At 74.3% G+C, this 55,986-nt stretch carries 52 protein-coding genes and 1 pseudogene (2 of these 53 running past the window's edge); 29 read left to right on the top strand and 24 right to left on the bottom strand.

The genetic code is table 11. The annotated features are described in order from the left end of the window. Together ACIO5E_RS10330 and ACIO5E_RS10325 are read right to left on the bottom strand one after the other, a co-directional pair. Positions 1–763: the start of a histidine kinase gene (locus tag ACIO5E_RS10330; protein ID WP_400666251.1), read on the bottom strand. 893 nt of this gene lie to the left of the window's left edge; the window shows 763 of its 1,656 coding nt (coding positions 1–763); it begins with the start codon at positions 761–763; its stop codon lies off the left edge, out of view. Positions 764–862: 99 nt separating this feature from the next. After that, positions 863–3,358 carry a SpoIIE family protein phosphatase gene (locus ACIO5E_RS10325; RefSeq protein ID WP_400665712.1) on the bottom strand — a complete coding sequence of 832 codons (2,496 nt, stop codon included), beginning with the start codon at positions 3,356–3,358 and terminating at the stop codon, positions 863–865. 104 nt (positions 3,359–3,462) lie between these two features. On the opposite strand from ACIO5E_RS10325, the gene ACIO5E_RS10320 reads away from it, so the two are divergent. The 3 genes from ACIO5E_RS10320 (at position 3,463) to ACIO5E_RS10310 (ending at position 5,995) form a co-directional block, all read left to right on the top strand. Beyond that, positions 3,463–3,792, top strand: coding sequence for a DUF4326 domain-containing protein (locus tag ACIO5E_RS10320; RefSeq protein ID WP_400665710.1), 330 nt, complete (start codon positions 3,463–3,465; stop codon positions 3,790–3,792). A 187-nt stretch (positions 3,793–3,979) separates the two neighbouring features. Continuing rightward, complete coding sequence (locus tag ACIO5E_RS10315; protein ID WP_400665708.1) at positions 3,980–5,278, top strand: PQQ-binding-like beta-propeller repeat protein; 1,299 nt, start codon at positions 3,980–3,982, stop codon at positions 5,276–5,278. Positions 5,279–5,359: 81 nt separating this feature from the next. Then, positions 5,360–5,995: a uridine kinase gene (locus ACIO5E_RS10310; protein ID WP_400665706.1), complete on the top strand. Its 636-nt coding sequence runs from the start codon at positions 5,360–5,362 to the stop codon at positions 5,993–5,995. On the opposite strand, the gene ACIO5E_RS10305 is transcribed toward ACIO5E_RS10310, so the two are convergent. The 5 genes from ACIO5E_RS10305 to ACIO5E_RS10285 all read right to left on the bottom strand — a co-directional run bounded on the left by ACIO5E_RS10305 (position 5,943) and on the right by ACIO5E_RS10285 (position 10,481). After that, positions 5,943–6,809 carry a DNA-formamidopyrimidine glycosylase family protein gene (locus ACIO5E_RS10305; RefSeq protein ID WP_400665704.1) on the bottom strand — a complete coding sequence of 289 codons (867 nt, stop codon included), beginning with the start codon at positions 6,807–6,809 and terminating at the stop codon, positions 5,943–5,945. The two genes, ACIO5E_RS10310 and ACIO5E_RS10305, sit on opposite strands and share 53 nt — an antisense overlap. 79 nt (positions 6,810–6,888) lie before the next feature. Beyond that, a complete protein-coding gene (locus tag ACIO5E_RS10300) occupies positions 6,889–7,344 on the bottom strand; it encodes a universal stress protein (RefSeq protein ID WP_400665702.1) in 456 nt (151 codons plus the stop codon). A gap of 288 nt (positions 7,345–7,632) precedes the next feature. Then, the gene (locus tag ACIO5E_RS10295; RefSeq protein WP_400665700.1) at positions 7,633–8,616 is read right to left on the bottom strand and encodes a zinc metalloprotease; all 984 of its coding nucleotides are present in this window, start codon (positions 8,614–8,616) and stop codon (positions 7,633–7,635) included. Between the two features lie 94 nt (positions 8,617–8,710). Continuing rightward, the gene (locus tag ACIO5E_RS10290) at positions 8,711–9,448 is read right to left on the bottom strand and encodes an AAA family ATPase (protein ID WP_400665698.1); all 738 of its coding nucleotides are present in this window, start codon (positions 9,446–9,448) and stop codon (positions 8,711–8,713) included. A gap of 106 nt (positions 9,449–9,554) precedes the next feature. Further along, positions 9,555–10,481 carry an LLM class F420-dependent oxidoreductase gene (locus tag ACIO5E_RS10285; protein WP_400665696.1) on the bottom strand — a complete coding sequence of 309 codons (927 nt, stop codon included), beginning with the start codon at positions 10,479–10,481 and terminating at the stop codon, positions 9,555–9,557. Positions 10,482–10,623: 142 nt separating this feature from the next. On the opposite strand from ACIO5E_RS10285, the gene ACIO5E_RS10280 reads away from it, so the two are divergent. Further along, on the top strand, positions 10,624–10,977 hold the full coding sequence (locus ACIO5E_RS10280) for a DUF6401 family natural product biosynthesis protein (protein ID WP_400665694.1): 354 nt from the start codon (positions 10,624–10,626) through the stop codon (positions 10,975–10,977). A gap of 21 nt (positions 10,978–10,998) precedes the next feature. On the opposite strand, the gene ACIO5E_RS10275 is transcribed toward ACIO5E_RS10280, so the two are convergent. Continuing rightward, positions 10,999–11,808, bottom strand: a complete 810-nt coding sequence (locus tag ACIO5E_RS10275) for a hypothetical protein (protein ID WP_400665692.1) — start codon at positions 11,806–11,808, stop codon at positions 10,999–11,001. A 192-nt stretch (positions 11,809–12,000) separates the two neighbouring features. Here ACIO5E_RS10275 and ACIO5E_RS10270 point away from each other — a divergent pair, with 192 nt between their 5' ends. Further along, positions 12,001–12,777, top strand: a complete 777-nt coding sequence (locus ACIO5E_RS10270; RefSeq protein ID WP_400665690.1) for an alpha/beta hydrolase — start codon at positions 12,001–12,003, stop codon at positions 12,775–12,777. 32 nt (positions 12,778–12,809) lie between these two features. On the opposite strand, the gene ACIO5E_RS10265 is transcribed toward ACIO5E_RS10270, so the two are convergent. The 3 genes from ACIO5E_RS10265 to ACIO5E_RS10255 are packed head-to-tail and all read right to left on the bottom strand — an operon-like array spanning position 12,810 to position 15,074. Then, positions 12,810–13,733, bottom strand: a complete 924-nt coding sequence (locus tag ACIO5E_RS10265; protein WP_400665688.1) for an ABC transporter permease — start codon at positions 13,731–13,733, stop codon at positions 12,810–12,812. Then, positions 13,693–14,562, bottom strand: coding sequence for an ABC transporter ATP-binding protein (locus ACIO5E_RS10260; RefSeq protein WP_400665686.1), 870 nt, complete (start codon positions 14,560–14,562; stop codon positions 13,693–13,695). The genes ACIO5E_RS10265 and ACIO5E_RS10260 overlap by 41 nt, the downstream gene beginning before the upstream one ends. Further along, a complete protein-coding gene (locus ACIO5E_RS10255) occupies positions 14,559–15,074 on the bottom strand; it encodes a MarR family winged helix-turn-helix transcriptional regulator (protein WP_400665684.1) in 516 nt (171 codons plus the stop codon). Before ACIO5E_RS10255 ends, ACIO5E_RS10260 begins: the two co-directional genes overlap by 4 nt. A gap of 174 nt (positions 15,075–15,248) precedes the next feature. Here ACIO5E_RS10255 and ACIO5E_RS10250 point away from each other — a divergent pair. Next, positions 15,249–15,812, top strand: a pseudogene (locus tag ACIO5E_RS10250) (GlxA family transcriptional regulator); the annotation flags it as partial. Positions 15,813–15,857: 45 nt separating this feature from the next. On the opposite strand, the gene ACIO5E_RS10245 reads toward ACIO5E_RS10250, so the two are convergent. Then, positions 15,858–17,312: a sensor histidine kinase gene (locus ACIO5E_RS10245; RefSeq protein WP_400666249.1), complete on the bottom strand. Its 1,455-nt coding sequence runs from the start codon at positions 17,310–17,312 to the stop codon at positions 15,858–15,860. 53 nt (positions 17,313–17,365) lie between these two features. Then, positions 17,366–18,082, bottom strand: coding sequence for a response regulator transcription factor (locus ACIO5E_RS10240; protein ID WP_400665682.1), 717 nt, complete (start codon positions 18,080–18,082; stop codon positions 17,366–17,368). Positions 18,083–18,311: 229 nt separating this feature from the next. Here ACIO5E_RS10240 and ACIO5E_RS10235 point away from each other — a divergent pair, with 229 nt between their 5' ends. From ACIO5E_RS10235 to ACIO5E_RS10165, 15 genes are all read left to right on the top strand, one after another. Then, positions 18,312–19,667 (top strand): ferric reductase-like transmembrane domain-containing protein, encoded by a 1,356-nt coding sequence (locus tag ACIO5E_RS10235; RefSeq protein ID WP_400665680.1) that lies wholly within the window; start codon positions 18,312–18,314, stop codon positions 19,665–19,667. Between the two features lie 76 nt (positions 19,668–19,743). Next, on the top strand, positions 19,744–20,259 hold the full coding sequence (locus ACIO5E_RS10230; RefSeq protein WP_400665678.1) for an FMN-binding protein: 516 nt from the start codon (positions 19,744–19,746) through the stop codon (positions 20,257–20,259). 30 nt (positions 20,260–20,289) lie between these two features. Continuing rightward, a complete protein-coding gene (locus ACIO5E_RS10225; protein ID WP_400666246.1) occupies positions 20,290–21,048 on the top strand; it encodes an FAD:protein FMN transferase in 759 nt (252 codons plus the stop codon). Between the two features lie 174 nt (positions 21,049–21,222). Next, on the top strand, positions 21,223–21,756 hold the full coding sequence (locus tag ACIO5E_RS10220; RefSeq protein ID WP_400665676.1) for an EF-hand domain-containing protein: 534 nt from the start codon (positions 21,223–21,225) through the stop codon (positions 21,754–21,756). Between the two features lie 96 nt (positions 21,757–21,852). Continuing rightward, positions 21,853–22,929: an isocitrate/isopropylmalate family dehydrogenase gene (locus ACIO5E_RS10215; RefSeq protein WP_400665674.1), complete on the top strand. Its 1,077-nt coding sequence runs from the start codon at positions 21,853–21,855 to the stop codon at positions 22,927–22,929. 83 nt (positions 22,930–23,012) lie between these two features. Further along, positions 23,013–23,663 (top strand): cysteine hydrolase family protein, encoded by a 651-nt coding sequence (locus tag ACIO5E_RS10210; RefSeq protein WP_400666244.1) that lies wholly within the window; start codon positions 23,013–23,015, stop codon positions 23,661–23,663. Continuing rightward, entirely contained in the window at positions 23,612–24,499 is an 888-nt protein-coding gene (locus ACIO5E_RS10205) for an SAM-dependent methyltransferase (RefSeq protein ID WP_400665672.1), read from the top strand. The genes ACIO5E_RS10210 and ACIO5E_RS10205 overlap by 52 nt, the downstream gene beginning before the upstream one ends. A 95-nt stretch (positions 24,500–24,594) precedes the next feature. Continuing rightward, positions 24,595–25,608, top strand: a complete 1,014-nt coding sequence (locus tag ACIO5E_RS10200; protein WP_400665670.1) for an SPFH domain-containing protein — start codon at positions 24,595–24,597, stop codon at positions 25,606–25,608. Then, positions 25,605–26,522 (top strand): hypothetical protein, encoded by a 918-nt coding sequence (locus tag ACIO5E_RS10195; RefSeq protein WP_400665668.1) that lies wholly within the window; start codon positions 25,605–25,607, stop codon positions 26,520–26,522. Before ACIO5E_RS10200 ends, ACIO5E_RS10195 begins: the two co-directional genes overlap by 4 nt. 87 nt (positions 26,523–26,609) lie before the next feature. Beyond that, on the top strand, positions 26,610–27,368 hold the full coding sequence (locus ACIO5E_RS10190; RefSeq protein WP_280681483.1) for a DeoR/GlpR family DNA-binding transcription regulator: 759 nt from the start codon (positions 26,610–26,612) through the stop codon (positions 27,366–27,368). A 218-nt stretch (positions 27,369–27,586) separates the two neighbouring features. Continuing rightward, positions 27,587–28,870, top strand: a complete 1,284-nt coding sequence (locus ACIO5E_RS10185; protein ID WP_400665666.1) for an extracellular solute-binding protein — start codon at positions 27,587–27,589, stop codon at positions 28,868–28,870. A gap of 74 nt (positions 28,871–28,944) precedes the next feature. Beyond that, positions 28,945–29,874, top strand: coding sequence for a carbohydrate ABC transporter permease (locus ACIO5E_RS10180; protein WP_400665664.1), 930 nt, complete (start codon positions 28,945–28,947; stop codon positions 29,872–29,874). After that, a complete protein-coding gene (locus tag ACIO5E_RS10175) occupies positions 29,871–30,710 on the top strand; it encodes a carbohydrate ABC transporter permease (RefSeq protein WP_400665662.1) in 840 nt (279 codons plus the stop codon). Before ACIO5E_RS10180 ends, ACIO5E_RS10175 begins: the two co-directional genes overlap by 4 nt. 44 nt (positions 30,711–30,754) lie before the next feature. After that, complete coding sequence (locus tag ACIO5E_RS10170) at positions 30,755–31,708, top strand: SIS domain-containing protein (protein WP_400665660.1); 954 nt, start codon at positions 30,755–30,757, stop codon at positions 31,706–31,708. A gap of 205 nt (positions 31,709–31,913) precedes the next feature. After that, the gene (locus tag ACIO5E_RS10165) at positions 31,914–34,568 is read left to right on the top strand and encodes a TIM-barrel domain-containing protein (protein ID WP_400665658.1); all 2,655 of its coding nucleotides are present in this window, start codon (positions 31,914–31,916) and stop codon (positions 34,566–34,568) included. Between the two features lie 148 nt (positions 34,569–34,716). On the opposite strand, the gene ACIO5E_RS10160 is transcribed toward ACIO5E_RS10165, so the two are convergent. From ACIO5E_RS10160 to ACIO5E_RS10145, 4 genes are all read right to left on the bottom strand, one after another. Next, entirely contained in the window at positions 34,717–35,643 is a 927-nt protein-coding gene (locus ACIO5E_RS10160) for an alpha/beta fold hydrolase (protein WP_400665656.1), read from the bottom strand. A gap of 53 nt (positions 35,644–35,696) precedes the next feature. Then, on the bottom strand, positions 35,697–36,866 hold the full coding sequence (locus tag ACIO5E_RS10155; protein ID WP_400665654.1) for a glycosyltransferase family 4 protein: 1,170 nt from the start codon (positions 36,864–36,866) through the stop codon (positions 35,697–35,699). Between the two features lie 41 nt (positions 36,867–36,907). Continuing rightward, a complete protein-coding gene (locus tag ACIO5E_RS10150; protein ID WP_400665652.1) occupies positions 36,908–37,978 on the bottom strand; it encodes an acyl-CoA desaturase in 1,071 nt (356 codons plus the stop codon). A 320-nt stretch (positions 37,979–38,298) separates the two neighbouring features. Next, the gene (locus ACIO5E_RS10145) at positions 38,299–39,771 is read right to left on the bottom strand and encodes a purine-cytosine permease family protein (RefSeq protein ID WP_400665650.1); all 1,473 of its coding nucleotides are present in this window, start codon (positions 39,769–39,771) and stop codon (positions 38,299–38,301) included. Positions 39,772–39,964: 193 nt separating this feature from the next. Between ACIO5E_RS10145 and ACIO5E_RS10140 the strand changes: the two genes are divergently transcribed. Both ACIO5E_RS10140 and ACIO5E_RS10135 read left to right on the top strand, forming a co-directional pair. Further along, the gene (locus ACIO5E_RS10140) at positions 39,965–40,450 is read left to right on the top strand and encodes an FBP domain-containing protein (protein ID WP_400665649.1); all 486 of its coding nucleotides are present in this window, start codon (positions 39,965–39,967) and stop codon (positions 40,448–40,450) included. A gap of 199 nt (positions 40,451–40,649) precedes the next feature. Further along, entirely contained in the window at positions 40,650–41,906 is a 1,257-nt protein-coding gene (locus ACIO5E_RS10135; protein ID WP_400665647.1) for an MFS transporter, read from the top strand. Between the two features lie 50 nt (positions 41,907–41,956). Here ACIO5E_RS10135 and ACIO5E_RS10130 read toward each other — a convergent pair whose 3' ends face one another. From ACIO5E_RS10130 to ACIO5E_RS10100, 7 genes are all read right to left on the bottom strand, one after another. Then, positions 41,957–42,832, bottom strand: a complete 876-nt coding sequence (locus ACIO5E_RS10130) for a helix-turn-helix domain-containing protein (protein WP_400665645.1) — start codon at positions 42,830–42,832, stop codon at positions 41,957–41,959. 169 nt (positions 42,833–43,001) lie between these two features. Further along, complete coding sequence (locus ACIO5E_RS10125) at positions 43,002–43,844, bottom strand: class I SAM-dependent methyltransferase (RefSeq protein WP_400665643.1); 843 nt, start codon at positions 43,842–43,844, stop codon at positions 43,002–43,004. Further along, the gene (locus tag ACIO5E_RS10120; RefSeq protein WP_400665641.1) at positions 43,841–45,400 is read right to left on the bottom strand and encodes a 4-hydroxyphenylacetate 3-hydroxylase family protein; all 1,560 of its coding nucleotides are present in this window, start codon (positions 45,398–45,400) and stop codon (positions 43,841–43,843) included. Before ACIO5E_RS10120 ends, ACIO5E_RS10125 begins: the two co-directional genes overlap by 4 nt. Beyond that, the gene (locus ACIO5E_RS10115) at positions 45,397–45,966 is read right to left on the bottom strand and encodes a flavin reductase family protein (protein ID WP_400665639.1); all 570 of its coding nucleotides are present in this window, start codon (positions 45,964–45,966) and stop codon (positions 45,397–45,399) included. Before ACIO5E_RS10115 ends, ACIO5E_RS10120 begins: the two co-directional genes overlap by 4 nt. Beyond that, positions 45,963–47,798: an asparagine synthase (glutamine-hydrolyzing) gene (gene asnB, locus ACIO5E_RS10110; protein ID WP_400665637.1), complete on the bottom strand. Its 1,836-nt coding sequence runs from the start codon at positions 47,796–47,798 to the stop codon at positions 45,963–45,965. The genes ACIO5E_RS10115 and asnB overlap by 4 nt, the downstream gene beginning before the upstream one ends. A 1-nt stretch (position 47,799) precedes the next feature. Further along, positions 47,800–48,591: a hypothetical protein gene (locus tag ACIO5E_RS10105; RefSeq protein WP_400665635.1), complete on the bottom strand. Its 792-nt coding sequence runs from the start codon at positions 48,589–48,591 to the stop codon at positions 47,800–47,802. 235 nt (positions 48,592–48,826) lie between these two features. Then, a complete protein-coding gene (locus tag ACIO5E_RS10100; protein WP_400665634.1) occupies positions 48,827–49,747 on the bottom strand; it encodes a LuxR C-terminal-related transcriptional regulator in 921 nt (306 codons plus the stop codon). Between the two features lie 731 nt (positions 49,748–50,478). Here ACIO5E_RS10100 and ACIO5E_RS10095 point away from each other — a divergent pair. The 6 genes from ACIO5E_RS10095 to ACIO5E_RS10070 form a co-directional block, all read left to right on the top strand. Next, positions 50,479–51,423 (top strand): ABC transporter permease, encoded by a 945-nt coding sequence (locus ACIO5E_RS10095; protein WP_400665632.1) that lies wholly within the window; start codon positions 50,479–50,481, stop codon positions 51,421–51,423. Position 51,424: 1 nt separating this feature from the next. Next, positions 51,425–52,324 (top strand): ABC transporter permease, encoded by a 900-nt coding sequence (locus ACIO5E_RS10090; protein ID WP_400665630.1) that lies wholly within the window; start codon positions 51,425–51,427, stop codon positions 52,322–52,324. Next, positions 52,321–53,103 carry an ABC transporter ATP-binding protein gene (locus ACIO5E_RS10085; RefSeq protein WP_400665629.1) on the top strand — a complete coding sequence of 261 codons (783 nt, stop codon included), beginning with the start codon at positions 52,321–52,323 and terminating at the stop codon, positions 53,101–53,103. Before ACIO5E_RS10090 ends, ACIO5E_RS10085 begins: the two co-directional genes overlap by 4 nt. Beyond that, a complete protein-coding gene (locus ACIO5E_RS10080) occupies positions 53,100–53,981 on the top strand; it encodes an ABC transporter ATP-binding protein (protein WP_400665627.1) in 882 nt (293 codons plus the stop codon). The genes ACIO5E_RS10085 and ACIO5E_RS10080 overlap by 4 nt, the downstream gene beginning before the upstream one ends. A gap of 90 nt (positions 53,982–54,071) precedes the next feature. Further along, positions 54,072–55,694: an ABC transporter substrate-binding protein gene (locus tag ACIO5E_RS10075; protein WP_400665625.1), complete on the top strand. Its 1,623-nt coding sequence runs from the start codon at positions 54,072–54,074 to the stop codon at positions 55,692–55,694. 74 nt (positions 55,695–55,768) lie between these two features. Next, positions 55,769–55,986, top strand: partial view of an LLM class F420-dependent oxidoreductase gene (locus tag ACIO5E_RS10070; protein ID WP_400665623.1) — the start only. Its footprint extends 844 nt past the window's final position; only the first 218 of its 1,062 coding nucleotides appear in the window; its start codon is at positions 55,769–55,771; the stop codon falls past the right edge of the window.

Here is a 55,986-nt window from a genome sequence, read left to right as displayed (position 1 = left end):
GCACCGCCGTCGACTCGTCGTGCAGCACGCCGACCACCTCGCGCAGCTCCCGCATCGCCGCGACCGCCGCCTGGCGCAGCACCCCGACCGCCTCCCGCTGCCGGTCGCTGAGCGTACGATCCACCTCCAGCGCGCCGGAGTGCACGGAGATCAGCGCGAGCTGGTGGCCGAGGCTGTCGTGCATGTCCTGGGCGATCCGGTGCCGCTCGCGCAGCCGCGCCTGGTGCACCACCATGACGCGCTCGCGCAGCAACTGGTCGTTGCGCTCGCGCAGCGCGTCCAGCAGGGCGCGGCGCTGCGCCCGGTAGCGGCCCCAGAGCGCGGGCAGCACCGCGACCAGCAGGAAGGCGCCGAGCGAGAGCCCGAAGATCAGCTTGGGCGAGGCCGAGCCGGCGTCCTTCAGCACCCCGGTCACGGTGAACAGCACCCAGCTCACCACGAAGGTGCCGACCAGCGCGCCGACCCGGCGCATCCTGGCCCCGACCGTCCAGCCCGCGCAGACCAGCAGCGGCAACGTCCCGAGCGAGCCGCCGGTCGCGGCCGCGGCGAGCATCAGCACGGGGGCCGGGAACGCCGGACGCAGCACCCACAGCAGCGCCGTCCCGAGCCCGACCGGCACCGCCAGTCCGGAGCCGGCGGCCGCCTCCAGCAGGGCCGCGAACCCGCCCATCAGCAGTGCGAGCGCGCTCTGGCCCACCACTCGCCGGGGCGGCCAGGGCCCCGGGAACGCCGTCCGTACCGCCTTCTTCCAGGCCCGTGCCATCGCATCCACCCGTCGAGGCTAGCGGGCCGCTCCGCCCGGCCGCCGCCACCGTTCGTCGCCGCCGCCACCGACGAAAGTCGCCGCTGCCGGGCCCGGCCCTCAGCCGAAAGCCGTGAGCAGCAGCGCCACGTCGTCCACCCGGTGCGACGGTCCGACCTCGCGCAGCACCCGCTCCGCCAGGCCCTCCAGGTCCTCCGGCCCGTCCGCCCCACCGCGCGCGAGCGCGGCCCGCAGCCGGTCCACCCCTTGGTCGATCGCCGCCGCCGGGACCTCCACCAGCCCGTCCGTGTACAGCGCGAGCACCGAGCCGGGCGCCAGGCACAGCTCGCTGACCGGGTACTCGGCCTCGTCGTCCACGCCCAGCAGCGCCCCGCCCGGTACGTCGAGCGCCTCGGCCCGGCCGTCCGGGTGGCGCAGCACCGGCGGCAGGTGCCCGGCCCGGGCGATCCGGGCGGAGCCGTCGGCGGGGGTGAGGCGGATCAGGCAGCAGCTGGCGAGCAGGCCGGGGTCGAGGTCCAGGAGGAGCCGGTTGGTACGGCAGAGCACCTGGTCGGGCGGTTCGTCGCTGGTCGCGAAGGCGCGGACGGCGCTGCGCAGCTGGCCCATGGCGGCGGCTGCGGCGACGCTGTGGCCCTCGACGTCGCCGATCACCAGGGTGACGTCCCCGCCGGTGACGATCGCGTCGTACCAGTCGCCGCCGATCTCCATGCCCTGGGTGCCGGGCAGGTAGCGGGCGGTGATCCGGATGCCGGGCACGTCCGGGAGCCGGTGCGGCAGCAACGCGTGCTGCAGGCCGCGGGCCAGGGCGAACTCGGCGTCGTACAGCCGGGCCCGCTCCAGCGCCTGGGCGATGAAGCCGCCGAGGGCGGTGAGCAGGCCGCGGTCCTCGGCGGTGAAGGGGCGCGGCTGGTCGAAGCCGAGGATGCAGCTGCCGACCGGGTGGCCGGAGGCGATCAGCGGCAGGAAGGCCCAGGCGCCCATCTCGTCGAGCGCGATGCCGGGGTAGGCGGCGGCGAGTTCCCGGACCGACTCGAAGAAGATCGGGGTGCCGGTGCTCAGCGTCTCCGCGCCGGGGATCCGGGCAGCGATCGGGGTGCCCTCGAAGCGGTCCAGGAAGCCCTCGGGGTAGCCGCTCTGCGAGATCAGGTGCAGGTGCTTGTCGCGCACCCCGTAGATGGCGAGTTCCTGGCCGCCGAAGGCCGGCAGGATCTCCTCGGCCACCACCCGGCAGACGTCGCGCACGCTGACGGCCTCGGTGAGCGCGCTGGCGAGCTGGAGCAGGTGGTAGGTGCCGCCGACGCCGGTCGGCAGGTCGGACCGGACACCGGGCGGGGCGGCGGTCGGCGGTTCGGCCGTACCCGGCGGGGGCTCGGCGGCCACCACCCGGCCGGTGACGCCGTGCGCGTCGGGGTAGAGCGAGAAGGCGAGCCAGCTGCCCGGCGGGCGGAGGGCCAGGAAGGCGGTGGGCTGCTGGGAGAGCACGGCGGCCCGGTAGCGGTTCTCGTAGAACGGGTCGGCGAGCCAGGACAGCGCGTGCCACGGGTGGTGGCCGACCAGGTCCTCGCGGCGCGCCCCCAGCAGCGGCTCGGCGCTGCGGTTGGCGTAGCTGATCCGGCCGTCCGGGTCGAGCGAGAAGACGCCGTCGCGCAGCCGCTCGACGGCGGCCGCGGCGGCGGTGAGGGTGCGGGTGTCCAGCACGGCGCCGACCAGGTGGGTCCGGCCGTCGCTGATGGCGGGCACGCGCGCCCAGAGCTCCACCGGGTACGGGTGGCCGTCCGGCCCGAGCACCCGGACCCTGGCCGCCAGCACCTCGCCCCGGACCAGCGCGATCCGGGCGGCGGCCCGGAACTCGGGCCGGTCGCCGGGGGCGATCCGGGTTGCCACGGAGGCCACCGTGCCGTCGAACTCGCCGGGGCCGAAGCCGAAGATCGTACGGAACTGCTCGTCGGCGGCCAGCGCCCCGGTGGCGACGTTCCAGTCGAACAGCCCGACCCGGGTGGTCGGCGCGGACGGTGACGGCAGCTCGACCACGGCCGCGTCGGCGCCGGGCTCCACCGGGTGCCCGCTGGCCGCCAGCCCCGCCAGCCCGGCCGCCAGCCGCTCGGCCACCTCCACCAGCCGCCGCGGGGCACCCTCCGGCACGCCCTCGGCCGAGGCCGGCCAGAGCGCGCTGATCACCCCGAACCGCTCTCCCCCGCTCGCCACCGGCACGCAGGCGGAGGCGAAGTCGTACGGCATGCCGACCGCGAGCTGCGGGAAGCGCCGCATGGTGTCCTCGGTGTCGGAGAGGATGATCGTCCGCCCGGTGCGGAAGCAGACCGCGACCGGCAGCGGCCCGGCGGCGGCGATCCGCCGGAACGGGCTCATGATCGACAGCGGTACGCCCGCGATCGTGCAGATCACCAGCGAACGCCTGTCCCGCGAGCGCAGGTACAGCATCACGCCGTACGCTCCGGTGTCCCCGAGCGCCCGGCGGACGGCGCCCGTCAGCAGGTCGTCCCGCTCGTGGTCCGCCGGGGCGGCGTCGGGCTCCTGCGGCCGGTGCGGGTCGGGCCGCACCGGCCGGGCACGGCCCTCCGCGTGCGGATGGCGCATGCTCTTTTGCTACGCCGGGCCCAGGGGCGTGTCAAGGCGAGCCCCGGTCGGCCGGCCTCCGGCCCGAGGTGCCCGCCCACCCCGCGTGCGCCAGCATGGACGGCATGCCGAGCAAGCCCGGCCGCACCACCGTGGTCAACCTCAAGGGCCACCGCGACGACCCCGCCTACGCCGACGTCGTCTACGTCGGCCGCGCCATGCACCGCGGCGGCTGGCACCTGCCCGACTCGCCGCTGCACTGCCCCTACCGGCCCGGCCCCGACCTCACCCGCGAGCAGATGGTCGTCAAGTACCGCGCCTACCTCCTCGCCCGCCCCGACCTGCTCGCCCTCGTCCCAGCGCTGCGCGGTCACCGCCTCGGCTGCTGGTGCGCCCCGCTCCCCTGCCACGCCGACGTCCTCGCCGACCTCGCCGACCACCCCCCGAACGGCTGACGGCGCACAGCCCGGAGAGGTCGGCCTCCACCGCGTCCGGCACCACGGCCCCGACCGGCCCGGTGAACGGCTCCCCTGTCCGGTACACCCGGCTCACCGCGGCGGTTTCGGGTGGTCCGGGGCCTGTTCGATATCCTCCGGGCGGGTGGTGGCGCGAGGGGCGCCCCGGGGGGAAGCGGGAGCCGGTATGCAGTCGCCATCGTCCGAGGGAGCCGTGCGCGAGGCGTCGTGGCAGTGGGACGGGGAGGCGGACGGCGCCGCGCAGGCCCCCGAGGACGTGGTCGGCGGGGGCGGCGACGGGCCGCGGCTGAGCCGGCGCGGGCTGCTGGCGGGCGCCGGGGTGCTGGCGGCGGGCGGGGCGGTGTGGGCGTTCGGCCGTTCAGGTGCGGACCAGCCGGCTCCGCCGCCGAAACCGCAGCCGACCCCGCTGTCCGGGCCGACCCCGGTGTGGACGTACCGGGGGCCGGAGGCGATGACGCCCGAGCGGCTGGCCGGCCGCGCGACCGGGCCGGTGTTCCTCTCCCGGACCGGGCTCCAGGTCGTGGACCCGGCCACCGGCGCCGCCGCCCGGCTGCTGACCTTCGACGCGCCGAGCAGGGACTGGCCGAGCGATCTGGAGCTGCTGCCGAAGGTGGTGCTGGGGCCGGACCGGATCTTCACCACGACCTCCCCCGGCCACCTCGACTCCCGCCACCTCAGCGACCCCGCCGCCGACTGGAGCCTGCCGCTGCCCGAGGATCTGCAGGGCTCCGTCCACCTGGTCGGCTGCGACGACGACACCCTGTACGGCTCCGCCTGGAGCCCGGGGTGGGAGAAGTCCCCCACGGTGAAGAACCGCATCTTCGCGATCCGGATCTCGGACCGCTCGGTGCTCTGGAACCTCCCCACCGACCAGGACGAGCATCCGGTCGATCCGGTCACGGCCCTCGGCGGCCGCATCCCGTACGTGCGCAGCCCGGGCGGCCGCGCCGAGCTGGTGGTCCGGGACGCCGCCGACGGCCGGGAGCTGTGGAAGGCGACCGCCGAGGACCTGCGCTGGTGCATCTGCGGCCCGGCGAACATCTACGTCCCCGAAGGCGCCGGCGTCCGCGCGCTGCGCCCGACCGGCGAGCCGGCCTGGACGGTCTCCCCCGCCCGGGACGAGTCGTGGCGGGCGATGCCCCCGGTCTCCGACGGCCCGCGGACCTACCTCCCGCGCGACAACGGCCTGGTCACCGGGCACGACGCGGCCACCGGCGCCCTGCAGTGGTCGTACCGGCTGCCGTTCCTGCTGGACACCCGCAGCCACCCGCTGGTGGTCGGCGGCACGCTGTTCGTCCCCGGCCCGGCCGCCGCCGGGGTCTGCGCGATCGACACCGCGAACGGCCGGCCGCGCTGGACCTTCCGCGACTCCGGCCCCGGCAAGGACGTCTGGTCCCTCGCCGCCGACGCGGGCCACCTGTACGCCGGCCACGACGACGTCCTGCACGCCCTCCCGCTCACCTGACCGACCCACCTGAACAACCCATGTGAACGGCCCGCCCGACCGACTCACCCGAACGCCCGCCCGGCACGGCAGGATGGCCTGATGCAGGTACGCCCGATCTCCCCCGAACGGCTGGCCGAACTGCTCGCCGACCGCATCACCGCGCTGCCCGGCACCGGCCGGCGGTGGCTGCGGGTGGCGGTGGACGGCGCCGGGCCCGCCCGCCCCGACCTGCTCGCCGACGCCCTGGTGGAGCCGCTGCGGCTGCGCGGGCGCCCCGCACTGCGGGTGTCGGCGGCGGGCTTCCTGCGCCCGGCCTCGATCCGCCTGGAGTACGGCCACCAGGACGCGGACGCCTTCCACGACCTCTGGCTGGACGACGGCGCCCTGCTGCGGGAGGTGCTGGACCCGCTGGAGCCCGGCGGCAGCGGCCGTGTCCTGCCCTCGCTCCGCGACCCGGTGACGGACCGCTCGACCCGCGCGCCGTACACCGAACTGCCGCCCGGCGGCGTGCTGTTGCTGGACGGCGCGCTGTTGCTCGGCCGCTGGCTGCCGCTGGAGCTGACCGTCCATCTGGCGCTCACCCCGACCGCCCTGGCCCGCCGCACGCCCGCCGACCAGCAGTGGACGCTGCCCGCCTTCGCCCGCTACGAGGCGGAGACCGTCCCGGCCGAGGCCGCCGACGTCACCGTACGGGTGGACGACCCGCGCCACCCGGCCCTGGTCGAGCGGACCTGAAGGGCGAACCGGCCGAACCGGCCGGCGCCGGCCCGCGCTGGCAGTAGGGGCACCAGTACGCCACCCGGTCCTGCGGGGGCGTGCCCTGGCGAGCGGTCCGGACGAGGGTGCCGCAGCGCGGGCAGGGGCGGCCGGCCCGGCCGTAGACCCAGTGCTGGTGGCCGCGCCTGGTGTCGCCGGTGGTGATGTGGCCGGGGCGCAGCCGGTTGGCGTCGAGGAGTTCCCGAGCCAGCTCCACCAGCCGGTCGGGGAACGGGAGTTGGCCGACTTCGGTCCACGGGGTGACGCCGGCCAGGTAGCACAGCTCGGCCGCGTAGACGTTGCCGATGCCGGCCAGGTTGCGCTGGTCGAGCAGCGCCTCGGCGACCGGGCGGCCGGGGTGGGCGCGCAGTCGGCGGACGGCCTCGACCGGGTCCCAGTCGGGGCCGAGCAGGTCGGGGCCGAGATGGCCGACGGCGCGCTGCTCGTCGGCGGTGCGCAGCAGTTCGACGACCGGCAGCCGGTAGCCGACGGCGGTGCCCCGGTCGGTGCCGAGGACGGCGCGGATCTGCCAGGCGGGGCCGCCGCCCCAGCGCTCGCCGGGCCGGTAGACCTCCCAGCGGCCGTCCATCCGCAGGTGGGTGTGCAGGGTGAGGCCGCCTTCGAGGCGGGTGAGCAGGTGCTTGCCGCGCGGGGCGACCTCCAGCACCCGGCGGCCGGCGAGCGCGGCCGTGGCGTGCGCGGGCACCCGCAGGTCGGCGCTGGTCAGCACCTGTCCGGCGAGGGTGTCGTGCAGCCGGGCCGCCGCACGGTAGACGGAGTCACCTTCTGGCATGCCTCCATCCTCCTCCGCTCGGCGACCCGACGGGAGCGCGGGCGGCCCTGCCGTGGGCCACCCGGCCGAGGGCTGCGGGCTACTCGGCCGCGGGCGCCTGGCCCTCGCGGACGACGACGACCGGGCAGGGCGCGTGCTCGGTGAGGTGGCGGCTGACCGAGCCGAGCAGCACGCCGGAGAAGCCGCCGAGGCCGCGGCTGCCGACGACGAGCAGCGCGGCGCCCTTGGCGGCCTCCAGCAGGGCCTGCGCGGCGTTGCCGGGCATCACGCTCTCGCTGATCCGCACGCCCGGGTCGTCGCCGACCACCTTGACGACGGTGTCGGAGAGGGTCTTGCCGGCCAGTTCCTCGGGGTTGAAGGCCTCGGCCGTGGGCACGCCCGACCCGGCCCAGCCGTAGAACGCCGGGTACTCCCAGGCGGCGATCGCGCTGATGGTCCCGCCGACGGCCCGCGCGTAGCCCACCGCCCAACGCAGCGCCTGCTCCGAGGCGGGCGAGCCGTCCACGCCGACGACGATCCGGGGGTTGGCACTCATGGCGTCACTCCTTAGCGCTCTGTTCCTGCTCGGACTCCTACTCGGTCCCGACACCCCGAACATAGATCAAATCGCCTGAGCAGCCAGCATTTGCCACGCCGCGATCGCATTTCACATTCGGATCGATTGCAGCAGGCCCGACTGGTCTGAGGTTCTGCGAGAATGCCCGGATGCCGGGCAAGCCGCGCCGCCGTACCGGCGGATTCGCCGGCCTCCTCGCCTCTCCGCCACTCCGGGAGCGCGGGGGCGACGGCCGGGTACTGCGCTACGTCGACACCTTCTGCTGACTCAACTCCGGTACGCGGCCCAGGAGTCGGACATCCGCTGGACCTGCCCGGGGGTGAACTGGGTCATGCAGGAGTCGTAGCTGTAGTCCATGAAGTTGTGGATCGGGTCCAGTCCGGGACCGGTGCAGGTGTGGCGGCCCTCGGGGCAGCCGAAGGCGGGAGTGCGCTCGGGCGTGGTGTCGTCGACGTAGTCCCCCGGGGGCAGGCAGCCGCCCTGGAAGGTGTGGAAGAGGCCGAGCCAGTGGCCGATCTCGTGGGTGGCGGTGTTGCCCTCGTTGTAGTGGGTGGCGGAGCCGCCCGGCAGCGAGGCGTCGAGGAGGACGACGCCGTCGTCCGCGGGGTTCGAGCGGTAGGCGTTCGGGAAGGTCGACCAGCCGAGCAGGGACTGGCCGAGCTTGGCGGTGTAGAGGTTGAGGGTGCCCGCCCCGCCCTTGCGCAGGACGCTCTTCATCGCCTGCTCGGCCGAGGAGCCGGGGGTGATGCCGTCGTACCAGGAGGCGTTGTCGGTGTAGTCGGTGCCGGCCAGCTCGAAGTGGAACCGGCTGGGGGTGTTGCCCTCGCCCTGGCCCCCGTAGGCGGCGTTGAGGCGGTCGATCTGGGCGGCGACGACGCCCCGGTCGAGCCGGCCGGTGTCTCCGGCGTGGATCACGTGGACGAAGACCGGGACGGTCGTCGGGGCGCCGATCCGGGCGTGGGCGGAGGAGAGCTGGGCGAGCCGGTGGTCGAGGTCCGCCTGCATCGCGCGGGCCTCGGCGGCGGTGACGGCGTTCGGGTCCCGCCCGGCCTGGCTGCCGGCCGGCTTGCGGGCGGCGGCGTCGGCGGCGGCGTCGGACCCTGCGCAGGCCGCGGTGGCGGCGGTGGCGGTCGCGGCGGCGGAGTGCGGGGGCGGGGCGGCGAGCTGGCCGAGGCCTGCGGCCGCGACCAGCGCGGCGGCGCAGGGGAACAGGCGGGGGGCACGCGAACGCGCCCGGGCAGTACGGCGCATCTGCGCTCCTGACAGGGGAGTTGACGGGGTGTCGGCCGCGCCCCGCCCGAGGACGTCCACCGGGCCCGCCCGGCTCGGCGCGGATTCGCCGAGACTACGACGCGACGAAGACGATCTCCCGTAGGGCGCGCGCGGCGGCCCGGTCGAGTACCACGGCCGACGCACACCCGTCCGGCGGCCGCTCCGCCGCCGTGAGCCCGCGCCGCAGCCGGTCGACGGCGGCCCGGTGCCGGGCGAAGGCGTAGCCGGAGACGCTCTGGCCCCGGCTCTGCTGGCCCTCCCGCGCCTCGGCCGGGTCGACGTCCAGCAGCAGCAGGTGGACCCGGCGGCCCTGCCGGGCGGCGGTACGGGTCAGCCAGGCCCGCACCCAGGGCAGCGAGCCGCAGTCGTGCACCGCGAGCGGCCCGCCGGCCAGCACCGCGCGCCGCAGCCGCCGGTAGTGCGCGATCCGCGCCAGCGGGCGGTACAGGGCGTACGGGAGGCGGCCGGGCAGTCTGGCCGCGTACTCCTCGCGGACCAGCTGGGAGTCGACCAGCGGGGCGCGCACGCAGCGGTGCATCAGGGTGCTCTTGCCGCTGCCGGGGAGCCCGGAGACGACCAGCAGGTCGCCGGCCGGGTAGTGCAGCGCCGCCGGGACGGGGCCGGGCCGCAGGTCGTGCAGGCCGGGCTGCACCCGCACGGCCCGCACGGCCCGCTCCACCGGCTCGATCCGTACGGCACGCTCGGCCTGCTCGACACGCTCGGCCCGTACCGCCTGCTCGGCCTGCTCGGCGGCGGCACGGGGCGGCGGCACCCGTGGTGCCGCCGCCTCCACCGTTCTCGTCCTGGCCACCGGCCCTCCCCCCGTCGTTCCTCCCCTTGGAGCATTACGCATTCCCAAGGGCGAGTAAAGACCGCTGGTCGCCGGGTACGGACCGGCGCGGCGGGAACCCGGTCGGTCAGCCGAGCTGCGGGGCGACCCGGGAGGCGATGAGCTCCAGGTGGTCGAGGTCGTCCAGGTCCAGGATCTGCAGGTAGATCCGCTCGCTGCCGACCGCCGCGTACCGGCCGATCTTCTCGGCGACCTCTTCCGGGGTGCCGGCCAGGCCGTTGGCCTTCAGCTCGTCGACGTCCCGGCCGATCACGGCCGCCCGGCGGGCCACCTCGGCGTCGTCCCGGCCGACGCAGGCGACCAGCGCGTTGGAGTACACCAGGTCCTCGGCCGAGCGCCCGGCCTGCTCGACGGCGGCCCTGACCCGGCCGAACTGGGCGGCGCTGTCCTCGACCGAGGCGAACGGCAGGTTGAACTCGTCGGCGAAGCGGGCGGCCAGCGCCGGGGTCCGCTTCGGGCCGAGCCCGCCGACCAGCACCGGGATCCGGTCCTGGGCCGGCTTGGGCAGCGCGGGCGAGTCGGTCAGCGTGTAGTACTCCCCGGCGAAGTCGAAGGTCTCGCCGACCTTGGTGTTCCACAGGCCGGTGATGATCGCCAGCTGCTCCTCCAGCCGACCGAACTTCTCCTTCGGGAAGGGGATGCCGTAGGCGGCGTGCTCGGCCTCGTACCAGCCGGCGCCCAGGCCGAACTCGACCCGGCCGCCGCTCATCGCGTCCACCTGGGCGACCTGGATCGCGGTGACGCCGGGGAGGCGGAAGGTGGCGGCGGTCATCAGGGTGCCGAGGCGGATGGTGCGGGTTTCGCGGGCGAGGCCGGCCAGGGTGATCCAGGCGTCGGTCGGCCCGGGCAGGCCGTCGGCGTCGCCCATCTTCAGGTAGTGGTCGGAGCGGAAGAACGCGCTGAAGGCACCCAGGTCCTCGGCGGCGCGGGCGACCGCCAGGAGGGTGTCGTAGCTCGCGCCCTGCTGCGGTTCGGTGAAGATGCGGAGATCCATACGGGCCATTCTGGTACCGACCACCCGGTGATCGGCACAGAGAACCGGCCAAGCCGCCGAACCTGCCGAAGGTGGCCAAGGTCTCAGCACGGAACCGTCACAGCCCGCCGGTCCCGCCGCCCTGCTCGCCTACGGTGGACGGATGTTCGCCACCCCCGACGAGTCCTTCCGGCGCTCCCCCGACGAGCCGGCCGGCTGCCCGCTGCCCGGCATCGTCGCCGCGTTCACGCCCCGGCTGGCCGAGTTCGCCTTCGAACCCGGCTTCGTCGCGGCGGTCGACCAGCACGCCGCGATGCTGCGCGAACTGCTGTACGCGCAGGGGCCGGAGCTGACGCCCCGGCCCCTGGACCGTGAGGAACTGTCGGACTACGCGCTGGGCTTCCTCGACGCGCTCACCGAGATCGGCTGGCGGGAGCCGGTGGGGTACGACTACGCGGTGATCCGGCTGACCGCGGTCTGCTGGCTGGTGCGCGAGGAGGGCCTGCTGCGGGCCTGACCCGCCGGGCCGCCGTGTCGGTCAGCTCGGCTGGTCGCCCGGGCGACCCGGATCGATGCCCGGCGCGGGCGGGGTGGCCTGGGTGGTCGGCCGGACCGGCTGGTTGGCCAGGGCGTCCGCCCGGCCCGCCTGGTAGGCGCTGCCGCGCAGCTTGGCGGTCTCCTGCTCGGCGTTGTCCAGCCAGCGCTCCCAGCGCTGGCGCATCGGCATGATCAGACCGCCGCCGACGCCGACCACCAGCACGCCGGTGACCGTGGCGAGCGCCGCGATCAGCACCGGACCGGTGATCGCGGTGGCGATCCCGGCCTGGCCGAGCGCCGCGATGACACCGAGCGCGACGATGAACGCCCAGGCGATCCGGGAGACCGCCCGGCCGTACGAGGCGCCGGAGAGCGCGTTGCCCACGATGTCCCGCACGCCGTTGGCGATGGCCATCGCGACCACCACGATCACGACCGCCACGATGCCCCTGGGCAGCCAGGCGACGATGCTGTGGATCATCACGCTGATCGGGTTGGGGCCGAAGACCCCGAACGCCAGCTGCAGCGCCATCAGCAGGACCACGTAGTAGACGATCTTGCAGATGATGCCGGTGATGTCGTACGTCGACCCGCTCAGGTAGCGGGTCATCCCGGCCCGCTCGGCGACCTTCTCCGAGCCGACCCGGCGCAGCACCCGGTCCAGCACCTTCGCGATGGCCTTCGCCACGAACCAGCCGATGACCAGGATCGCCAGGAAGGCGATGAACTGCGGGACGAATTTCGCGATCTTGGACCAGGCGTCGGTGAAACCCGACCCGAAGTCCACGGAGAGTGCGAGCTGCTGAGCCACGGAGTCCTCCACTCGGTGACACGGCACCACGAGCGGCGCCGCTGGCCCCCACCCTTCGTGGATAGCAGCCCCCCGCCCGCGCCGCGCGCGCCTGGTCCCCGGGCTGCTCCCCTCGGGTGAACGGCCCCGTCGACACCACGCGTAAAGTGGCGGTCAAGGGGGCGGGACGGGGTGGGACAGGACGGTGCGGGTGTGAGCAGCGAAGCGGTGGACGGCGGTACGGCGGCCGACAGCGCGGCGACCGGCAGTGCGGCGACCGGGCACCCGGCCCTGCGCTGGCGGGTGCGGCCCGAGGCGCCGCGCGCCGCCGTCCTGGTGCTGCACGGCGGCGAGGAGCACAATTTCTCCCGGCCCGGGCCGATCAACCTGCCGCTGCTGCGGATGCACGGCTTCCTGCGCTCCCTGTCCAGGGACACCGCCGGCGCCGACGTGGCCGTCGGTACCGTCCGCTACCGCCACCGGGGCTGGAACGGGCAGCGCGCCGACGCCGCCCAGGACGCCCTCTCCGCACTCGACGAGCTGGCCCGGGAGCTGGGCGGGGTGCCGACCGTCCTGGTCGGGCACTCGATGGGCGGGCGCGCAGCCCTGCGGGCCGGCGGGCACCCGGCCGTCACCGGCCTGGTCGCGCTCGCCCCCTGGTGCCCGCCCGAGGACCCCTGCGAGCACCTGGCCGACCGGGACGTCCTACTGCTGCACGGCGACCGCGACAAGGTCACCCCGCCCGCCGAGACCCGCGCCTTCGCCGCCCGCAGCCGGGCCGCCGGCGCTCGCGTCTGCGGCTACACCGTCACCGGCAGCGGCCACGCCATGCTCCAGCGCATCCCCGACTGGCACCGCGCCACCACCCACCTCGCCACCGCCCTCCTCGGCCTGCGCCCCCTTCCCGCCGAGACCGCCTCCGCCCTCGCCCTCCCGCCCACCTCCCCCGAGGCCCTCACCCTCCCCCTCCCCCGCCAGCCGCGCGGCTGACGTGCGGTCGCGGGGCCGGTACGGGGTGGGGGTCAGCGGGCGAGGCGGGCGAGCAGGGCGGAGGCTGCGGTGATGCCGAGGACGGTGGCCCCGGCGAGGACGGCGAAGTCCAGCGGGAGGTTGGCGCGGGTGCCGATCAGGAGGCCGCGGAGGGCGTCGACCTGGTAGCTGAGGGGGTTGGCGCGGCTGACGGCCTGGAGCCAGCCGGGCATCAGGTCCACCGGGTAGAGGGCGTTGGAACCGAAGAAGAGCGGCATGGTGATGGCCTGGCCGATGCCCATCAGGCGGTCACGGGTGAGCACGATGCCGGCGATGGTCATCGAGAGGCAGGAGAAGAAGGCCGAGCCGAGCAGCACCGCGACCACGACGCCGAGCAGCCGCAGCGGGTTCCAGGTCATCGCGACCCCGAGCAGGGCGGCGATCACCACCACGACGACGGCCTGGATCACCGCCTTCACCCCGGCGGCGAAGGCCTTGCCGGTCACCAGTGCGGCGCGCGGGGTCGGGGTGACCAGCAGCTTGGTGAGCACCCCGGAATCCCGCTCCCAGATGATCATGATGCCGTAGAAGATCGCGATGAACATCGCGGACTGGGCGATGATCCCGGGGGCCAGGTAGTCCAGGTAGGGGATGCCGCCGGTCGGGATGGCCCTGAGCCGGGTGAAGGTCTCGCCGAAGATCAGCAGCCACAGCGCCGGCTGCACGGCCCGGGTGTAGAGCTCGGTGCGGTCGTGGCGCAGCTTCTGCAGCTCGACCGTGCACATCGCCAGCACCCGGGCCGGCACCAGCCGCCAGCCGGTGCGGGCGCGCGGCGGGACGAGCAGCAGGCCGAGGTCGGGGCGGGCGGGGGTCGCGGTGGCGGCACCGGTGCCGGTGCCGGTGCCGGTGCCGGTGCGGACGGCGTGGCCCGGGGGCTCAGCGGACGCGGGAGGCGGTGCGGCGGGTGCGGCGGACATCGCTGAACTCTCCTTCCGAGGACTCGTTGCGGGCCAGGTCGCGGCCCGCGAAGTGGCGGAACACGTCGTCCAGGCTGGGGGCGGTCTGCTGCGGGTCCTGCTCGCGGACCTGGGCCTTGAGCTCCTCCGGGGTGCCGAGCGCGCGGATCCGGCCGTGGTCCATGAGGGCGAGCCGGTCGCAGTACCAGTCGGCCTCGTCCATGTAGTGGGTGGTGACCAGTACGGTCATCCCGGTCGCCTGCCGGACCGCGTCGACGCACTCCCACACGCCGGTGCGGGCGATCGGGTCCAGGCCGATGGTGGGCTCGTCCATGACCAGCAGGCGCGGGGCGCTGACCAGGGCCTGCGCGAGTTCCAGGCGGCGCACCATGCCGCCGGAGTAGGTGCCGGCCATCCGGTCGGCCGCGTCGGTGAGGTCCACGGCGGCCAGCGCCTGGGAGACCCGCTCGCGGCGCTCGGCGTGCGGCACGTCGAAGACGCGGGCGAACAGCGCGACGTTCTCGCGGCCGGTCAGTCCGGAGTCCGCGGAGAGCTGCTGCGGCACGTAGCCGAGCAGCCGTCGGACCTCCATGCGCTGCCGGGCCGGGTCGTGGCCGAAGACCCGCACCATGCCGGCGCGGACCGGGAGCAGCGTGGTGATCGCGCGGATCGCGGTGGTCTTGCCCGCGCCGTTGGGGCCCAGCAGGCCGAAGACCTCGCCGGTGTGCACGGTCAGGTCGACGCCGTCGACGGCCCTGGTGCTCGCGCCCTTTCCGCGCCCGTGGTGGAAGGTGTACTCCAGGCCCCGGCAGACCACCGCCTCGCCGACGCCGTTCCCGGCGGACGTCATCGTTCCTCCTCTCCCGGCGGGTTGCGCAGGCCCGCCGCCACCGCACGCAGGGCGGGCAGCGCGGCCGCCAGCGCCGCCCGGTCCTCGGCGGGCAGCCCGGCCACCACCTCCCCGACCAGTGCGGTGCGGCGGGCCCGCCAGACGTCGAGGCGTTCGACGGCCTCACCGGTCGCGTACAGCAGGGCGGCCCGGCGGTCGGCCGGGTCCACCTCGCGGCGCAGCAGCCCCAGCGAGACCAGCTGGTTGACCAGCGTGGAGACGGAGTTGCCGGCCAGGCACAGTTCCTCGGCCGCGTCGGAGACCCGCAGCCCCGGCGAGTCGATGACCAGGCGCAGCAGTTCGATCTGCGCCCCGCGCAGCCTCGGCTCGGTCAGGCCCTGCCGCAGCCGGCGCCGGACCAGGCGCTGGATCCCGACCAGCAGGGCGGAGAGTTCGTCGGTCGCACCGGGGTCGTCGACCGGGCGGGGGTCGGGGGCCGGTGCAGAAGTGAGCGTTTCCGGTGTCGCACCCATACCTCCGATGTTAGCTCTCAGTGAGAGCTATTCGTCCTGGCGCCTCCCCCGCAGGCCCCCGCGGTGGCGCCGGTTCAGCCCAGCGAGGCCGGCGACTCCACGACCACGCCGTACAGGTCGCCGGTCGTCGCGAGGGCGCCGGCGTGGAGCTGGGCAGCGGTCACCTGGGCGCCCGTCGAGGTGGACGACCTGCGCCGTGTCCACCCGCTCACCGACCCGGCCGTGGTCGACCGGGTGCGCACGCTCGCCGGGCGCTCGCGCCGGGTCGCCTCGGTCTGCGTCGGCGCGCACCTGCTCGCCGCCGCCGGACTCCTCGACGGCAAGCGCGCCACCACCCACTGGTCGACCGCGGCGCAACTCGCCGCCGAGTACCCGGAGATCCAGGTCGACGCCGACCCGATCCTCATCCGCGAGGGCGACGTCTGGACGGGCGCGGGCATCAGCGTCTGCCTCGACCTCTCCCTCGCCCTGGTCGCCGAGGACTTCGGCGAGGCCCTCGCCCTGCGCGTCGCCCGCCAGCTCGTGATGTACCTCAAACGCCCCAGCGGCCAGAGCCAGTTCAGCGTCCCGCTGGAACCCGTCTCCCCCACCCGGCGGGTCGAGGAGCTGCGCCACCACGTCCTGCGCAACCTCACCGGCCGGCTCACCGTCCCCGACCTCGCCGCCCACGCCCACGTCAGCGAGCGGCAGTTGACCCGGATCTTCAAGACCGAGCTGGGCGCCACCCCGACCGAGTACCGCCACCGCTTCCGCACCACCGCGTCCGGCTAGGGCTGCCCGGGGTCAGGTCGGCAGCCGGACCGTGAACACGGTGCGCCCCGGCCGGCTGGCCGCGTCCACCTCGCCGCCGTGCGCCCGGACCACCGCCCGCACGATCGACAGGCCGAGTCCGGTCGACCCGGTCGAGCGCGAGCGTGCCCGGTCCCCCCGGACGAACCGCTCGAACATCCGCTCCACCAGCTCCGGCGCGATCCCCGGGCCGTCGTCGGCGACGGCCAGCCGCACCTCCTGCCCCGCGCGCTCCAGGCTCAGCTCGACCTCGGTACCGGGCGGGGTGTGGGTACGGGCGTTCGCCAGCAGGTTGACCACCACCTGGCTCAGCCGGTGCTCGTCCCCGCGGACCAGCACCGGCTCCTCGGGCAGTGCCAGGCGCCAGCGGTGCTCGGGACCGGCCGCCCGCGCGTCGGCCACCGCGCTCAGCGCGATCCGGGTCAGGTCCACCTCCGCGGCGGCCAGCGGCCGACCGGCGTCCAAGCGGGCGAGCAGCAGCAGGTCCTCGACGATCGCCCCCATCCGCACCGCCTCGGCGTCGATCCGCTCCAGCGAGTGCCGCACCGGCCCGGGCACCGCACCGGGGTGGCGCAGCGCGAGTTCGGCGTGGCCGCGGACCGCCGCGACGGGGGTGCGCAACTCGTGGCTGGCGTCGGCGGCGAACGCCCGCAGCCGCTCCTCGACCGCGTGCCGGCGGGCCAGGGCGTCGCCGACGTGGCCGAGCATCCGGTTGAGCGCCGCGCCGACCCGGCCGACCTCCGTGCGCGGGTCGTCGTCCGGCACCCGCTCGACCAGCGTGACGGCGCCGCTGGCGAGCGGCAGCGCGGCGACCCGCTCGGCCGTACCCACCACCCGCCCCAGCGGGCGCAGCGACCAGCGGACCCAGATCGCGCCGGCCGCCCAGGCGCCGGCCACGGCGATCGTGAAGACGGTCAGCTCCAGGGTCGCCAGCCGTTCCACGGTGTCCTCGGCCGGGCGCAGCGGCAGACCGCTGACCAGCACGTCGCCGTCCCGGCCAGCCACCGCGCGCACCCGGTAGTGGCCCTGCACCCGGCCCAGGTCGACGCTGCGGGCCGGCCCGCCGACCGGCAGTGCGGCCAGGGCCTGCTGCGCGGCCGGTGAGAGCGTCACCCGGTCGTCGGCGTTGGGCCAGTCCGCATCGTCGGCGTCCCCGTCGACCACGCCCGCCGCGGTGGCCCGGCCGTCGAGCAGCCGGACGCCCAGGGTGCCCGGGGTCTGCGCCCGGGTGTCGGTGCCGCCGCCCTGGCCGGCGTGTTCCAGGCTGGCGGCGTAGCGGCCGCCGGAGTCGGCGAGTTGCTGGTCCAGGCGGTCCACCAGGAAGTGGCGCAGCGCCGCCGTGGTCGCGAGGCCGACCGCGGCGCAGGTGACCACCAGCAGCACCAGCAGGCCGGCGATCAGCCGGGCCCGCAGCGTACGCGGCAGCAGCCGGGCGGCCCGGGTCCGCAGCGTGCGCGCGACCGGGCCGCCGCTCACCGGGCCGCCGCTCACCGGGTCCCTGGTCACAGGGCCGCCTTGATCAGGTAGCCGGCACCGCGCACCGTGTGGATCATCGGCATCCGGCCCGCGTCCAGCTTCTTGCGCAGATAGCTGATGTACAGCTCGACCACGTGCGCCTGCCCGCCGAAGTCGTACGACCAGACGGCGTCCAGGATCTGCGCCTTGCTGAGCACCTGCCGCGGGTGGTGCATGAGGTGGGCGAGCAGCGCGTACTCGGTCGGGCTGAGGTCGATCACCTCGCCGCCCCGGGTGACCTCGCGGGCCTGGTCGTCGAGCACGAGGTCGCCGAGCACCAGGGCGTGCGCGGGCGGCTGCCGCGACGCCCCCGGCGGGGCGGCGCGGCGCAGCAGTCCACGCAGCCGGACCACCACCTCGGCCAGGCTGAACGGCTTGGTCACGTAGTCGTCGCCGCCCGCCGCGATGCCTGCGATCCGGTCCTCGACGGCGTCCCGGGCGGTGAGGAAGAGCACCCGGACCTCGGGCTGCTCGGCGTGGATGCGGCGCAGCACCTCCATGCCGTCGAGGTCGGGAAGCATCATGTCGAGCACCACGGCGTGCGGGCGCCAGGCCGCCGCAGCCCGTACGGCGGCCAGGCCGGTGGTCTCGCCCACCGCCTGCCAGCCCTCGTAGCGGACCGCGCCGCAGACCACCTCCACCAGGTCCGGCTCGTCATCGACGACGAGGACCCGCCAGTCCTGCCGGTCGGCGCTGTCGTCCATGGTGCTCCCTCGGTGCGCGTGGTCGGCCGGGTTCATCCTGCCTGTCCCTGATGAGAAGGCCGTGAGACCCCGGGCCGCCCGTGGCGACCACCACATCCACTCTGACCTGCGACGACGTGCCCTAGAGGGGTGACGGCGGCGGGCCCGGTTCAGAACTGGTTCAGAGGTTCGGCTGCGATCGTGGTGCGCCCCGGCGGTGCTCGCCCGCCGGGCCCGAAGGAGGATCCCGATGGCCACCGCCGCCCCGCCGAGACCCGCCGCCCGCACGCACCGGGCGGCTCCCCGCCGGCCGGCCGCCGCCCGGCCGGCCGTGGTGCTGTGCCTGATCGCCGCCGGCGCGCTCGGCGTCCTCGCGCTGTGGTGGTCCGACACCCCGGTGGTCGCCGGCGCGGCCGCCTGGCTGACCGGGGCGGGCCGGATCACCGGTCTGCTCGCCGGGTACGCGGCGCCGGTGCTGCTCCTGCTGATGGCGCGGCTCCCGCTGCTGGAGCGCGGCGTCGGCGCCGACCGGCTGGCCCGCTGGCACGCCTTCGGCGGACGCTGGCTGGTGGCCATGGTGACGGTGCACGTGCTGTCGATCGTCTGGGGGTACGCGCTGACGGACGGTCGCGGCCTGCTCGGCGAGGGCGTCGAGCTCGTCCTCCACTACCCCGAGATGCTCAAGGCCTCGCTGGCCACCCTGCTGATGCTGGGCACCGGCGCGGTGTCCGCCCGGGCCGCCCGGCGCCGCTTCTCGTACGAGGCCTGGTACTACCTGCACCTGGCCACCTACCTCGCGGTGGCGCTGGCCTTCGGCCACCAGCTGGCCACCGGTGCCGACCTCGGCGACGGCCCGGCCCGCGCCGCCTGGTACGCCCTCTACCTCGGCACCGCCGCCCTGCTCGGCTGGTACCGGCTGGCGCGGCCGTGGCTGCTCGACCGCCGGCACCGCCTGCGGGTGGCCGAGGTCCGTCCGGAGGGGCCGGACGTGGTGTCGCTCTTCCTGACCGGCCGGCGGCTGAACGAACTCCGGGCCGAGCCGGGCCAGTTCTTCCGCCTGCAGTTCCAGGCGCCCGGTCTGCGGTGGGCCGCCAACCCGTACTCGCTGTCCGCGCCGCCGCGCCCGGACTTCCTGCGCTTCACGGTCAAGGACCTCGGCGGACACAGCGCCGCCGTGGCAACGCTGCGCCCCGGCACCCCGGTGCGCGCCGAGGGCCCGTACGGGGCGTTCACCGGGCGGCTGCAGCGGCGGCGCCGGGTGCTGTTGCTCGGGGCGGGGGTGGGGATCACCCCGTTGCGGGCGCTGTTCGAGACGCTGCCGGGCGAGCCGACCCTGGTCCAGCGGGCCGGGCGCCCGGAGGACGTGCTGTTCCGGGCCGAGCTGGCGGAGGTCGCCCGACGGCGGGGCGCCGTGGTGCACGAACTGGTCGGCCCGCGGGAGCGGATCGGCGACCTCGGCACCGCGCTCGCCCGGCTCGTCCCCGACCTCGCCGAGCACGAGGTCTACCTGTGCGGGCCGGACCCACTGGCCGAGGAGGCCGTCCGCTCGCTGCGGGCCGCCGGAGTACGGGCGGGGCGCATCCACCGCGAGTCCTTCGTGCTCTGAACCCGACGAGCCCGCCCGATCCGCCCCTCCGTTCCGCCCGTCCGATCCGCCCCTCCGGACCCCCGAGGAGTCCCCCATGCGCCGAGCCGTCGTCACCAGCGCCGCCACCGCCGCCGGAGTCGTCCTGCTGCTCTCCCTCAAACCGCACGACGCCGCCGGGCCCACGCCGGTGATCAGCTCCACCGGCGGGTCCGGCAGCTCGTCAGGCGCTGCCGCAGGCTCCGCCGGGGCCGCCTCGGGAGCCTCCGACGCCTCCGCGGCGCCGTCGGGCTCCGCCTCCGCACCCGCCGCGTCCGGTGCGGGCGGTGCGGGCGGCACCCGGAAGGTCACCGGAGACGCCGTGAACACCCGCTACGGGCCGGTCCAGGTCGAGGTCACCCTCGCCGGCAGCCGGATCACCGCCGTCGACGTCGTCAAGTACCCCACCGAGGACCGCCGGGACCGCGCGATCAACAGCACCGCGCTGCCGCTGCTCAACCAGGAGGCGATAGCCGCGCAGAGCGCCCAGGTCGACGTGGTCAGCGGCGCGACCTTCACCAGCGACGGCTACGTCCGTTCCCTGCAGAGCGCGCTCGACCGCGCCGGGCGGTGAGGCGTGGTGCTCCGCCACGCCGAGCCCGTCATGGGCACCGTCTTCTCGATCGCCGTCCGCGATCCCGGCCCGGACACGCCGGCCGTCCTGCGCCGGATCGCCGACCGGCTGCACCGGATCGACGCGGTGTTCTCGCCCTACCGGCCGGACAGCGACATCAGCCGCCTCGACCGCGGCGAACTCGCCCTCTCCGCCTGCGATCCCGAGGTCCACACCGTCCTGGCGGCCTGTCGCGAGGTCGCCGCGCAGACCGACGGCTACTTCACCGAGCGGCCCGGCGACCGGCTCGACCCCAGCGGCTGGGTGAAGGGCTGGGCGGTCGAGGAGGCGGCTGCCCTGCTGCGCGCCTCCGGGGCGCGGCAGTACTGCGTCAGCGGCGGCGGGGACGTGCAGACCGCCGGCGGGCCCTGGCGGATCGGCGTCGCCCACCCGCTGCGGCCGGCCTCGCTCGCCGCCGTCCTGGGCGGCGACGACCTCGCGGTGGCCACCTCCGGCACCGCCGAGCGCGGTGCGCACATCCTCGACCCGCACACCGGCCGCCCGGCGCTCGGCCTCGCCTCGCTGACCCTGGTCGGCGCCCCCGGCACCGGCATCGCCCACACCGACGCCTGGGCCACCGCCGCCTTCGCCATGGGCCCCGACCGCGCGCTCGCCTGGGCCGCCCGACGCCCCGGCGTCGAGGCCCTCGCCGTCCTGCCCGACGGCTCCAAGCGCTGGACGCCCGGTCTGCCCCGGCACCTCCCACCCGCCGGCCCCGCCGACTGGCAGCCGACCGCCCCGGCGGCCTGACCTGGGCCCCTTACGCCAACTGACCTCCAAGACCCGTCAGTTCACTCCATCAGGTGAAGAACGCGATCATGACTCGTCCGCCCCGACCCCGGTGGCCGATAGTGGGACACCAATCGGACGCGGACCATCCGCTCCCACCCGAACGCGTGAACGCACGGAAAGAGGTAGTGGCGCATGCTCACCGAGGCCACCCGGCGGATCGACCTCGTCTTCGCCCTGTTCGACGCCAACCGCAACGGCGTCGTCGAGGCCGACGACTTCGCCCTGATGACGGACCGCGTGGTGGCGGCCGCCGCCGACTCGGACGAGGCCGCGAAGACCGCGATCCGCGCCGCCTTCCAGCGCTACTGGACCACCCTGGCCACCGAGTTGGACACCAACGGCGACGGCGTGATCAGCCGCGAGGAGTTCAGCGGCTTCGTGCTCTCGCCCGAGCGCTTCGCCCCCACCGCCGGCGAGTTCGCCGACGCGCTCGCCGCACTCGGCGACCCGGACGGCGACGGCCTCATCGAGCGCCCCCGGTTCGTGGCACTGATGACCGCGATCGGCTTCGAACGCGCCAACATCGACGCTCTCTTCGACGCCTTCAGCCCCACCCCCGAGGACCGCGTCACGGCCGCCGCCTGGGCCGCCGAGATCCGTGATTTCTACGCCCCGGACAAGGGCGGCATCCCAGCCGACCTCCTGGTCGGCACCCTCGCCGCCTGACCCGGACCTCGCCCGATCAGGGCCGGGCCAGATCGGAGGCCCCGCCCGGCCCGGGCCGCCCCCGACCGCAACCGGACGCACCAGCGAAGGAGCAAGGTGGAACCTGTCGTCGCACTCGCCGTGGGCAGGGGAACGGGCGCGGAACTCGCGACCGTCTTCGAACGGACCCTGAGCCGGATCGCGAGCCTGTACGACACCGGGATCGAGCTCGTCCGCTCCCCTCGGACCTACCACTCCTACGTGTCGCTCAAGGAGGAGGTGACGGACACCGAGCAGATCCGGCGACTCACCGAGGAGGACGCCGCGCACTACGAGCGGTTCTGCCGGGAGCAGGCCCGGCGCGGCACACCGGCCGTCTTCCGCACGGCCATGAACGCCCAGTCGCTCTACCTGGTGCGCCAACGCCTGCAGGCCGTCAAGGTCGAGCCGATCGCCGCCGGCGACGCCGCCCTGCTGCTGGTCCGGGACGAGGCCCAGGGCTTCTACACCGGGGAGAACCTGCACTCCCCCGGCGTGGTCACCCGCACCATGGAGTTCAGCCGGGAGATCACCGCGAAGGTCCTCGAATTCGCCCTCCGGCGCGCCCGGCGGGAGTGGCCCGACCACGGACCGGCCCAGATCGTCATGGCCTACAAGTTCCACCTGCTGGACGGCGCCCTGGACCGCTGGGTCTCCGAGATCTCCCGCCGACTCGGCGTGGAGGTACGGCTGTTCCAGCCCGACACGGTGAACCGCAACCTGATCACGCACGGCCTCGCCGACCGCACGGTGATCGTGGCGGGCAACGAGTGGGCCGACATCATGCACGTCGTCCTGCTCGACCGGTTCGGCGCCGATCGGCAGGAGAACCGCTGCACGGAGAACGTCCATCTCCACCCGGAGCTACGGGAGTTGGTCGAGTACCAGACCGTGCACGGATCCGCCGACGACCTCGCCGGGAAGGACACCGTCAACCCCACCGCCACCCTGCGCGCCGCCGCGCTGATCGCCCAACGACACGCGGGCTGCCCGGGTGCCGTGGCCGCCGTCGAGCAGGCACTGCACGCCGCCGAGGAGCAGGGCGTCCGCACGCCCGACCTCGGCGGACGGCACTCCACCAGCGCCGTGGTCGACGCGGTGCTCGCCGCACTCGACGGCCGGGCCCCCGACACCGCGCCGACGGCCCGGCCGTGAGCGCCACGACGGACCGGCCCGCGACGGAGCGCGACGCGACGGGCGGCGCCTCCACGGACCACCCCACGACGGACCGGACCGCGCTGGTCGTCGTCGACCTGCAGAACGACTTCTGCGCCGGCCCGGTCGCCGCCGCCCGCTACCCCGGCGACCCGGCGCGGCTCGCCACCGTGGCGGCGAACACCGCCCGCGCCGTCGAGGCCGCCCGGGCGCACGGCATCGAGGTCCTCCACGTCCGCTTCCTCGGCGACCCCCAGCACCAGGGCGCCAGTTGGCGCCACCGCGACGCGGCCCTCGGCAAGCGCCCCAAGTGCCTGGACGGCAGCTGGGGCGCCGAGTTCCACGCCGTGGCGCCCGCGCCCGGCGAGGCCGTCTTCACCAAGCTCGCCTGCTTCGACGCCTTCCTCAGCGACGGCTTCGAGGCCCACCTCGCCCGCCGCGACGTCCACCACCTGGTGTTCACCGGCGTGTTCGCCGACGTCTGCGTCGACAGCTCCGCGCGCACCGCCTTCCAGAAGGGCTTCCACGTGACGGTGCTCAGCGACTGCACCGCCGCCCTGCACCTGGCCGACGACACCGTCCTGCAGTTCATGCGCCGGGTCTACGGCGCCCGCGTCACCACCCACGACCGATCCGCCGTCTGGTCACGGCTCCCCGAAGTCTCCGAACAGCAGGAGGGACCATGGCCGCCGCGGCCCGAACCCGTACCGGCGTCGACGAGGGCGTCGGACTGACCGCCCTGATGGTCGCCGCCGCCCGGGCGATCGAGACCCACCGTTCCGACGCCCTCACCCGGGACGACTACGCCGAGCACTTCGTCCGCGCCGCCCCGGCGACCGCGGACTGGCCGCTCCACCCCCGGGACGTCCCGGACGGCGAGGCCGACCCGCTCTGGGGGCGGCTCGGTCGCTACCTCGCCCTGCGGACCAGGGCGTTGGACGACCAGTTGCTCTGGTCCGCCCACCTCGGCGCCCGCCAGGTGGTCCTGCTCGGCGCCGGCCTGGACTCCCGGGCCTTCCGGCTCGACTGGCCGCCCGGCCTGGCCGTCTTCGAACTCGACCGGCCCGAGGTCCTCGCGTTCAAGCAGCGCGTCCTCGACCGGCTCGACGCCCGGCCCACGGCGCGCCGCGTACCCGTGGCCGTCGACCTGCGCCTCGACTGGGCCGACGCCCTCGCCTCGGCCGGCTTCGACCCCGCCGAGCCGACCGCCTGGCTCGCCGAGGGCCTGCTGCCCTATCTGTCCGGCGCCGCCGAGCGGCGGCTCGTCGCCACCGTCGACCGCCTCAGTGCCGCCACCAGCACCCTGGCGTACGAGGCCGTGATCGGGCCGGAGTCCGCGGCGGTCCGCGGCAACCCCGTCTACACCGCGGCCCGTGAGCGGATCGGCGTCGACCTGCTCGCCCTGTTCGACGCCGACCCCCGCCCCGACACCACCGCCGATCTCACCGCCCGCGGCTGGTCCACCACCTCCCACACCCCGTTCGAGTTCACCCGCCACTACGGTCGCGGCCCCCGCCCCGAACCCCACGACGCCCTCGCCGCCAACCGCTGGGTCTTCGCCACCAGGTGACGCCCCGCCCGACGGGCCACACCTACTTTTCGTCATCTTGACGAGATCCGATCGGCGCCTTTATCGTCTTCATGACGAGAAGAGGTGCCGATCCCATGGCCGACATCACCCGACGCTTCGGGCTGCGTCACCTGCGCGCCGCCCCCACCGCCCACATCCGCCACCTGCACCGCGGCAAGGCCGCCCACGACGGCACCGGACTGGCCTTCTGGTTCCGCCCGCTCGCCGCCCCCCTCTCCGAGGTGCCGGTGGACGACCGCGAGCTCGCCATGCTCTTCCACGCCCGCACCTCCGACTTCCAGGACGTCACCGTCCAGGCCACGCTCACCTACCGGATCACCGAGCCCGCCATCGCCGCGAACCGGGTGGACTTCGGCATCGACCCGGACACCGGCGCCTGGCGCTCGGCCCCGCTGGACCAGCTCGCCACCCTGCTCACCGAGACCGCCCAGCAGCACGCGCTCGGCCTGCTCGCCCGCACCCCGCTGGCCACCGCCCTGGTCGACGGCGTCAGCGCCGTGCGCGAGCGGATGGCCACCGGTCTCGCCGCCGAAGCCCGGATCACCGAGACCGGGCTCGCGGTGATCGCCGTCCGGGTCGTCGCGCTGCGCCCCGAGCCCGAGGTGGAGCGGGCGCTGCGCACGCCCGCCCGGGAACTGGTCCAGCAGGAGGCGGACCGGGCCACCTTCGAGCGGCGCGCCGTCGCCGTCGAGCACGAACGCGGGATCGCCGAGAACGAGCTCGCCAACCGGATCGAGCTCGCGCGCCGGGAGGAGCAGTTGCTCGCCCAGCAGGGTGCCAACAGCCGGCTCCAGGCCGAGGAGCAGGCGGTCGCCGACCGGGTCCGCACCGAGGCCGAGGCCGAGCGCCGCACCCGGCTGGCCTCCGCCGAGGCGGACGCCGCCCGCGCCCTCGGCGACGCCCGCGCCGCCGCCGAGGCGGCCTGGCTCACCGCCCACCAGCAGGCCGACCCGGCCGTCCTGCGGGCCCTCGCCCTGATGCGGCTCGCCGAGCACCTGCCGCACATCGACAGCATCACCCTCACCCCCGACGTGCTGACCGGACTGCTGGCGAAGCTCGGCGCCCCGACCGGCGGGGCCGAGCGGTGAGCCTCGCCCCGAGGGCGGTCCTGGTGCACCGCCGTACCGAGTACGAGGAGTTGCTCGCCCACCACGGCACGCCCGGGCAGGCTGCGTTCTTCCTGTCCTCCCGCGGCCGCTCGGTCGACGAGGTGGAGCAGCGCCACCACCGGCAGGCCGCGGCCCTGGCCCGGGCCGCGGCCGCCGTACCGCTGGACTGGCGGCGCACCCGGGTCGAACGGACCGACCTGCCGCGCTTCCTGTTCGAGCCGGAGGACGTGGTGGTCGTGGTCGGCCAGGACGGACTGGTCGCCAACGCCGCCAAGTACCTGGACGGGCAGCCGGTGATCGGCGTCGACGCCGACCCGGGCCGCAACCCCGGCATCCTGGTCCGGCACCGCGCCTCCGCGCTCGCCGTCCTGCTGCCCGCCACCGTCGCCCGCGGCGCGGACCGGCACGTCGAGGAGCGCACCATGGTGGAGGCGGTCGCGGACGACACCCAGCGGCTGCTCGCGCTCAACGAGGTGTACGTCGGCCAGGCCGGCCACCAGACCGCCCGCTACCGGCTGGCGGTCACCGGGGACGCGGTGCTCACCGGGGAGGGGGCCGAGCCGCAGGCCTCGTCGGGCGTCCTGGTCGGTACCGGCACCGGCGCGACCGGCTGGTGCCGCTCCGCCTGGCTGGAACGCGGCGGCCCGCTCGCCCTGCCGGAGGCCGCGGCACCGGCGCTCGCCTGGTTCGTCCGCGAGGCCTGGCCCTCCCCCACCACCGGCACCAGCCGGGTGCACGGCGTGCTGGACGCCGGCCACCGCCTGGTGCTGACCGTCGAGTCCGAGCGGCTGGTCGCCTTCGGCGACGGCATCGAGGCGGACGCGCTGGAACTGACCTGGGGCCAGAGCGTCCGGATCGGCGTGGCCCAGAACCGGCTGCGCCTGGTGGTCTAGCACGAACCGCGACCCGGGACGAGGAAGTTACGCACCCGCCCTGCGGGCGGACGACGGGAGTGTGAAGACGGGCCCTAGACTTCCGCCATGCTCAAAGCCGACCGCACCGCCCGGATCCTGTCGCACATCACCGAGGCGGGCAGCGCCGACGTGCACGAGTTGGCCGGGCTCCTGGAGGTGTCGCCGGCCACCGTCCGCCGCGACCTGCAGGAACTGCACGACCAGGGACTGCTGCACCGCACCCGGGGCGGGGCGGTCACCGGCGCCGTGAACCTCGAACTGCCGCTGCGCCACAAGCACGGGAAGCGGCAGGCGGAGAAGCGGCGGATCGCCCTCGCGGCCGAGCGCCTGGTGCCGGACGGCGCCGTGGTGGGCCTGACGGGCGGCACGACGACGAGCGAGCTGGCCCGGGTGCTGGCCGAGCGCAGCGGGATCACCATCGTGACCAACGCCGTCAACATCGCGGCCGACCTCATCGTCCGACCGGAGATCCGCCTGGTGGTGGTCGGCGGCATCGCCCGGACGACCAGTTACGAGCTGGTCGGGCCGGCCGCCGACCGGATGCTCGCCCAGTACCACCTGGACATCGCGTTCATCGGCGTGGACGGCCTGACCGCCCAGGAGGGCTGCACGACGCACGACGAGATGGAGGCGCAGACCGACCGCGCGTTCATGCGCAGCAGCGCACGGTCGGTCGTCCTGGCGGACAGCACCAAGATCGACCGGGTCACCTTCGCCAAGATCTGCCCGCTCGACGAGGTGCACGACCTCGTCACCGACGACGAGGCGACGGTGTCCCAGGAGCAGGCGATCGCCGCCTGCGGGGTGCGGGTTTCGCGCGTCTGACCTGTTCACACGGGGCGCCCGGCCGGATTCTCCCGGCCGGGCGTTCTGTTGTGCCGTCAGTTGGCATGCAACGGTCCGATAACGACATCCGGACGACACCTCGACCCGCCGGTCCGCCTCGTGAATACTGCCCGACGCAGCAAGCTCTTTCGAATCTGCTCAGAACAAGCTCTTTTCAAGCATTTTGGATCAAGCGGCGTGCAAAGGCGGTAACTGCGGTGAACAAGCGTGTACGTGCCCTCTCGACGATGTGTGCCGCCGGCGCCCTCGCCCTCACGGCGTGCGGCGGCGGCAGTGGCAGTGGCAGTGACGGCGGCAGCGCCGCGGGCGGCAGTGTGACGCTCAAGCTCGTCGCCGCCGACTACGGCGAGAAGGAGTCCAACAGCTCGAAGACCTACTGGAACGGCGTCGCCACCGCGTTCACCGCGGCCAACCCCGGCATCAAGGTCGACGTCCAGGTGGTCAACTGGAACGACATCGACACGCAGGTCAAGACGATGATCCAGAGCGGCAACGTGCCGGACGTCCTGCAGACCGGCGGCTACGCGGACAAGGTCGCCGACGACCTCCTCTACAAGGCCGAGGACGTGCTGTCGGCCGACACCCGGGCCGACTTCATCCAGACCTTCGCCCAGGCCGGGCAGGTCAACGGCGTGCAGTACGGCATCCCGTTCGTCTCCTCCGCCCGCGCCCTGTTCTACAACAAGACCGTCTTCCAGCAGGCCGGCATCACCCAGCCGCCCACCACCTGGGACGAGGTGCGCAAGGACGCCGAGCTCATCAAGGCCAAGGCCCCCGGGGTCACCCCGTACGCACTGCCGCTGGGCCCGGAAGAGGCCCAGGGCGAGAGCATGATCTGGGAGCTCGGCAACGGCGGCGGCCCCACCGGCAAGGACGGCGGGTACACCCTCGACAGCCCGGCCAACGTCGACACCTTCCGCTGGCTCAGGACCAACCTCGTCGACCCCGGCCTGACCTACGCCAACCCGGCCACCACCGACCGCAAGACCGCGTTCGCCGACTTCGCCGCGGGCAAGGCGGGCATGCTCGACGGCCACCCCTCGCTGATCCAGATGGCCAAGGACGGCAAGGTCGACTACGGCGTCGCGCCCATCCCGGGCAAGTCGGCCCCGCTCGCCTCCACCCTCGGCGTCGCGGACTGGATGATGGCCTTCAAGAAGAACGGCCACCGCGACCAGATCAGGAAGTTCCTCGACTTCGCGTACTCCAAGGAGAACACGCTCGCGTTCGACGAGACCTACAACCTGATGCCGGTCACCCAGAGCACGCTGCACGAGATGACCGCCAGCGGCAAGCACCAGGACCTCGAACCGTTCTTCGCCCTCCTGCCGCAGGCCGCCTTCTACCCGCTCGGCGACACCACCTGGGACGCGGTCTCGGCCGAACTGAAGAAGAGCATCGGCACCGCCGTCACCGGCGACCCGGCCAAGGTGCTCGGCGACCTGCAGAAGAAGGCCAAGGACGCCGTCGCGAACAAGTAGCCCGCACCCCGGCACCGGCCGTCCCGCCGCGCCCGGACGGCACCCTCCGCGCTCCGCCCGAAAGGCACCCTGCGTTGTCCCTCAACTCCCCCGCCCGCAAGGCCGCCAGGCCCGGCCGGCGCGCATCGACGGGTTCGAGCCCGGGCAGGCTCGGACCGCTGCCGTGGATCGCCCCCGCCGTCCTGCTGATCCTGTGCGTCGTCCTGTGGCCCGTCTACGAGATGGTCCGAACCTCGTTCCTGCGGATCAGCACCAGCGGGTTCGTCCGCGGCTCCGCCGGGCTGGACAAGTACCGCAAGCTCTTCGGCGAGGCCGACCTCGGCCACGTGCTGATCTCGACGGTGGTCTGGACGGTCGCCGTCGTCGGCCTGACGATGCTGCTCTCGCTCGGCCTGGCCCAGCTGTTCAACCAGCGGTTCCCGGGGCGACGGTTCGCCCGCTGGGCCCTGATCGCCCCCTGGGCCGCGTCCGTCCTGATGACCGCCATCGGCTTCCGGTGGATGCTCAACCAGACCGCCGGGGTGCTCAACACCGCGCTGACCGACCTCGGCCTGGTCGACGGCCCCCGGGACTGGCTCGGCGATCCCTCGACCGCCTGGCCCTGGATGGTCTTCGTCGCCGTCTTCGTCTCGCTGCCGTTCACCACCTACACCCTGCTCGCCGGGCTGCAGACCGTCCCCGGCGAGGTGTACGAGGCGGCCAGGGTGGACGGCGCCTCCCCGTGGCAGGCGTACCTGCGGATCACCCTGCCGCTGCTGCGCCCGGCCTTCCTGGTCGGCGTCGTGATCAACCTGATCAACGTCTTCAACTCCTTCCCCGTCATCTGGGGCATGACCCAGGGCGGCCCGGGCAGTGCGACGGCCACCACCACGGTGTTCATGTACCAGCTCAAGAACACCGACATCGGCGAGTCCGCGGCCATGTCGGTGGTCAACTTCGCCTTGGTGGTGCTGATGGTGCTGGTCTTCCTCAAGGTCAGCCGCTGGAACGGGGAGGAGCGTTGACGGCCCGCCCGCCCGGGCGGCGGATCCGGCCGCGCACCCTGGTCGTGGCGGCGGTGGCCTGGCTGCTGGCGGCGGTCTTCCTGCTGCCGTACCTGGAGATGGCCGTCACCGCGCTGCGCCCGGCCGACGAACTGCGCGACGCGACGTACCTGCCACGGCACTTCGCCTGGTCCAACTTCGTCGACGTCTGGCGCGACTCGACCCTCGGCGACAACCTGAAGGTCACCCTGCTGGTCGCCGGCGGCTCCACCGTGCTGGCGCTGCTGGTCGCGCTGCCCGCCGCGTACTACACCGCCCGGATCAGGTACCGGGGCCGCAAGCTCTTCCTGCTCCTCGTCCTGGTCACCCAGATGTTCCAGCCGACCTCGCTGCTGGTGGGCCTCTACCGCGAGTTCTACCAGCTGGACATGCTCAACTCGGTCTGGACGCTGATCCTCTGCAACGCCGCCTTCAACCTGGCCTTCGCCGTCTGGATCCTCACCGCCTACATCGGCTCCATCCCGGTCGAGTTGGAGGAGGCCGCGATGATCGACGGCCTCGGCCGGCTCGGTGCGCTGCGCCGGGTGGTCCTGCCGCTGGCCTTGCCCGGCGTCGTCACCGCGCTGATCTTCACCTTCATCTCCGCCTGGAACGAGTTCGTGATGGGCCTGACCCTGTCGACGGCCCCGAAGAGCCAGCCCCTCACCGTCGGCATCAACGGCTTCATCGGCAACTACACCGTGGAGTGGAACTACCTGTTCGCCGGGTCGGTCGTCGCGATCGTGCCGGTCGTGGTGCTGTTCGCCGTCATCGAGCGGCACGTGGTCTCCGGACTGACCGCCGGATCGGTCAAGTAGCCCGACCCGCCTCCAGCCTGGCATCCCTTCCGAAGGAGTCGCCCATGACCTCCACCATGCCCTCCCACACCTCCACCGAGATCGCCTCGCAGCCCGAGTGCTGGCGCCGGGCCGCCGACTCCCTGCCCCGGTACGCCCCCGCGCTGCCGCGCCGGGGCGAGCGGGTCGCCGTCACCGGCTGCGGCACCTCCTGGTTCATGGCCCAGGCCTACGCGGCGCTGCGCGAGAGCGGCGGCCACGGGGTGACGGACGCGTTCGCCGCCTCGGAGTTCCCGCCCGGACGCGGCTACGACCGGATCCTGGCCATCTCCCGCTCCGGCACCACGACCGAGGTGCTGGACCTGCTCGACCGGGCCCGCGCCGCCGGAGTGCCCACCTCCGCCATCACGGCCGATCCCGCCACCCCGGTGATGGCGGTGGCCGACACCGTCGCCGTCCTGCACTTCGCCGACGAGCGGTCGGTGGTGCAGACCCGCTTCGCCACCACCGTGCTCGCCCTGCTCCGGGCCCACCTGGAGGCCGAGGGCGCCCTGCCGGACGGGGTCCGCCCGCTGGCCCGGGCGGTGCAGGACGCCGGGCGGGCCGTCGCGGCACCCCTGGCCGCCGAGGTGCGCGGCGCCGAGCAGTTCACCTTCCTGGGCCGCGGCTGGACGTACGGGCTGGCGCTGGAGGCCGGGCTGAAGATGCGCGAGGCGGCCGGCGCCTGGACCGAGGCGTACCCGGCCATGGAGTACCGGCACGGGCCGATCAGCATCACCGCGCCGGGCCGGGTGGCCTGGGCGTTCGGCCCGCTGCCCGCCGGGCTGACCGAGGACATCACCCGGGTCGGCGGCCTCCTGGTCGCCGACTCCGGCGACGCCACGGCCGACCTGGACCCGCTGGCGGACCTCGTCCGGGCCCAGCGGCTGGCCGTCGCGATCGCCGAGGCGCGCGGCTTCGACCCGGACCGGCCGCGCCACCTCACCCGGTCCGTCGTCCTGCGGGGTCACCCCGCGTAACCACCCCGCGCGACCACCTGCTCAACCCCCTGCGTGACCACCGGGACGCCGGCGGGCGCGGGCCCGACGTGCCGTCAAGGACCGCACCGCCATTGACATGTACCGGAAGTCGCCGTGAATGTTGCTTGTGAATCCCCACGTTCAAGCAGCTTCGCGCAGTAAGTGAACATCTCTTGCTCATTGAACGGGAGAACACACCGTGCGCTTGGTTCGACATCGCCTCCGCCGGGCCGCCCTCACCGTGGCCCTGACCAGCATCGCCGCCGCGGCCGGGCCCACCCTTCCGGCCCGGGCCGCCACCCCCGGCTCCGCCGTCCTCGACCAGGGCCACCAGAGCGTGACCTGGCAGAGCCCCCAGTACGCCAAGGGGACCCTCGGCGGCGCCACCACCTGCCCGTCCGCCGCCCAGGACCCGGGCGGCGCGGTCTGCGACCACTTCGACCTCACCGTCAACGTCCCGGCCGGCTACTGGGCCGACAACCCCGAGGGCGGCGTCCCGGTCTCCGTCCAGTGGCAGAACGCCACCGACGACTTCGACCTCTACGTCTACGACGCCAACGGCAAGGAGGTCGCCGAGAGCGCGGGCACCGCCGACCCCGAGGCCACCGTGATCCCGCAGGCCTCCGGCACCTACCACGTGCTGGTCGTCCCCTACGACGTGCACGGCGGCTCCTACACCGGCCGGGCCTACCTGCCGCAGACCGCCGACGCGGGCGACCTGACGGCCTTCTCCGGCTCCCAGGGCAGCTACGACATCGCCGCCGGCACCCTCAAGGCCAAGGTCGACTTCCTCGCCGACGACCAACTCCGCCTCCAGGCCGCCCCGGACGGCGTCCTCACCGACCCGGCCGGCCGCACCATCATCCGCAAGCAGCCCGAACCCCAGCGCGACACCAGCACCTTCGACGCCGGTGCCTACTACGGCATCCGCTCCAAGGACGTGGTCCTGCGGGTCTACAAGCACCCCCTGCGGTTCGGCCTGTACCGGGCCGACAACCGCACCGCCGTCTGGCAGGAGGACGCCCCGCTGCGCTGGAGCACCAGCGGGCTGCGGCAGAGCCTCACCCGCGGCGCCGACGAGCAGTTCTTCGGCGGCGGCGAGCAGAACGGCAGCTTCTCCCACCGCGACCAGACGATCCACGTCGCCAACAGCACCAACTGGAACGAGGGCGGCTACAACAACTCGCAGCCCTTCTACGTCTCCAGCGCCGGCTACGGGGTCTTCCGCAACACCTTCGCACCGGGCCTCTACGACTTCGGCTCGCCCGTCCGCACCGGGCAGCAGGAACGGCGCCTGGACGCCTACTACTTCACCGGCGACGTCAAGTCGGTGATCGGCCAGTACACCGCGCTGGTCGGCAAGCCCTTCATGCCGCCCGTCTACGGCCTGGAGCCCGGCGACTCCGACTGCTACCTGCACAACGCCAACCGCGGCGAGCGCCACACCCTCGACGCGGTGAAGGTCGCCGACGGCTACGTCCAGAACCAGATGCCGCTGGGCTGGATGCTGGTCAACGACGGCTACGGCTGCGGCTACGAGAACCTGCCGCAGACCGGCGAGGGCCTGCGCAAGGACCACGCCCAGCTCGGGCTCTGGACCCAGAACGGCCTGCCCAACCAGGCCGAGGAGGTCAAGGCCGGCGTCCGGGTGCGCAAGCTCGACGTCGCCTGGGTCGGCAACGGCTACGACTTCGCGCTGAACGCCTGCGACCAGGCCAAGTCCGGCATCGAGGACAACAGCGACGCCCGCGGCTTCGTCTGGCTGCCCGTCTCCTGGGCCGGCGCCCAGCGCTGCGGCGTGCTCTGGAGCGGCGACCAGAGCCTGTCCTGGGACTACATCCGCTGGCAGATCCCCACCTACGCCGGCGCGACCATGTCCGGCATCGCCTACGACACCGGCGACGTCGGCTCCATCTTCCGGCGCGACCCGAAGATGTACACCCGCGACCTGCAGTGGAAGGCCTTCCTCCCGGCCATCATGACCATGGACGGCTGGGCCAAGGACATGGCCGGCAAGGAGCAGCGCGACCAGCAGCCCTGGCTGGACGGCGAGCCCTACACCTCGATCAACCGCAAGTACCTGCAGCTGAAGGAGCGGCTGCTGCCGTACATGTACACCCTGTCCGCGGAGGCCACCAAGACCGGCATCGGCGCGGTGCGCCCGCTCGCCCTGGAGTACCCGGACGACCCGGCCGCCCTCGGCCCGAACGCGAAGTACGAGTTCCTGGCCGGACCGGACTTCCTGGTCGCACCGGTCTACTCGGACACCACCACGCGCGACGGCATCTACCTGCCCAAGGGCACCTGGACCGACTACTGGACCGGACGCACCTACCAGGGCCCCACCACGATCAACGGCTACTCCGCCCCGCTCGACACCCTGCCGCTGTTCGTCAAGGGCGGCTCGATCGTGCCGATGTGGCCCAAGGGCACACTGTCCTGGGAGAACCGGGACCGCAGCGAGCTCGACTACGACCTCTACCCGCAGGGCGACTCCTCCTACACCCTGTACGAGGACGACGGCGTCACCCGGCAGTTCAACGCCGGATCCTCGGCCACCCAGCGCGTGGACGTCCACGCCAACCGCGCCGTCACCACCGTCAAGGTCGGTGCCAGCGTGGGAAGTTACACCGGCAAGCCGGCCAACCGGGGGTACCGCTTCACCGTGCACGGCCAGCCCGCCCCGCAACTGGTGGTCACCCAGGGCGGACCGCTGCCCCGGCTGGACTCGGCGGCCGCGCTCGACTCGGCCTCCTCGGGCTGGTACTACGACGCCGCGACCGGCGTCACGCAGATCAGGACGCCGGCCGTCTCCACCGACCGCGCCTTCTCCGTCAACCTGATCCACGGCGGCCACTGACCGTCCGCCACCGCCCACCCGGCACCCGGGGCTCCCTCGCGACGCGTCGCGAGGGAGCCCTCCGCCGTCGGTGCGCGCTCCTGCCGTGGGAGTGCGCTACTGGCCCACCCGGCCGTCCTGAGCAGCGGTCCGCCGCACAGGTGGTTATTCAGGCGGGCCCGGTCGCCGGATCCGACGTCGTCCGCGCGCGGCCGCCGTCCCCCACTGCGGCAGGTCCCCGGTCCGCCTCGCCGAGCAGGGCGTGGAAGGCCGCCGCCACGGCGGCCGGCCGCTCCTGCATGGCGACGTGGCCCACGCCGGGCAGGGTGAGGAGGCGGACGTCGTGGAAGGCCGCGTAGGCGCGCCGTGCCGTGCGGAAGGGGACGAGCCGGTCGTCCCGCCCGTAGACGAGCAGGGTGGGCGCGGTGACCCGGCGCGCCTGACGCCACGCCGACGCCTCCCCCCGCCGCAGGAAGGCGCGGACCAGCGCGCGGGCCCCTTCGCCGAGCATGTCCTGCGCGTACGGCAGCTCCGCCCGGCGGCGCTCACGTTCCTCGACCGCCCGCTGCTCGGCGCCGACGAGCGCGGGGTTCGCGTAGATCAGCCGGTACAGCTCGTCCAGTTGGCGGTCGGGGCTCTGCGCCGCCAGGCGCCGGGAGTAGAGCCGCGGGACGCCCGGCAGCCCGAGCAGGGCCACCTGGAGGGCCCGGTACGGCGGGACGACCGGCAGCGCGGGCGAGATCAGCGTCAGCGTGCGGACCAGGTCCGGCCGGTACGCGCCGAGGCGCAGGGCGATCAGGCCGCCCAGGGAGTTGCCGACCAGGTGCACGCGGCGGTGCCCGGCGCGGTCGAGGAAGCGGGCCACGGCCACGGCCTGTCGCTCGACGGTGATGTCGCCGTCGAGCGGGGGCGCCGAGCGGCCGAAGCCCGGGAGGTCGACGGCCAGGCAGTGCACCGACGTCCGCACGAGGTCGATCAGCCCGGCCCAGTTGTGGGTCCACCCGCCCAGGCCGTGCAGGAACACGGCGGTGTCGGTCAGCGGGTCGGCGCTGCGGACGTGCTCGACCGCGAGAGTCGGCTGCACGGTCGGCTGCATGGAGGTCTGCTCCTTCGGGAGTTGTCCGAACCGGTCGTCGTCTGCGCACCGGCTCATTCGTGGCGCTGCCGGGCCGTCTCGGCGATGGCGAGCCGGTAGTGCCCGAGGAGTTGGTCCCCGACCGCCGCCCAGCTGCGTTCCGCCACGGCGGCACGCCCGGCCCTCCCCAGCGTCGCGCGCAGTTCGCTGTTCCGGGCGAGCCGTTCCACGGCCGCCCGGAACGCCTCCCCCGAACCGGGCGGGACGAGGTAGCCGGTCCGCCCCGGCCGTACGAGGTCCAGCGGGCCGCCGGCGGCCGGGGCGACCACGGGCAGCCCGCTCGCCATGGCCTCCTGGACCGTCTGCCCGAAGGTCTCGAACGGCCCCGCGTGGGCGAACACGTCGAACGAGGCGTAGAGCCGCGCCAGTTCGTGCCCGGTCCGGCTGCCCAGGAAGACCGCGTCCACGAGTCCGGTCTCCAGCCGCGGCCGGCAGGGCCCGTCACCGACGACCACCAGCCGTACGCCCGGGATCCGGGACACCTCCGTCAGCCGGTCGACCTGCTTCTCCGGCGCCAGTCGCCCGACGTATCCGACCAGCACCTCGCCGCCGGGCCCGAGTCGACGGCGCAGCGCCTCGTCGCGGTGCCGGGGATCGAACCGCACGGAGTCCACGCCTCGGGGCCACAGGTGGACCCGTGGCACGCCGTGCGCCGCCAGGGCGCGGCACGACGCCTCGGCCGGGGCCAGCGTCCGGGAGGCCGTCGCGTGGATGCGCCGGATCTGCCGCCAGGCCAGCCGCTCCCAGACGCCTCCGGCCACCGGCAGGTAGGTCCGGGCGTAGGCGGCCATGTCGGTCTGGAACACGGCGACCACCGGAATCCCGGCCCGGCCGGCCGCGGACCGCCCGGCCGCGCCCAGCACGAACGGCCCGGCCAGGTGGACCACATGGGGGCGGTACAGCTCGATCGCGTCGGCCACCTGCCGCCCCGGGACCGCGATCCGCACGTCCGGATAGCCGGGCAGCGCGACGGACGGGACCCGGACGACCCGGTAGCCGTAGCCCGAGTCCGGGATGTCACTGCCACGCCGCCGGTCGGCCACCGCCGGCGCGACGACGATCGGGGTGTGCCCCCGGGACACGAGGTGGTCGGCCGTCCTGAGCACGCTGTGGGCCACCCCGTTGACCTGCGGCGCGAAGGACTCGGCGACGACCACGACACGGAGCCGCTCAGCGCCGCGCACCGGAGCCTGCGCAACGGGCGGCCGCCCGGAAGGGGCCCTGGTCACCGGGCGCCCTCGGTCCGCCGGGACGGCCGTACGGACCGATCCGCCGTGGCGGCGCGGCCCACCGAGCGCAGGTCCCGCAGGATCTCCCGGAACGACTCGACGAGGCCCGCCTCGCAGTACTCCAGGCCGATCTCGGCGCAGTAGCCGCGCACGATGCGCGAGGCGGGCCGAAGCGCCACCACCGGCATGGCGGGGAAGAGGTGGTGCTCGATCTGGTAACCGAGGCCGCCGAACAGGAAGTGGACGAAGCGGCCCGCCCGGAGGTTGCGGGAGGGGAGCACCTGCCGGCGGAGGAAGTCCGTCCGCTCCACGTCGCGGCCGGTCATCGGCATGCCCTTGTGGTTCGGCGCGAAGATGCATCCCAGGTAGACGCCGAAGACGGAGCCGAACAGCACGACGAAGGCCAGGGCCTGGAGCGGTGTGAGGACGACGACCAACAGGGCCGCTGCCAGGAGGTAGTGCAGCGCGGCGAGCGTCCGTTCCAGGGGCCGGTACCGGACCGAACCCCGGGTCAGGGTCAGCCAGGTGGCGACGGTGAGGCCGAGCGCCTGCAACGAGAGCAGCGGAAAGAACAGCTCCGCCTGGTGCCTGGCGACGAACCGTCGCACCCCCGTGGTCCGGCCGGCCTGTTCGGCGGTCCTGACGAACAGGATCGAGTCGGCGGCGGGGTCGTGCCCCTCGCGGTTCGGCTGCGCGTGGTGGCGGTTGTGGTCGCTCACCCACCACCCGTAGCTCATCCCGACGACGAGGTTCCCCAGGAGGATCCCCACCAGATCGGTCGACCGGCGGCCGGTGCACACCGCGCGGTGCGCGACGTCGTGGCCGAGCAGGGCCAACTGACCGAGCACGAAGGCGAAGAGGGGGGCGAGGAGCAGCTGGCGCCAGGTCGCGCCGAGCGCGGCGAACGCCGCCAGGAGCAGGCCCAGGGCGACGATCAGGGCCGAACTCCTGCCCAGGTAGTACAGCGGCCGCCTTCGCAGCAGGCCGGCGTCCGAGACGCGCCGGTACAACTCGGTGAAATCGCCGCGGCTGGCCGTGCCGGCCCCTGCGGTCTCCGGAACTGTCATGCCACCGTCGCCTCTTCGGAATGCCCCGGTCGACCGTGACCGCCACACCGCACGACCCCGGACCGGAGGGCACCACCCTTCCGCAGACCTCGCGCGGTGTCCCGCTACCACGCAGCGATTCCCCAGAACGAGTCACCCCGAGCCCGCTACCGGCGCCGGGGCCTTCCTCGACCCCGATCGTCAGGGGGCGGGTGGCACGGTACCGGTAACGGTGCCCGCGAACGCCGACCGCCCGGCCGCCGGCTCAGGTGTGCCGGCGACCGGGCGGTCGGCGCCCGGGTGTTCGCGCGGTCGCGCGCCCGGGTGTTCGCGCGTTCGGGTCAGACGGTGACCCGCTCGGCCGTGACGGCGGGGGCCTCCTCGGGGGCGGCGGGCGCGTTCTCCCGGGGCGCGGGGAGCACGGCCATGATCACGCCGGAGATCACGATGGTCGCCGCCCAGGCGAGCCCGTACTCACCGATGGGCGTGCCGGAGAACGGGCCGGCGAACCAGTCGCACTTGGTGAAGGCGAGACCCATCAGCAGCGCGACCACCCAGGACACCATCGCCTGCCAGCAGAAGCCGCCGACGTACCAGTACCGGCTGCTCCGGCTGGTGTCCATCAGCGCGGCGGCGTCGTAGCGCACGGCACGCGACCGCCGTCGCCACATGTCCACCGCGTAGACCCCGATCCAGGCCGAGAAGGAGACGGCGAGCAGGATCAGGAAGGTGATGAAGGAGCCCAGGAAGCTCTTGGCCACCAGCATCAGCAGCAGACCACCGATCAGCGAGATCACGGCGTTGATGCTCACGGCCATGGCGCGCGGCAGCTTCACGCCCATGGTCTGGGCGGTGAAGCCGGCCGAGTACATCGAGAGGCTGTTGATCAGCATCATGCCCACGATCGCGGTCAGCAGGTACGGCACGGCCAGCCAGGTCGGCAGCAGGTCGCCGAGGAAGGCGACCGGGTCCGAGGCCTCCGCCAGACCGGGCGAGGCCACCGCCATCACCCCGCCCATCAGCACCATCGGCACCATCACCAGCGCGGCGCCCGAAACCGTCACACCGGCGATCTTCCGACCGGAGGTGGCGTGCGGCAGGTAGCGCGTGAAGTCCGGGCCGGTGGGGACCCAGCTGATGCCGCCGGCGGCGATGGTCCCGATGCCCGCGATCATCATCGCGGTGGTACCCGCGGGCTTGGAGAAGACCTCGCTCCAGTGCACGGTCGCGATCAGGTAGCCCAGCACCAGGACGCTGAAGACGCCGAAGAGGTACGTCGACCAGGTGTTGCAGACGCTCAGCGCCTTCCGACCCATCCCGGAGACCAGGAACGTACAGGCGACGAAGCCGACGAGCGTGACGACGATCAGCGCGGTGTTGCTCTTGACGCCGAAGAGCAGGTCGAGAACGGTCAGCACGGCGTAGGCACCGGTGACTGCGTTGATCGTCTCCCAGCCGAACCGGGCGATCCAGAGGATCGCGCCGGGGAACAGGTTGCCGCGCACACCGAAGGTGGCCCGTGAGAGCGTCGCGCCCGGCGCCCCGCCCCACTTCCCGGAGACGGACAACAAGCCGACCATGCCGAACGAGGCGACCGCGGCGCACGCCGCGACGATCAGGACCTGCCAGAAGTTCAGCTTGTTGAACACCACCAGGGCCGCACCCATGGTGAGCAGCAGGACGCTGATGTTCGCCGCGACCCAGGTCGGGAAGAGTTCGCGGACCCCGCCCCGGCGCTCGTGGTCCGGGACGGGTTCGATACCGCGGGTCTCTATCGCGCCGTCGTCGGTGGCGGCGGTGGACAGGTTGTCCATGAGGGTGGCTCCGTGCGTGTGAAGCGGGAGGTAAAATCGGACATTTTCCATATTCATGGAAGTCTTCGCGCGTAGCGCGCGAGTCCAGCCATCCTACTTTGACCCGTTGATATCCATTGCTCCCTCCAGGCCCCAGACGCCTACTGGGATAATGCAGTTGCCTAATACATGTAGGTAAATTACGTTGCCTCGCATGAATCCGCTGACCGAGCACGAGATCCGTTCCGCCTTCGTCAACTGCACCAAGGGCGAGGCGTCCCGCCTGAACGTCCCGCGCGACCTGGCCGACCGGCCCTGGGACGACCTGGACTTCCTGGGCTGGCGCGACCCCCAGGCCCCCGACCGCGCCTACCTCGCCGCCGAGCTCGACGGCCGCCCGGTGGCGGTCGCGCTGCGCTCCTCCGGCGCCGCCTCCTGGCAGGCCCGGCGCAGCATCTGCTCGCTCTGCGTGACCACGCATACCGGGGGCGTCTCGCTCCTGGTCGCGCCCCTCGCCGGGAAGGCCGGCAAACAGGGCAACTCCGTGGGCGCGTACATGTGCAGCGACCTCGCCTGCTCGCTCTACGTGCGCGGCAGGAAGGACGTCGGCACGCGACTGCACGAGTCGCTCACCGTGGAGGAGAAGATCGGGCGGACCGTGGCGAATCTCACCGCCTTCGTCGCCAAGGTCACCGCCTGACCGACGACGACGGCCCGGCCAACGGCCCGGGCCTCCCGCCTCAGCCTGTGACCCGGGGTCACAGGATCACCGCCTGTCTGGCTGGCCGCGGGGGTCGTCCGCAGGATGACCGCATCGGACTCCCGTCATCCACCGCGGCCGCTTCCGCCTGCCGTCCGAGGGCCCGGCCGCGCCCTCGCACGACAAGGTGGTGATCGCTGTGAGCAGCATCTCCGACCCGCCCCTGCCCGACCGGACCGAGGACGTCCCGCCCCTGGCACCGTCGGCACAGACCTTCGACCGGTGGCGCTACGCCGGAGTGTTCGTCCTGTTGTTCCTGTTCGGCACGGAGACCTTCCTGGTGTCGCCGTTGCTGCCGACCATCGCGGACTCGATCCACACCAGCGAGGCGGCCGCCGCCTCCAGCGTCACCGCCTACGTGCTGGTGTACGCCGTGGCGGCGCCCTTCCTCGGACTGCTGAGCGACCGGTTCGGCCGCCGCCGCACCCTCGTCGCCGGCACCCTGTTGTTCGTCCTGTCGAACGCGGCGGCTGCCCTCTCCACCGACCTGACCCTGCTGGTCGTCTCCCGCGCGGTGGCCGGGCTGGCGGCGGCCGCGGCCGGGCCGGCGATCTGGGCGCACATCGCGGAGACCGCACCGGACGCGGTGCGCGGCCGGGCGCTCGGCCTGGGCATGGCGCTGTTCTCCTGCGGGCAGGTGATCGGCGTGCCGCTCGGCGGCTTCCTCGCCGGGCTGGCCGGCTGGCGGTCGGCGTTCTGGGCGCTGACCATCGGCACCGCCGCGGCCGTGCCGCTGCTGCTGCGCCAGGTCCAGGGCCGTACGACGCAGGCGGCCGCGCCGCAGGTGGGCGCGGTCCGGGCGATCCTGGCGGGCTGGGCCGACCCGGCGCTGCGCCGCGCCCTGCTGGTCAACACGGTGTTCCACACGGCCAACCTGGGCGCGTACACCTTCCTCGGCGCGGTGCTGGTGCAGCGCTTCGACCTCTCGGTGGAGGCGCTCGGCCTGGTGGGCGTGCTGGTCGGTGCGGGCAGCCTGGTCGGCTCGCTGCTGGGCGGCCGGCTCGGTGACCGGGCCAGGACCGCCGGGCGCACCGACCTGCCGTTGCTCCCGCTGTGGGGCGTCCTGCTGGCGGTCGGCATCGCGGTGGCGGCCAAGGGGCCGGGCCTGGTCCTCGCCCTGGCCGGGGTGGTGCTGTGGTTCCTGGCCTCGGGCGGCTTCGTGACGGACCAGCAGACGCTGGCCGGCACCATCGCCCCGGAGCTGCGCGCGACCTCCAGCGCCTGGCTGACCTCGACCATGTACGCGGGCACCGGCCTCGGCGCCTGGGCGGTCGGCGGGTTCGGCAGCGTCTCGGACGGAACCCTGCTGGTGGGCACCGGGCTCGCGCTGGTGGCCGCGCTCGGCGCGCTGGCGGTCAGCATCGGCCTGCGCCGGACCACCACCTCGGACACCTGACGCCGGGGCGCGGGGAACGCCACGCCCCGCGGCCCCGTCCGGCCGACGGCTCAGCCGACCCGGCGCTCCTCCTCCGCGCCGCCGACCGCGCGCAACGGATGCTCGACCAGTTCGGACATCCGGGCCCGGTCGGCGGCGTCGGCCGGAGTGAACAGCAGCACCATCGCGGTCGGGTCGTCCACCGGGTGGAAGGACGACAGGGTCAGCCGGACCGGGCCGAGTCCGGCCGGCTCGACGGTGACGGTACGGACGGTCAGCTCCGCCACCGAGTGGCACCCCCACCAGTGGCGGAGCTCGGGTGCGTCCTCGTCCAGGTGCCGGTACACCTCGCCGGTGCGGGGATCCGCCAGGGCGGGGCCGGCCTGGGCCCGGAAGTGCTGGAAGACGTTCATCGCGAGCGGTTCCCAGTCGTGGAACACCGCGCGCAGCCGCCGGTCGGCGGCCATCACCCACATCAGGTTCCGCCGGTCGGCGGGGACGCACTCGGGCGAGCCCCAGAGCGCGACCCAGGCGGCGTTCCACCCGAGCAGGTCGAAGTGGCGGTCGAGCAGGACGGCCGGGCTGGTGGGCCAGGAGTCCAGGACCGGCCGGATGACCTCGGCGAGCCGGCCGGTGTTCTTCGCGGCGACGGCCGGTGCCGGCTCGTGGTAGCCGGCCAGGCGCATGGCGTGCCGCAGTCCGGCCGCGTCCAGCCGCAGCACGCGGGCGATCGCCTCCAGCACCTGCCGGGAGGCGGTGACCCGCCCCTGCTCCACCCAGGTGTACCAGGCCAGACCGACACCGGAGAGGGAGGCGACCTCCTCGCGGCGCAGGCCGGGGGTGCGGCGGCGGGTGGTGGCGGTGAGGCCGACGTCGGAGGGCTTGAGGAGTTCGCGGTGGGCGCGCAGGAAGGCGCCGAGTTCCCGTCCGGCGGGGGGAGTTGACACGGTTGGAGCTCCTCGGCCGTGGTCGGTGCTGTCGGGTTCGGGCGTGCGGGTCGGGGCTTGTCCGAGACGTCGCTTCGCATCGACGCACGGGGTGCCGGACAAGCCCCGGCACCAGCGTAGGCGTAGCCCGCCGTTCACCCCAGGGGTGAACGGCGGGCTACACATGCTGTTAACGAGACGTCAGCTCCCAGAGCCTGACCGGCATGTGGCTGACGTGGCCGCGCTCCTGCTGCCGGCGCCAGGCGCTCTCGCCGACGGCACGGAAGAAGGCCGCCCGCCGGTCCACCGGAACCAGGCGGCTGTAGTAGTCGCCGAAGGTGGCGGCGTGGAAGTGCTCGTACTGGGCGGCGCCGTCGACGGTGACGACGGCGTCGCGCTCCAGGTGGCCGGCGACCTCGAGGTGCGGGCCGAGCACCGCCGTGAGGTCCTCGACGGTCCTGGTCCGGGTCGCGATCGGCAGCACCCCGCCGCGTTCGAGGACGCCGGGAACCTCGTCGTACGGGGTGCCGAGGGCGACCAGGGCGTCGCGGACCAGCTCGTCCTCGCCGCCGAGGCCGCGCTCGTCCCGGGCCGGGTGGTAGGTGGTGAGCAGGAACCGGCCGCCGGGGGCCAGGTGCGCGGCGGCCCAGGCGAAGATCCGCGCCTCGTCCGGGTACAGCCAGTGCAGCACCGAGGTCTGGGTGATCACCTCGACCCGGAACGGCAGCGGCTCGGGCACGGTGAGATCGGCCCGGTGCAGGGCGACCCGGTCGCCGTACGGCCGGAGCCGGGCGGCGGCCTCGGCGATGCGGTGTTCGGAGCGCTCCAGGCCGACGGCGCGCCGCAGGGAGGGGAAGCGTTCCAGCGCGGACTGCAGCAACTGGCCGATCCCGCTGCCGAGGTCGATCAGGGACCCGGGGGCACCGGTGACCTGGTCGAGCACCCAGTCGCGGTCCTGGACCTGGCGCAGCCGGCTGGCGTCGGCGTACCCCGCGAGGGTACGGGCCTGGATCTCGACGGCGGACGTGCTCACGGCTGCTTCTCCTCGACGGTGGCGGGCTGCACGGTGGACGGCTGTGCGGCGGCGGGCTGTTGTGCGGCGGGCTGCTCCGAGGCGGTCCCGTCGACCAGCTGCAGCAGCCGCTCGCGGGCGGCGCTCTGGTCGTAGCGCTTGAAGATGTTGATCCGGTTGCGGGCCAGGTCGCCCCGGTGCACGTACTCGTAGAGGTCCTGGCGCTGCCCGAAGCCGTCGCCGGTCAGCTCCCAGGCGATCCGGAACAGCCGGGACTTGCGTTCGGCGTCGATGTCCCGGCCGCGCATGTAGCGGTCCAGGTGCGGGCGCAGCCGGGGGTTGGCGAGGTCGCCGGCGGTGGGCTGGATGAGCAGCCCCGAGGCGCCGATCCGGCGGACGATCTCGACGGCGCTGCCGGCCACCTCGGCCGACCAGACCCGGGAGGCCGCCGTGTCGCCGGGGGCGAACAGGCCGCCGTCGGTGACGCCGCCGCGGGCCTCGGCGGCGTCCAGGAAGTACTCGGTCAGCTCGGCGTACCCGGCGAGCCGCCCGAGGTCCTCCTGGATGTTGCGGAAGCCGTCGACGCCGATCGACTCGGCGACCAGGGTGGCGCCGGCGAGCAGGGTCCGCAGCCGTTCGCGGTAGCGGATGTGGCCGACGTAGGCGCTCCAGGCGTTGATCCGGCCGAGGCCGGTCCGCGCCAGGTCCGCGTTGCGCAGCAGGAAGACGCGGTCCCAGGGCACCAGGACGTCGTCGAAGAAGAGCATCGCGTCCTGCTCGTCGAACCGCGCGCCGAGCGGGTGGGCGTGGCCCCAGGAGGCGCTGCCGAGCGGTTCGCGGGCGAGGGTGATCAGTCCGGGGGTGTTGAGCGGCAGGGCGAACCAGACCACGAACTCCTCGCCCCGGCCCTCGGTGAACGACGCCGAGAGGTAGACCAGCACCTCGTGGGCGAGCGGGGCGAGCGTGGTGAGCTGCTTGGCGCCGCGCACCACGATGCCCTTGTCGTTCTCCGCCAGGACGCGCAGGGCGAGGTCGGGGTCGTCCAGCGGGTTGGCGGAGCGGTCGATCTGGGGGTCGCCGAGGGCGTGCGACAGGACCAGGTCGTTGGTGGCGCAGTGGCGGTACCACGCCTCGGCGTTGGCGCCGAAGCGCGGGTCGGCCTCGGCCAGCCGGTGCCGGAAGTCGTAGACGCCGACGGCGATCGAGGCCATGAAGGCGGGCGAGCGGCCCTGCTGTCCGAGCGCCTCGGCGTGCCACAACTCGGCGCTCCGGCGCTGGACCCGGAGGTCCTCCAGGGTGCGCGGGGGCTGGTAGGCGCGGGCCAGCCGCAGGCCGCTGTCCGGGTCCTCCCAGGTCAGCAGGGAGCGGTGGGCGGGGTCGTGCTGGAGGTCGAGCAGGCGGGCCAGCTCGTCCACGGCCGGGCGGAACGCGGGGTGCTCGGCGGGGTTCGCGATGCGCTGACCGTCGAGGTAGAGCTCGCGGCCGTCGTCCAGTTCGGCCCGGTACCGGTCGCCGGTCAGCAGGCCGCGGGCGGTGGCGGGCGCGCCGCGACCGGGGATGGTGTCCAGCAGTGTCATGCGCCAACTCCGGTTGTGTTCAAGGGGGTCGGGGCCAGTACGCGGTACTGGCCGTCGTGGTAGAGCAGGGGGTCGCCGGCACCTCGGTCCGCCGCGGCGACCCGGCCGACCAGGATGGTGTGGTCGCCGCCGGGGAGGGTGCCGTGCAGCCCGCAGTCGAACCAGGCCAGGGCGTCCTCGACGAGCGGGGCGCCGGTGGCCACGGTCCGCATCGGCACCGCGGTGAACCCGCCGAGCGCGCGCCCCGCCCCGGGGGTGGCGAACCGCCGGGCCACGCCCGACTGACGGTCCGTCAACACCGAGAGGCCGAACCGCCCGGAGGCGCGGACCGCGGCCACGAGCGGGCTGCGCCGGCTGACCGCGACGGTGACCAGCAGCGGGTCGAGGGAGAGGGTGCTGAAGGAGGAGACCGTCTTGGCGAAGACCTCCTCGCCCGCGCGGGTGGTGACCACCGCGACCCCGGTGGTCCAGCCGCGGGAGGCGGCCCGGAAGGCCTCCTCGGTGGCCTGCGCCGTGGCCTGCGCGGCGGCCTGCGCCGTGGTCGCGGTCGGGGCGGAGCCGCTCATCGCAGCGCCACCCGGTAGGCGCGCAGCCACTCGTCGACCTGGACCAGGTGGTCGAGGCCGCCGACCGGGTTCGGCGCGGTGCGCGGGCTGGGCAGCGACCGGCCCTCGGCGAGCAGCCTGCGGACCGACTCCCGGTCCACCAGCTCGAAGACCGGCGCGTTCGGGTCGGCCAGCAGCTCGTTCGCCCGGGCGGTGAGCACCTCCGTGTAGCGGACGGCCGGGGTGGACGGGTAGCCGCTCTTGGGACGGTCGGTGACCTGCGGCGGGAGCAGGTCCCGGACGGCGTCCCGGAGCAGCCCCTTGGCCCGCCCGTCCGGCGCCTTGAGCGCCCACGGGACGTTCCAGAGGTACTCCACCAGGCGGTGGTCGCAGAACGGCACCCGGACCTCCAGGCCGACCGACATCGACACCCGGTCCACCCGGTCCAGCAGCGGCGGGAGCCAGCGGGTGAGCGCGAGGTGGAAGACCTCGCGGATCCGCGCGTCGCCGGCCGACTCGCCGGGCAGGCGCGACACCTCGCCGAGCGAGCGGTGGTACGCGGCGGCGGTGTACTCCTCGGGGCGCACCTCGGCCCGGACGTCCGGGCGCAGCAGGTCCGCCGGCGTGGCCTTGCCGTGCAGCCACGGGAAGGTCGGCGCGTGGACGGCGGCCGCGTCGTGGAAGTACGGGTAGCCGCCGAAGATCTCGTCCGCGGCCTCCCCGGAGAGCGCGACGGTGGAGCGCCGCCGCACCTCGCGGAAGAGCAGGTGCAGCGAGGCGTCCATCTCGCCCCAGCCGGGCCGGTCCCGGGCGCGCAGGACCGCGTCCCGGGCGTCCAGCAGGTCGTCGTCGGGCACCAGCACGGTGGTGTGCAGGGTGCCGATGTGCTCGGCGGCGGCGGCCACGTAGGGGGCGTCACGGGTGGTCCGCCAGGCGTCCGGGGTGCGGTCGGCGCTTCCGGGGAAGTCCACCGAGAAGCTGGCGATCTTCCCCTGGCCGGCCCGCTCGCGGGCGGTCGCGGCCAGTGCGGTGACCGCGCTCGAGTCGACCCCTCCGGAGAGCAGGGTGCACAGCGGCACGTCGCTGATCAGCTGCCGCTCGACGGCGTCGGCGAGCACCTCCCGGACGGTCCGGCGGGTGGTCTCGGCGTCGTCCCGGTGGTCGGCCGACTCCAGCCGCCAGTACCGGAACTCACGGGTGGCGCCGCGACCGACGACCACCAGGTGACCGGGCCGGACCTCGTGGAGTCCGCGGAAGATCCCGTGGCCGGCGCTCGGCGCGGCGGGCAGCGCGAACAGCTCGGCGATGCCCTCGGCGTCCAGTTCGGCGCGGAACAGCGGATTGGCGAGCACCGCCTTCGGCTCGGAGCCGAACAGCACCCCGGTGGGGTGGGCGTGCCAGTACAGCGGCTTGATGCCGAGGTGGTCGCGGACCAGCAGCAGTTCCTCGTGCCGGGCGTCCCACAGGGCGTAGGCGAAGATGCCGTTGAACCTGGTCGGTGCGTCCTTTCCCCACTGGAGGTGGGCCCGCAGGACCACCTCGGTGTCCGAGCGGGTCCGGAAGACGTGCCCGAGGGCCTCCAACTGTGCGCGCAGCTCCCGGTGGTTGTAGAGCTCGCCGTTGTAGCAGAGGACGGCGTCGGCGTCCGGCCCCGGGCGGTCCGCGAGCGGCTGGGCGCCGCCGTCCAGGTCGATCACGGACAGCCGGCGGTGGCCGAACGCGGCGTGCCGGGAGAGCCAGACGCCGTCCGCGTCCGGGCCGCGGCAGGCCAGGGTGGCGGTCATCTCCCGGACCGTCTGCGCCTGGTGGCGCAGATCGGTGTCCCAGTCGATCCAGCCGGTGACGCCGCACATGTCAGGACTCCCCGGGTTCGTCGGTGGCGGCGGTGGGCTCGGCCACGGCGCTGGACTCCCAGCGGCAGCCGTGGCCGGTCGGGCCGTTGGTCAGGCGGTGCGCGGGCCGGTAGCCCTTGGCGCGGATGTTCGCGGAGAGCGCGTCGGTGCAGTACGTGCAGGGCGACGCGAGGGTCAGCTGGACACCCGTACGACGGGCCTTCTCGCGGTAGTCCCAGATCGCGCAGTGCGTGATGGTGAGCGCCGCGCGCTCGGCGCCGGGCGGCGCGTCCTCGTCGAACTCGTAGTCCGAGCCGTACAGTTCGGCCTGCCGGGCGATCCGGTGGATCGGGTCGGCGGCGCCCCGGCCGCGGTCGGGTTCGACCTCGCGGTGCACCTCGGCATTGGACCGGGCCCAGTCCCCGAGCACCTCCTCGCCGTAGCGGAGCACGAGGAAACGTTCCATCAGAGCCTGGCCCCGGAAGAACACCCGCTGCCACTCGACCGCCGGGGCGTCCGGTCCGGGCAGGTCGGCGAAGAGCTCGGACTGCAGCACGAACCAGTCGGTGAGGTGGAGTTCGTTCCCGCGAGACACCAGGTACCGCGTCAACCCGGCCTCGGCCTCGTGCAGCCGCTGCCGCCAGAGCGCGGACCGCTCGGCGTCCGCCATCGCGCGGTACGGGGACCTCGGCTGCTCCGCGCCGGGGTGCCGGTCGTTCCCGGCGGCCAGCACCGCCGTGCGCGGGCCGGCCTCGGCACCCGCCGCATCTCCGGAGCCGATCGGATCGCCGACCCTGTCGGACACACCCCCCATCGGGCCTTCTCCCTTCGGCTGAACGGTCCGTCGGACCGTCGTGTCGTCGTCGTTCCCGCCACGCTACGGAGCGGGGCGCGCGCCCCGGTAGCCCCGAACGGCGCCGCCCAGGCCCCCGATCGTCGCCTCGCGGATGCTCCGAAGGTCCCCCCCACACACAAGGGCGCCGGGACACGACGGAGGGCGGGCCCCGCGTGCTGCGGGACCCGCCCTCTGGCGGTGGGTGGGGACCTGTCTAGCCGGCGAGGCCGTGCCGGTGGGCGTAGAGCGCGGCGCGCAGCCGGTCGGGCTGCCCGATCTTGCGCATGGCCTGGGTGAGGTGCTTCTTCACGGTGGCCTCGGCCAGGGCGAGTTCACGCCCTATCTCGGCGTTGCTCAGCCCGAGCCCGAGTTTGACCAGAACCTCGCGCTCACGCTCGGTCAGCCCGGCCCGGGCCGGGGGCAGTTCGCCGACGTGCTGCGCGGGGGCCGTCGCGTGGGCCCGGGCCGGCGGTGGCGCCGGCAGGAACACCGAGCCACCGGCCGCCGCGAGTTGGACCGCGCCGATGATCCGGTCCTCGGCCAGCTCGAGCGGGAAGCACCCGCTGGCCCCGGCCAGCAGCATCCGGCTCGCCTCGGCGGTCGACTCGGCCCGGCGCAGCAGCAGCACCCGGGCGGCGGGCGCCGCGTCCGGGCCTCGCAACGCCACCACGGCGGCGAGGTCCTCCTCCAGACTCGCGCCCCGGCCGAGCAGGATGACGTCCGGTGCGATGCGGCCCACGGCCGCCACCGCGCGCAGCCGGTCACCGGTGGACCCGACCACCGCCAGTCCGGGCACCGTGGCCAGCACGCTGCGCAGCCCGGCGCTGGCCACCGAGTGCCGCTCGACCAGGAACACCCGGGCGACCTCGGTGCGGTCGCGGCGCTCCTCCACGCACATCGGATGGCCGCACCCGCACCCGGCCGCGGCCGGCCCGGCCGACCGTGGCGGGACCGTCTCGGCCAGCAACTGGTGACCGGCGATCAGGTCGAGCGGATTGTCGATCTCGGTGTGCAACCGGGACGCGCCCGCGGCGGGTGCGTCCACCGGGGTGGCACCACCGCAGGCCCCGCGCCGGGCGGGGAGCCGGCGGCCGCGCGGGCCGGCCGGAACGGCGAGTTTGCTCACTGCTGCCATCCGGCACCTCCGGAGGAGGAGGCAGGACGTCTGAGGTACGGCATGGCGATTCGGTCCCCTTGCTGGTGGCGGGCCGGCCCCATGGGCACGGTGTGCTGCGGCGAGGATCCCCGAGGACGCGGACGGGCGTCGGCCGCGGAATCCGGGACTGGGGAGAAGCGCCGACCGCGGCGGCTTGAACCGGGGCGGTCAGCGCGTTGCGCGCGGTCGACAGAGCTCGTCGAAACACCTTCGGTGCCACGAGCCGCCGATCCCGACCAGGGTGATGTCGGTCCGCCGAATAGCCATGCGGGGAACCCTAGGTCCGGTTCCTTGTGCAGGTCAAGGATGGGACCGGGCCTCGATGGCCCGGGCAGCGGCGGTCCTGGTACCGCGGATGCTGTGACCGGAAGTAACAGCATCAAGTGCTGACTGGCTGTCCGGGCCACCGGTCCGCAACCCTCCTTCCAGCAGCCGCAGCTGCCGAAGCGTCACCGGCGCCCCACGGAGCGCCCGACCGGGGCCCGCATCCGAGGCCCCGCAACCCGAGTCGCCCGAACGCGGCCTCCGCCCCACGGCGCACGGTCTCCCCGGGCCCGGTGCGGCGGCCCGACACCGCGGGCGCCGCCGGTCGCAGCCCCGACGACCCGATCCGAACCGCCCTCCCCCGGAAGGACCACCAGAACCATGCCCGCCCCGCCCAGCCGGCCCGCCGCCGGCCAGTCCGGCGCCTCGCCCCGGAGGGCCGGCGGGTGACCCGGTTCCTCCTACGCCGGCTCCTGCTGGCCGTGCCGACGCTGCTCGGCGTCACCGCCGTCGTCTTCGCGACGGTCGCGCTGGTCCCCGGCGACCCGGTCGCCGCCTTCCTCGGCCCGGGCGCACCGCCCGAGGCCCGCCGCGAACTCACCGAACGGCTCGGCCTGGAGCAGCCGTTGCCCGTCCGCTACGCCGACTGGCTCGGACACGCGCTCACCGGCGACCTCGGCACCTCCATCTCCGGTCAGCGCCCGGTCGTCGACCTCATGCTCCCCGCGCTCGGCCAGACGCTGACCCTGACCGCGGCCGCGTTCCTGCTGGTGCTGGCCGGCGGGGTGGCGCTCGGCGCCCTCGGCGCGCTGCGCCCGCGCGGCCCCGGCGGGCGGATCTCCGGCGCGCTGTCCGCCCTCGCGGTCTCCGCCCCGCAGTACTCGGTGGCCCTGCTGCTGATCGCCGTCTTCGCCGTCGGCCTGCGCTGGCTGCCGGCCGGCGGCACGCACGACGTGTTCGGCGACGGCGGCCCGATCGACCTGGCCCGCCACCTGGTCCTGCCGGCCGTCGCCGCCGCGCTCGTCCCGCTCGGGCTCACCGCGCGGGTGTTCCGGGCCGCACTGGGCGGCGTGCTGGCCGGCGAACTGGCCGACTCGCTGCGCGCCCGCGGCCTGCGCCCGGCCGCCGTACTGCGGCACTGCGTGCACAACGCCTCGCCGGCCCTGCTGACCATCGGCGGCCTGCAACTCGCCTACCTCCTGGAGGGGGTGATCTTCGTGGAGACCCTGTTCGCCTGGCCCGGCATCGGCCGGCTGCTCTACGACGCCCTCACCTCCCGTGACCTGCCCCTGGTGCAGGGCGGGGTGCTGGTGGTGGCGGTCGCGTTCGTCGGCGTCAACATCCTGGTGGACGCGGCGCACGCGGTGATCGACCCGCGAGTAAGGAACTGATGTGACGTCACGTGTCCTCAGCCGAGCCAACCTCGGCCTGACCGTCCCCGCCGCCCTCGCGGCGCTGCTGCTCCTGCTCGCACTCGCCGCGCCCCTGGTGGCCCCGTACGACCCGGCCGCCGGACGGCTGGCGGACCGGCTGCTCGACCCCGGCAGCCCCGGCCACCCGCTCGGCACCGACGGCCAGGGCCGCGACCTGCTCAGTCGGCTGATCTGGGCCGGGCGCGCCTCGCTCACCGGCGGGTTCGTGCCGGTCGCGGTGGCCGCCGTCGTCGGCACGCTGCTCGGCGTGGTGGCCGGGCTCGGCGGCCGGACCACCGAGCAGGCCCTGCTGCGCCTGCTGGACGTGCTCTACGCCTTCCCCGGGGTGCTGCTGGCGATCGCCGTCGCCTCACTGCTCACCCCCGGCCTGGGCGCGACCGTGCTCGCGCTCTCGGTGGTGCTCACCCCCGCGGTGGCGCGGGTCGCGTTCACCGAGACCCGGCGGGTCCGGAGCGCCGAGTACCTGGCGGCCGCCCGGGTCAGCGGCGCCGGCTGGGGGGCGCTGGTCCTCCGGCAGGTCGCCCCGGTGGTGGCCCCGGTGGTCCTGGTCTACGCGTCCTCGCTGGTCGGGCTCGCCATCATGTACGCCGCCGGGCTGTCCTTCCTCGGGCTCGGGGTCGCCCCGCCCACCGCCGAGTGGGGCGCGATGCTGGAGGAACTGCGACCGTCCCTGCTCACCCACCCCTGGGTGGCGGTGCAGCCGGCCCTCGTCATCCTCGTCGTCTCGGTCGTCTTCAACACCCTCGGCGAGGCGTTGCGCACCCGCATCGGCGACACCGCCGCCCAACTGCCGCCGTCGGCCCCCGCCATGGCGGGCCGGCTCCCCCGGCCGCGCGCCGCGAAGCGGGTGGGCGTGTGAGCGCGCTGCTGGAGGTCGACGGCCTGACCGTCGAGTACCCCGGCGGGGTCCGGGCCGTCGACGGCGTGTCCCTCGCCCTTCCCGCAGGCCAGGCCCTGGTCCTGCTCGGCGAGTCCGGCAGCGGGAAGACGACCGTCGCCCGTACGGTGCTCGGGCTGCCCGGGCACGGCGCCGCCGTCACCGGAGCCGTCCGGCTGGCCGGGACCGACCTGCGGTCGCTCGGTGAACGCGAGCTGGCCGACGTCCGCGGCCGGCGGATCGGCTACGTGCCGCAGGACCCGACCGCCTCCCTCGACCCGCTGCGCCGGATCGGCCCGCAGCTCGCCGAGGTGCTGCGCCGGCACGGGATCGCGAGCGGCCGCCGGGCCGCCCGCGAGGCCGTCCCCGGGCTGCTCGTCACCGCCGGCGTACCCGACCCGGAGCGGGTCGCCCGGGCGTACCCGCACGAACTCTCCGGCGGCCTGCGCCAGCGCGCCGCGATCGCCGTCGCGATCTGCTGCGGACCGGAACTGCTGATCGCCGACGAGCCGACCACCGCGCTCGACGCGCTGGTCCGCGGCCGGATCCTGGACCTGTTCACCACCCTGCGCGCCGACTGCGGCATCGCGCTGGTGCTGGTCACCCACGACCTCACGGTGGCCCGCCGGATCGGCGGCACCGTCGCGGTCATGCGGGCCGGCCGGATCGTCGAACTCGGCCCCGCCGACCGGGTGCTCGGGGAACCCGAACACGCCTTCACCGCCGCCCTGCTGGCCGCCGAACCGGGAGCCCGCCGATGAGCACCCACGCCCGAGCACAGGCCCACGTCCACGCCCCGGCACAGGCCCACGTCCACGCCCGAGCCCGTGGACAGGCCCGCGCCCTGCCGGTTGCGGCTCGGACCTCGCCCGGCCCGGCCCCCGCCCTGCTCGTCGTCGACGCCGTCACCAAGCGCTACGGCGACCGGAGCGCCCTGGACGGCGTCAGCCTCTGCGTCGCGCCGGGCGAGACCGTCGGCCTGGTCGGCGAGTCGGGCTCCGGAAAGTCCACCCTGGCCCGCCTCGCCCTCGGTCTGCTGTCCCCCGACTCCGGCAGCGTCCGCTTCGCCGACCGCGATCCGTACCGGCTGCGCGGCCGCGCCGACCGCGCGCTGCGGGGCCGGCTGCAGTTCGTCCCGCAGAACCCGCGCGGATCGCTCAACCCGAGCCTGCGGGCCGGGGAGGCGGTCGCCTTCGCGCTCCGGCTGCACGGCACGCCACGCGCCGAGCGCGCCGCGGCCGTCGCCCGGCTCTTCGCGCAGGTCGGCCTGGAGCCCGCGCTCGCCGCCCGCTACCCGCGAGAGCTGTCCGGCGGGCAGCTCCAGCGGGTGGCCGTCGCCCGGGCCCTGGCCACCGAGCCGGACCTGGTGGTCTGCGACGAGCCGACCTCCGCCCTGGACCGGAGCGTGCAGGCCCGTCTGCTCGATCTGCTGACCGACCTGCAGGAACGCACGGGCCTGGCCTACTTGTTCATCTCCCACGACCTCGCCGTCGTCCGGCACCTCGCCCACCGGGTCCTGGTGCTTCGGCACGGCCGGGTGGTCGAGGAGGGCCCCACCGACCTCCTCTGGGACTCCCCCGCGCACCCGTACACCCGGGCCCTGCTGGAGGCTGCCGGCGGCGGTTCCGGAGCGCCGTAGCGCGCTTCCCACCCGGCACCGCCGGAGCTACGTACCGCCGAAATCCCGTACCGCTCGAACCCCACACCACTGAACCGACGAGGAATCGCCATGACGCGCACCGCCCGGATCCGCACCAGAGCCGTCGCCCTGCCGGCCGCCGCCGTCCTGCTCACGGCGGCAGCCGGCTGCGCCGGGTCCGACGGCGGCTCCGCGGGAGCGGGCGGCGACGACGGCCACGGCCACGGCGGCACCCTGGTCATCGGGGCCACCGGCAAGCTCCCCAACCCCGACACCGTGATCGGCGGCGCCGGCTTCGAGGGCAAGCGACTGGTCTCCTTCCAGCTCTACGAGGGCCTCACCCGGTACGAGCTGCTCGAGGACACCGACAAGCCGCCGGTCGTCACCGGCGCCCTGGCCACCGACTGGCAGGTCGCCGCCGACGCCAGGACCTGGACCTTCACCCTCCGCAAGGGCGTCAAGTTCCAGGACGGCACCCCGTTCGACGCCGACGCCGTGATCTTCAACCTGGCCCGCTACCTCGACAAGAAGAGCCCCGAGTACACCGACGCCCTCGGCGCCGCCGCCGCCGAGTACGCGGGCGACATCGCCTCGTACCGCAAGACCGACGCCGACCACGTCGAACTGGTCACCAAGGACCCCAACGGCCACTTCCCCGAGGACCTCGCGCACGTCCTGATCGCGAGCCCCACCGCCGTCCGCGGCACCGGTTCGGCGCACTTCTCCGAGCACCCGGTCGGCACCGGCCCGTTCTCCTTCGTCTCGCAGACCGAGGGCCAGCAGATCGAGCTGGCCGCCAACAAGGACTACTGGCGCGGTGCCCCCAAGCTCGACCGGCTCGTGATCAAGGCACTGCCGGACGCGGCGGCCCGCACCGCGGCCCTGCGCTCCGGCGGCGTGAACTGGATCGAGTACCCGAACCCGGACGACATCGACAGCCTCAAGGCCGACGGCGTGCAGATCGCCACGAACAGCTACGACCACCTCTGGTACTGGATCCTGGACACCTCGAAGGCGCCCTGGAACAACCCGCTGGTCCGCAGGGCCGCCAACTACGCGATCGACCGCAAGGCGATCGCCGAGAAACTGCTGCACGGCACCGCCGACCCCGCCTACCAGGCCGCGCCGCGCGCCACCGCCGCCTACCACCCCGCCGGGGACGTCTACTCCTACGACCCGGCCAAGGCACGGCAGTTGCTCACCGAGGCCGGCGTCCCGAACGGGTTCAGCACCTCCGTCACCGTGCCCACCGGCGGCAGCGGAAACCTGCTGCCGGTGCCGATCGCCGAGGCGCTCCAGCGGGACCTCGCCGCCGTCGGCATCAAGGTCGAGCTGCGCACGACCGACTGGACCACGCTGATCGGCGCCGAGGCCAAGGGCCAGGTGGCGCTCGGCTCCGACGCCGTCGCCCAGTCCACCACGCTGTTCCAGTCCGAGGCGCTGCTTCCGCTGTTCATCGGGTCCAAGAGCCCGTTCTGGACCGGCCACTACGCCAACCCGCAGGTCGACGAGCTGCTCGCCTCCTCGGCCGCCAACACCGACCAGGCCGCCCGGCAGGCCGGGTACCGCACGGCGCTCTCGCTGGTCACCCAGGACGCCCCCTGGCTGTTCGTGGTCAACGACCGCAATCCACGGGCCCTCTCGCCGAAGGTCCAGGGGCTGGTTCAGCCGCGGTCCTGGTTCCTCGACCTGACCACGGTGCGGGTCCGCTGACCCCGGGCACCGCCCCCTTCGACCCCGTACACCGCCTCCGCGCACCGAGTACCACAGGAAGGACGGCCATCCCGATGACCGACCCGCACCGGCCCCACCACCACACCGGGACCGTCCCGCCCGACGCCCCGCACGGCACCGGGCCCGCCGCGCCGCCCAAGTGGGGCATCACCCTCCCCCTGCCCGGCCTCACCATCGACCGGCACCGGTTCCTGGTCGAGCGGCTTCCCGACCTCGGCTACACCGACGTGTGGAGCGCCGAGGGCGGCGGCACCGACGCGTTCACCCCGCT

Source organism: Kitasatospora sp. NPDC087314, assembly GCF_044744365.1.
Classification (GTDB): Bacteria; Actinomycetota; Actinomycetes; order Streptomycetales; family Streptomycetaceae; genus Kitasatospora.
Note: the sequence above shows the minus strand (reverse complement) of the source record. Positions and strands in the feature narration are given on the sequence as shown.

What these genes read in the sequence shown, in the direction of transcription:
- ACIO5E_RS10325 (WP_400665712.1), bottom strand. Translation starts at nt 3,358, where the DNA reads ATGCGCCATCCGCACGCGGAGGGCCGTGCCCGGCCGGTGCGGCCCGAC.
- ACIO5E_RS10320 (WP_400665710.1), top strand. Translation starts at nt 3,463, where the DNA reads ATGCCGAGCAAGCCCGGCCGCACCACCGTGGTCAACCTCAAGGGCCAC.
- ACIO5E_RS10315 (WP_400665708.1), top strand. Translation starts at nt 3,980, where the DNA reads ATGCAGTCGCCATCGTCCGAGGGAGCCGTGCGCGAGGCGTCGTGGCAG.
- ACIO5E_RS10310 (WP_400665706.1), top strand. Translation starts at nt 5,360, where the DNA reads ATGCAGGTACGCCCGATCTCCCCCGAACGGCTGGCCGAACTGCTCGCC.
- ACIO5E_RS10305 (WP_400665704.1), bottom strand. Translation starts at nt 6,809, where the DNA reads ATGCCAGAAGGTGACTCCGTCTACCGTGCGGCGGCCCGGCTGCACGAC.
- ACIO5E_RS10300 (WP_400665702.1), bottom strand. Translation starts at nt 7,344, where the DNA reads ATGAGTGCCAACCCCCGGATCGTCGTCGGCGTGGACGGCTCGCCCGCC.
- ACIO5E_RS10295 (WP_400665700.1), bottom strand. Translation starts at nt 8,616, where the DNA reads ATGCGCCGTACTGCCCGGGCGCGTTCGCGTGCCCCCCGCCTGTTCCCC.
- ACIO5E_RS10285 (WP_400665696.1), bottom strand. Translation starts at nt 10,481, where the DNA reads ATGGATCTCCGCATCTTCACCGAACCGCAGCAGGGCGCGAGCTACGAC.
- ACIO5E_RS10280 (WP_400665694.1), top strand. Translation starts at nt 10,624, where the DNA reads ATGTTCGCCACCCCCGACGAGTCCTTCCGGCGCTCCCCCGACGAGCCG.
- ACIO5E_RS10265 (WP_400665688.1), bottom strand. Translation starts at nt 13,733, where the DNA reads ATGTCCGCCGCACCCGCCGCACCGCCTCCCGCGTCCGCTGAGCCCCCG.
- ACIO5E_RS10260 (WP_400665686.1), bottom strand. Translation starts at nt 14,562, where the DNA reads ATGACGTCCGCCGGGAACGGCGTCGGCGAGGCGGTGGTCTGCCGGGGC.
- ACIO5E_RS10255 (WP_400665684.1), bottom strand. Translation starts at nt 15,074, where the DNA reads ATGGGTGCGACACCGGAAACGCTCACTTCTGCACCGGCCCCCGACCCC.
- ACIO5E_RS10240 (WP_400665682.1), bottom strand. Translation starts at nt 18,082, where the DNA reads ATGGACGACAGCGCCGACCGGCAGGACTGGCGGGTCCTCGTCGTCGAT.
- ACIO5E_RS10235 (WP_400665680.1), top strand. Translation starts at nt 18,312, where the DNA reads ATGGCCACCGCCGCCCCGCCGAGACCCGCCGCCCGCACGCACCGGGCG.
- ACIO5E_RS10230 (WP_400665678.1), top strand. Translation starts at nt 19,744, where the DNA reads ATGCGCCGAGCCGTCGTCACCAGCGCCGCCACCGCCGCCGGAGTCGTC.
- ACIO5E_RS10225 (WP_400666246.1), top strand. Translation starts at nt 20,290, where the DNA reads ATGGGCACCGTCTTCTCGATCGCCGTCCGCGATCCCGGCCCGGACACG.
- ACIO5E_RS10220 (WP_400665676.1), top strand. Translation starts at nt 21,223, where the DNA reads ATGCTCACCGAGGCCACCCGGCGGATCGACCTCGTCTTCGCCCTGTTC.
- ACIO5E_RS10205 (WP_400665672.1), top strand. Translation starts at nt 23,612, where the DNA reads ATGGCCGCCGCGGCCCGAACCCGTACCGGCGTCGACGAGGGCGTCGGA.
- ACIO5E_RS10200 (WP_400665670.1), top strand. Translation starts at nt 24,595, where the DNA reads ATGGCCGACATCACCCGACGCTTCGGGCTGCGTCACCTGCGCGCCGCC.
- ACIO5E_RS10190 (WP_280681483.1), top strand. Translation starts at nt 26,610, where the DNA reads ATGCTCAAAGCCGACCGCACCGCCCGGATCCTGTCGCACATCACCGAG.
- ACIO5E_RS10170 (WP_400665660.1), top strand. Translation starts at nt 30,755, where the DNA reads ATGACCTCCACCATGCCCTCCCACACCTCCACCGAGATCGCCTCGCAG.
- ACIO5E_RS10160 (WP_400665656.1), bottom strand. Translation starts at nt 35,643, where the DNA reads ATGCAGCCGACCGTGCAGCCGACTCTCGCGGTCGAGCACGTCCGCAGC.
- ACIO5E_RS10150 (WP_400665652.1), bottom strand. Translation starts at nt 37,978, where the DNA reads ATGACAGTTCCGGAGACCGCAGGGGCCGGCACGGCCAGCCGCGGCGAT.
- ACIO5E_RS10145 (WP_400665650.1), bottom strand. Translation starts at nt 39,771, where the DNA reads ATGGACAACCTGTCCACCGCCGCCACCGACGACGGCGCGATAGAGACC.
- ACIO5E_RS10140 (WP_400665649.1), top strand. Translation starts at nt 39,965, where the DNA reads ATGAATCCGCTGACCGAGCACGAGATCCGTTCCGCCTTCGTCAACTGC.
- ACIO5E_RS10120 (WP_400665641.1), bottom strand. Translation starts at nt 45,400, where the DNA reads ATGACACTGCTGGACACCATCCCCGGTCGCGGCGCGCCCGCCACCGCC.
- ACIO5E_RS10115 (WP_400665639.1), bottom strand. Translation starts at nt 45,966, where the DNA reads ATGAGCGGCTCCGCCCCGACCGCGACCACGGCGCAGGCCGCCGCGCAG.
- asnB (WP_400665637.1), bottom strand. Translation starts at nt 47,798, where the DNA reads ATGTGCGGCGTCACCGGCTGGATCGACTGGGACACCGATCTGCGCCAC.
- ACIO5E_RS10105 (WP_400665635.1), bottom strand. Translation starts at nt 48,591, where the DNA reads ATGGGGGGTGTGTCCGACAGGGTCGGCGATCCGATCGGCTCCGGAGAT.
- ACIO5E_RS10100 (WP_400665634.1), bottom strand. Translation starts at nt 49,747, where the DNA reads ATGGCAGCAGTGAGCAAACTCGCCGTTCCGGCCGGCCCGCGCGGCCGC.
- ACIO5E_RS10080 (WP_400665627.1), top strand. Translation starts at nt 53,100, where the DNA reads ATGAGCACCCACGCCCGAGCACAGGCCCACGTCCACGCCCCGGCACAG.
- ACIO5E_RS10075 (WP_400665625.1), top strand. Translation starts at nt 54,072, where the DNA reads ATGACGCGCACCGCCCGGATCCGCACCAGAGCCGTCGCCCTGCCGGCC.